This window comes from Rhodococcus sp. S3 (assembly GCF_058211795.1).
Genome location: NZ_CM177074.1, coordinates 4,819,227 through 4,875,337 on the forward strand (window position 1 = coordinate 4,819,227; position 56,111 = coordinate 4,875,337).

55 protein-coding genes and 1 pseudogene (2 of these 56 cut by a window edge) are annotated in these 56,111 nt (G+C 67.7%); 32 read left to right on the top strand and 24 right to left on the bottom strand.

The annotated features are described in order from the left end of the window. Nucleotides 1-1,306, bottom strand: the 5' portion of a protein-coding gene (locus tag AC0LPE_RS22300) for an NAD(P)/FAD-dependent oxidoreductase (protein WP_059382795.1). 68 nt of this gene lie to the left of the window's left edge; only the first 1,306 of its 1,374 coding nucleotides appear in the window; it begins with the start codon at nt 1,304-1,306; its stop codon lies beyond the left edge, outside the window. 153 nt (nt 1,307-1,459) lie between these two features. On the opposite strand from AC0LPE_RS22300, the gene AC0LPE_RS22305 reads away from it, so the two are divergent. Then, a complete protein-coding gene (locus AC0LPE_RS22305; protein ID WP_088898038.1) occupies nt 1,460-2,356 on the top strand; it encodes a LysR family transcriptional regulator in 897 nt (298 codons plus the stop codon). A gap of 94 nt (nt 2,357-2,450) precedes the next feature. On the opposite strand, the gene AC0LPE_RS22310 is transcribed toward AC0LPE_RS22305, so the two are convergent. Then, on the bottom strand, nt 2,451-3,038 hold the full coding sequence (locus AC0LPE_RS22310) for a PadR family transcriptional regulator (RefSeq protein WP_145690638.1): 588 nt from the start codon (nt 3,036-3,038) through the stop codon (nt 2,451-2,453). A 130-nt stretch (nt 3,039-3,168) separates the two neighbouring features. Between AC0LPE_RS22310 and AC0LPE_RS22315 the strand changes: the two genes are divergently transcribed. The 3 genes from AC0LPE_RS22315 to AC0LPE_RS22325 are packed head-to-tail and all read left to right on the top strand — an operon-like array spanning nt 3,169 to nt 6,651. Continuing rightward, entirely contained in the window at nt 3,169-4,284 is a 1,116-nt protein-coding gene (locus tag AC0LPE_RS22315) for a Rieske 2Fe-2S domain-containing protein (RefSeq protein WP_160874679.1), read from the top strand. Between the two features lies 1 nt (nt 4,285). Further along, the gene (locus AC0LPE_RS22320) at nt 4,286-5,266 is read left to right on the top strand and encodes a PDR/VanB family oxidoreductase (protein ID WP_490605258.1); all 981 of its coding nucleotides are present in this window, start codon (nt 4,286-4,288) and stop codon (nt 5,264-5,266) included. A 32-nt stretch (nt 5,267-5,298) separates the two neighbouring features. Continuing rightward, on the top strand, nt 5,299-6,651 hold the full coding sequence (locus AC0LPE_RS22325; protein ID WP_490605259.1) for an MFS transporter: 1,353 nt from the start codon (nt 5,299-5,301) through the stop codon (nt 6,649-6,651). Between the two features lie 121 nt (nt 6,652-6,772). Here the strand turns inward: AC0LPE_RS22325 and AC0LPE_RS22330 are convergent, their stop codons facing one another. Continuing rightward, nucleotides 6,773-8,452, bottom strand: coding sequence for an ABC-F family ATP-binding cassette domain-containing protein (locus tag AC0LPE_RS22330; RefSeq protein ID WP_490605260.1), 1,680 nt, complete (start codon nt 8,450-8,452; stop codon nt 6,773-6,775). A 304-nt stretch (nt 8,453-8,756) separates the two neighbouring features. On the opposite strand from AC0LPE_RS22330, the gene AC0LPE_RS22335 reads away from it, so the two are divergent. Continuing rightward, nucleotides 8,757-9,593 carry an alpha/beta hydrolase gene (locus tag AC0LPE_RS22335; RefSeq protein WP_088898044.1) on the top strand — a complete coding sequence of 279 codons (837 nt, stop codon included), beginning with the start codon at nt 8,757-8,759 and terminating at the stop codon, nt 9,591-9,593. Between the two features lie 37 nt (nt 9,594-9,630). Next, nucleotides 9,631-10,473, top strand: coding sequence for a 4,5-DOPA-extradiol-dioxygenase (ygiD, locus tag AC0LPE_RS22340; RefSeq protein ID WP_088898045.1), 843 nt, complete (start codon nt 9,631-9,633; stop codon nt 10,471-10,473). Nucleotides 10,474-10,477: 4 nt separating this feature from the next. Here the strand turns inward: ygiD and AC0LPE_RS22345 are convergent, their stop codons facing one another. From AC0LPE_RS22345 to catA, 5 genes are all read right to left on the bottom strand, one after another. Next, complete coding sequence (locus AC0LPE_RS22345) at nt 10,478-11,446, bottom strand: alpha/beta hydrolase (protein WP_230824777.1); 969 nt, start codon at nt 11,444-11,446, stop codon at nt 10,478-10,480. Nucleotides 11,447-11,521: 75 nt separating this feature from the next. Continuing rightward, nucleotides 11,522-12,658 carry an alkaline phosphatase family protein gene (locus AC0LPE_RS22350; RefSeq protein ID WP_490605261.1) on the bottom strand — a complete coding sequence of 379 codons (1,137 nt, stop codon included), beginning with the start codon at nt 12,656-12,658 and terminating at the stop codon, nt 11,522-11,524. A 34-nt stretch (nt 12,659-12,692) separates the two neighbouring features. Continuing rightward, the gene (gene catC / locus AC0LPE_RS22355) at nt 12,693-12,974 is read right to left on the bottom strand and encodes a muconolactone Delta-isomerase (protein WP_490605262.1); all 282 of its coding nucleotides are present in this window, start codon (nt 12,972-12,974) and stop codon (nt 12,693-12,695) included. A 37-nt stretch (nt 12,975-13,011) separates the two neighbouring features. After that, nucleotides 13,012-14,139 (bottom strand): muconate/chloromuconate family cycloisomerase, encoded by a 1,128-nt coding sequence (locus AC0LPE_RS22360; RefSeq protein ID WP_160874683.1) that lies wholly within the window; start codon nt 14,137-14,139, stop codon nt 13,012-13,014. A gap of 150 nt (nt 14,140-14,289) precedes the next feature. Continuing rightward, nucleotides 14,290-15,141, bottom strand: coding sequence for a catechol 1,2-dioxygenase (gene catA, locus AC0LPE_RS22365; RefSeq protein ID WP_088898048.1), 852 nt, complete (start codon nt 15,139-15,141; stop codon nt 14,290-14,292). A 192-nt stretch (nt 15,142-15,333) separates the two neighbouring features. Here catA and AC0LPE_RS22370 point away from each other — a divergent pair, with 192 nt between their 5' ends. Further along, nucleotides 15,334-16,131 (top strand): IclR family transcriptional regulator domain-containing protein, encoded by a 798-nt coding sequence (locus AC0LPE_RS22370; RefSeq protein WP_088898049.1) that lies wholly within the window; start codon nt 15,334-15,336, stop codon nt 16,129-16,131. Between the two features lie 10 nt (nt 16,132-16,141). Here the strand turns inward: AC0LPE_RS22370 and AC0LPE_RS22375 are convergent, their stop codons facing one another. Further along, nucleotides 16,142-17,062: an AraC family transcriptional regulator gene (locus AC0LPE_RS22375; protein WP_490606391.1), complete on the bottom strand. Its 921-nt coding sequence runs from the start codon at nt 17,060-17,062 to the stop codon at nt 16,142-16,144. Nucleotides 17,063-17,316: 254 nt separating this feature from the next. Between AC0LPE_RS22375 and AC0LPE_RS22380 the strand changes: the two genes are divergently transcribed. From AC0LPE_RS22380 to AC0LPE_RS22390, 3 genes are all read left to right on the top strand, one after another. Beyond that, a complete protein-coding gene (locus AC0LPE_RS22380) occupies nt 17,317-17,883 on the top strand; it encodes a flavin reductase family protein (RefSeq protein WP_016691163.1) in 567 nt (188 codons plus the stop codon). Nucleotides 17,884-17,969: 86 nt separating this feature from the next. After that, nucleotides 17,970-19,583 (top strand): 4-hydroxyphenylacetate 3-hydroxylase family protein, encoded by a 1,614-nt coding sequence (locus tag AC0LPE_RS22385; protein WP_059382681.1) that lies wholly within the window; start codon nt 17,970-17,972, stop codon nt 19,581-19,583. Between the two features lie 90 nt (nt 19,584-19,673). Next, nucleotides 19,674-20,168 (top strand): hypothetical protein, encoded by a 495-nt coding sequence (locus AC0LPE_RS22390; protein ID WP_490605263.1) that lies wholly within the window; start codon nt 19,674-19,676, stop codon nt 20,166-20,168. A gap of 108 nt (nt 20,169-20,276) precedes the next feature. On the opposite strand, the gene AC0LPE_RS22395 is transcribed toward AC0LPE_RS22390, so the two are convergent. Further along, nucleotides 20,277-21,200, bottom strand: coding sequence for an AraC family transcriptional regulator (locus AC0LPE_RS22395; protein ID WP_490605264.1), 924 nt, complete (start codon nt 21,198-21,200; stop codon nt 20,277-20,279). A 165-nt stretch (nt 21,201-21,365) separates the two neighbouring features. On the opposite strand from AC0LPE_RS22395, the gene AC0LPE_RS22400 reads away from it, so the two are divergent. The 9 genes from AC0LPE_RS22400 to AC0LPE_RS22440 all read left to right on the top strand — a co-directional run bounded on the left by AC0LPE_RS22400 (nt 21,366) and on the right by AC0LPE_RS22440 (nt 33,650). Next, nucleotides 21,366-22,577 (top strand): cytochrome P450, encoded by a 1,212-nt coding sequence (locus AC0LPE_RS22400; RefSeq protein ID WP_490605265.1) that lies wholly within the window; start codon nt 21,366-21,368, stop codon nt 22,575-22,577. A gap of 2 nt (nt 22,578-22,579) precedes the next feature. Next, on the top strand, nt 22,580-23,572 hold the full coding sequence (locus tag AC0LPE_RS22405; protein ID WP_490605266.1) for a 2Fe-2S iron-sulfur cluster-binding protein: 993 nt from the start codon (nt 22,580-22,582) through the stop codon (nt 23,570-23,572). 316 nt (nt 23,573-23,888) lie between these two features. Then, nucleotides 23,889-25,262 carry a benzoate 1,2-dioxygenase large subunit gene (benA, locus tag AC0LPE_RS22410; RefSeq protein ID WP_006553156.1) on the top strand — a complete coding sequence of 458 codons (1,374 nt, stop codon included), beginning with the start codon at nt 23,889-23,891 and terminating at the stop codon, nt 25,260-25,262. Between the two features lie 14 nt (nt 25,263-25,276). Beyond that, a complete protein-coding gene (gene benB / locus AC0LPE_RS22415) occupies nt 25,277-25,780 on the top strand; it encodes a benzoate 1,2-dioxygenase small subunit (RefSeq protein WP_088898054.1) in 504 nt (167 codons plus the stop codon). Nucleotides 25,781-25,812: 32 nt separating this feature from the next. Further along, entirely contained in the window at nt 25,813-27,432 is a 1,620-nt protein-coding gene (benC, locus tag AC0LPE_RS22420) for a benzoate 1,2-dioxygenase electron transfer component BenC (protein ID WP_088898055.1), read from the top strand. Then, complete coding sequence (benD, locus tag AC0LPE_RS22425; protein WP_490605267.1) at nt 27,429-28,226, top strand: benzoate diol dehydrogenase BenD; 798 nt, start codon at nt 27,429-27,431, stop codon at nt 28,224-28,226. Before benC ends, benD begins: the two co-directional genes overlap by 4 nt. A 100-nt stretch (nt 28,227-28,326) precedes the next feature. Beyond that, complete coding sequence (locus AC0LPE_RS22430; protein WP_490605268.1) at nt 28,327-29,670, top strand: MFS transporter; 1,344 nt, start codon at nt 28,327-28,329, stop codon at nt 29,668-29,670. Beyond that, a complete protein-coding gene (locus AC0LPE_RS22435; RefSeq protein WP_490605269.1) occupies nt 29,667-32,396 on the top strand; it encodes a helix-turn-helix transcriptional regulator in 2,730 nt (909 codons plus the stop codon). The genes AC0LPE_RS22430 and AC0LPE_RS22435 overlap by 4 nt, the downstream gene beginning before the upstream one ends. A gap of 12 nt (nt 32,397-32,408) precedes the next feature. Beyond that, complete coding sequence (locus AC0LPE_RS22440; RefSeq protein WP_160877280.1) at nt 32,409-33,650, top strand: benzoate/H(+) symporter BenE family transporter; 1,242 nt, start codon at nt 32,409-32,411, stop codon at nt 33,648-33,650. Here the strand turns inward: AC0LPE_RS22440 and AC0LPE_RS22445 are convergent. The 3 genes from AC0LPE_RS22445 to AC0LPE_RS22455 all read right to left on the bottom strand — a co-directional run bounded on the left by AC0LPE_RS22445 (nt 33,640) and on the right by AC0LPE_RS22455 (nt 36,984). Further along, nucleotides 33,640-36,039, bottom strand: coding sequence for an ATP-binding cassette domain-containing protein (locus AC0LPE_RS22445; protein ID WP_490605270.1), 2,400 nt, complete (start codon nt 36,037-36,039; stop codon nt 33,640-33,642). The genes AC0LPE_RS22440 and AC0LPE_RS22445 overlap by 11 nt on opposite strands. 79 nt (nt 36,040-36,118) lie before the next feature. Then, nucleotides 36,119-36,529 carry a VOC family protein gene (locus tag AC0LPE_RS22450; RefSeq protein ID WP_026061047.1) on the bottom strand — a complete coding sequence of 137 codons (411 nt, stop codon included), beginning with the start codon at nt 36,527-36,529 and terminating at the stop codon, nt 36,119-36,121. Nucleotides 36,530-36,534: 5 nt separating this feature from the next. Continuing rightward, nucleotides 36,535-36,984 carry a helix-turn-helix transcriptional regulator gene (locus tag AC0LPE_RS22455; RefSeq protein WP_026061046.1) on the bottom strand — a complete coding sequence of 150 codons (450 nt, stop codon included), beginning with the start codon at nt 36,982-36,984 and terminating at the stop codon, nt 36,535-36,537. 157 nt (nt 36,985-37,141) lie between these two features. Here AC0LPE_RS22455 and AC0LPE_RS22460 point away from each other — a divergent pair, with 157 nt between their 5' ends. After that, the gene (locus tag AC0LPE_RS22460) at nt 37,142-38,149 is read left to right on the top strand and encodes an NAD(P)H-dependent glycerol-3-phosphate dehydrogenase (RefSeq protein ID WP_060652622.1); all 1,008 of its coding nucleotides are present in this window, start codon (nt 37,142-37,144) and stop codon (nt 38,147-38,149) included. A gap of 110 nt (nt 38,150-38,259) precedes the next feature. Continuing rightward, on the top strand, nt 38,260-38,934 hold the full coding sequence (locus AC0LPE_RS22465) for a nitroreductase (protein WP_016691744.1): 675 nt from the start codon (nt 38,260-38,262) through the stop codon (nt 38,932-38,934). A 22-nt stretch (nt 38,935-38,956) separates the two neighbouring features. On the opposite strand, the gene AC0LPE_RS22470 is transcribed toward AC0LPE_RS22465, so the two are convergent. Beyond that, nucleotides 38,957-40,144, bottom strand: a complete 1,188-nt coding sequence (locus AC0LPE_RS22470; protein WP_060652620.1) for a DUF8462 domain-containing protein — start codon at nt 40,142-40,144, stop codon at nt 38,957-38,959. Nucleotides 40,145-40,360: 216 nt separating this feature from the next. Between AC0LPE_RS22470 and aztD the strand changes: the two genes are divergently transcribed. Together aztD and AC0LPE_RS22480 are read left to right on the top strand one after the other, a co-directional pair. Continuing rightward, nucleotides 40,361-41,602 carry a zinc metallochaperone AztD gene (gene aztD, locus AC0LPE_RS22475; RefSeq protein ID WP_490605271.1) on the top strand — a complete coding sequence of 414 codons (1,242 nt, stop codon included), beginning with the start codon at nt 40,361-40,363 and terminating at the stop codon, nt 41,600-41,602. Nucleotides 41,603-41,834: 232 nt separating this feature from the next. Continuing rightward, the gene (locus tag AC0LPE_RS22480; RefSeq protein WP_490605272.1) at nt 41,835-43,121 is read left to right on the top strand and encodes a glycosyltransferase 87 family protein; all 1,287 of its coding nucleotides are present in this window, start codon (nt 41,835-41,837) and stop codon (nt 43,119-43,121) included. Here the strand turns inward: AC0LPE_RS22480 and AC0LPE_RS22485 are convergent. Further along, nucleotides 43,091-43,420, bottom strand: a complete 330-nt coding sequence (locus tag AC0LPE_RS22485) for a branched-chain amino acid transporter permease (RefSeq protein WP_088898065.1) — start codon at nt 43,418-43,420, stop codon at nt 43,091-43,093. The two genes, AC0LPE_RS22480 and AC0LPE_RS22485, sit on opposite strands and share 31 nt — an antisense overlap. After that, on the bottom strand, nt 43,413-44,111 hold the full coding sequence (locus AC0LPE_RS22490) for an AzlC family ABC transporter permease (RefSeq protein ID WP_490605273.1): 699 nt from the start codon (nt 44,109-44,111) through the stop codon (nt 43,413-43,415). The genes AC0LPE_RS22485 and AC0LPE_RS22490 overlap by 8 nt, the downstream gene beginning before the upstream one ends. Before the next feature lie 53 nt (nt 44,112-44,164). Between AC0LPE_RS22490 and AC0LPE_RS22495 the strand changes: the two genes are divergently transcribed. Next, the gene (locus tag AC0LPE_RS22495; RefSeq protein WP_016691737.1) at nt 44,165-44,896 is read left to right on the top strand and encodes a M50 family metallopeptidase; all 732 of its coding nucleotides are present in this window, start codon (nt 44,165-44,167) and stop codon (nt 44,894-44,896) included. Nucleotides 44,897-44,910: 14 nt separating this feature from the next. On the opposite strand, the pseudogene AC0LPE_RS22500 reads toward AC0LPE_RS22495, so the two are convergent. Next, a pseudogene (locus AC0LPE_RS22500) lies at nt 44,911-45,096 on the bottom strand (acyl-CoA synthetase); the annotation flags it as partial. Between the two features lie 17 nt (nt 45,097-45,113). Between AC0LPE_RS22500 and AC0LPE_RS22505 the strand changes: the two are divergent. Together AC0LPE_RS22505 and AC0LPE_RS22510 are read left to right on the top strand one after the other, a co-directional pair. Next, nucleotides 45,114-45,554, top strand: coding sequence for an acyl-CoA dehydrogenase family protein (locus tag AC0LPE_RS22505; RefSeq protein WP_419957106.1), 441 nt, complete (start codon nt 45,114-45,116; stop codon nt 45,552-45,554). A gap of 27 nt (nt 45,555-45,581) precedes the next feature. Continuing rightward, on the top strand, nt 45,582-45,725 hold the full coding sequence (locus tag AC0LPE_RS22510; protein ID WP_226950019.1) for a hypothetical protein: 144 nt from the start codon (nt 45,582-45,584) through the stop codon (nt 45,723-45,725). A gap of 19 nt (nt 45,726-45,744) precedes the next feature. Here the strand turns inward: AC0LPE_RS22510 and AC0LPE_RS22515 are convergent, their stop codons facing one another. Both AC0LPE_RS22515 and AC0LPE_RS22520 read right to left on the bottom strand, forming a co-directional pair. Next, on the bottom strand, nt 45,745-46,395 hold the full coding sequence (locus AC0LPE_RS22515) for a cyclase family protein (RefSeq protein WP_490605274.1): 651 nt from the start codon (nt 46,393-46,395) through the stop codon (nt 45,745-45,747). 19 nt (nt 46,396-46,414) lie between these two features. Next, on the bottom strand, nt 46,415-47,221 hold the full coding sequence (locus AC0LPE_RS22520) for an acyl-CoA thioesterase domain-containing protein (protein WP_160877256.1): 807 nt from the start codon (nt 47,219-47,221) through the stop codon (nt 46,415-46,417). Nucleotides 47,222-47,280: 59 nt separating this feature from the next. On the opposite strand from AC0LPE_RS22520, the gene AC0LPE_RS22525 reads away from it, so the two are divergent. Next, nucleotides 47,281-48,357 (top strand): nucleoside hydrolase, encoded by a 1,077-nt coding sequence (locus AC0LPE_RS22525; protein ID WP_490605275.1) that lies wholly within the window; start codon nt 47,281-47,283, stop codon nt 48,355-48,357. Between the two features lie 37 nt (nt 48,358-48,394). Beyond that, entirely contained in the window at nt 48,395-48,793 is a 399-nt protein-coding gene (locus AC0LPE_RS22530) for a histone-like nucleoid-structuring protein Lsr2 (protein ID WP_490605276.1), read from the top strand. A 61-nt stretch (nt 48,794-48,854) separates the two neighbouring features. Here the strand turns inward: AC0LPE_RS22530 and AC0LPE_RS22535 are convergent, their stop codons facing one another. Then, on the bottom strand, nt 48,855-50,267 hold the full coding sequence (locus tag AC0LPE_RS22535; RefSeq protein ID WP_490605277.1) for an FUSC family protein: 1,413 nt from the start codon (nt 50,265-50,267) through the stop codon (nt 48,855-48,857). Nucleotides 50,268-50,337: 70 nt separating this feature from the next. Between AC0LPE_RS22535 and AC0LPE_RS22540 the strand changes: the two genes are divergently transcribed. After that, complete coding sequence (locus tag AC0LPE_RS22540) at nt 50,338-50,850, top strand: MarR family winged helix-turn-helix transcriptional regulator (RefSeq protein WP_016692600.1); 513 nt, start codon at nt 50,338-50,340, stop codon at nt 50,848-50,850. Nucleotides 50,851-50,863: 13 nt separating this feature from the next. On the opposite strand, the gene AC0LPE_RS22545 is transcribed toward AC0LPE_RS22540, so the two are convergent. Next, complete coding sequence (locus tag AC0LPE_RS22545; protein WP_016692599.1) at nt 50,864-51,343, bottom strand: hypothetical protein; 480 nt, start codon at nt 51,341-51,343, stop codon at nt 50,864-50,866. A gap of 33 nt (nt 51,344-51,376) precedes the next feature. Then, nucleotides 51,377-52,189, bottom strand: coding sequence for a DUF72 domain-containing protein (locus AC0LPE_RS22550; protein WP_120280769.1), 813 nt, complete (start codon nt 52,187-52,189; stop codon nt 51,377-51,379). Between the two features lie 98 nt (nt 52,190-52,287). Here AC0LPE_RS22550 and AC0LPE_RS22555 point away from each other — a divergent pair, with 98 nt between their 5' ends. Continuing rightward, nucleotides 52,288-52,869, top strand: a complete 582-nt coding sequence (locus tag AC0LPE_RS22555; protein ID WP_490605278.1) for an HdeD family acid-resistance protein — start codon at nt 52,288-52,290, stop codon at nt 52,867-52,869. Between the two features lie 25 nt (nt 52,870-52,894). Here the strand turns inward: AC0LPE_RS22555 and AC0LPE_RS22560 are convergent, their stop codons facing one another. After that, on the bottom strand, nt 52,895-53,302 hold the full coding sequence (locus AC0LPE_RS22560) for a TIGR03618 family F420-dependent PPOX class oxidoreductase (protein ID WP_016692596.1): 408 nt from the start codon (nt 53,300-53,302) through the stop codon (nt 52,895-52,897). Nucleotides 53,303-53,429: 127 nt separating this feature from the next. Between AC0LPE_RS22560 and AC0LPE_RS22565 the strand changes: the two genes are divergently transcribed. Together AC0LPE_RS22565 and AC0LPE_RS22570 are read left to right on the top strand one after the other, a co-directional pair. After that, complete coding sequence (locus tag AC0LPE_RS22565; RefSeq protein WP_120280770.1) at nt 53,430-53,759, top strand: GYD domain-containing protein; 330 nt, start codon at nt 53,430-53,432, stop codon at nt 53,757-53,759. A gap of 75 nt (nt 53,760-53,834) precedes the next feature. After that, entirely contained in the window at nt 53,835-55,133 is a 1,299-nt protein-coding gene (locus AC0LPE_RS22570) for an MFS transporter (RefSeq protein WP_490605279.1), read from the top strand. Between the two features lie 39 nt (nt 55,134-55,172). Here AC0LPE_RS22570 and AC0LPE_RS22575 read toward each other — a convergent pair whose 3' ends face one another. After that, nucleotides 55,173-56,111, bottom strand: partial view of an AMP-binding protein gene (locus tag AC0LPE_RS22575; RefSeq protein WP_490605280.1) — the 3' portion only. It continues 759 nt past the right edge of the window; only the last 939 of its 1,698 coding nucleotides appear in the window; its start codon lies beyond the right edge, outside the window; it ends in the stop codon at nt 55,173-55,175.

Sequence of the window (56,111 nt, forward strand, 5' to 3'; positions counted from 1 at the left end):
CCGCGGCGGGCACCGGGACGGTGTCCTGCGCGTAGTAGAAGTGCGGGCGACGGTGTCCGAGGAAGGAACCGCACCAGGACATGACCGCGATGTAGCGGTTGCGGAAGCCGACCAGGTAGACGAGATGGACGGCGAGCCACAGCACCCACGCGATGAAGCCGGTGAGCTCGATCTTCCCGACCCGCGTGATGGCGCGGAACCGGTTGATGATCGCCATGCTGCCCTTGTCCTTGTACTGGAACGGGGTGCCCATCGCGACCTTGCCGGTGATCATCTTCGCGACGTGGCGGCCACCCTGCATCGCAAACGGCGACTGTGCCGGCAGGTTGTCGAGGGTGACCATGTCGCCGATGGCGAAGATGTTGTCGCTGCGGCCGACGGTGAAGTCGGGGTCGACGAGCAGGCGTCCGCCGCGGACCGTCTCGCAGCCGGTGCGCTCGGCGAGCACGTCGGCGAAGTCGTTGGCCTGGATGCCGGCCGACCAGATGATGGTCTCCGCGGTGAGGCGGCGGGTCTCCTCGGTCGTGGGCGTGGTGAGCGTGGCACCGTGCTCGTCGATGTCGGTGACCATCGTCCCGAGGACGACGTCGACGCCGCTCTTCTCGAGCGACTCCTTGGAGTACTCGCTGAGCTTGCCGCCGAACGGGGGCAGCACCTTGTCGGCGCCCTCGACGAGCGTGACGGTGACGTCGTCGGCGCGGATGTTGCCGATGTTCTCGGCGAAGTAGCGCTGCGCGAGCTCCTTGATCTGTCCCGCGAGCTCGACGCCCGTCGGGCCGGCGCCCACGACGATGAAGCTGAGCAGATTCTTCCGACGCTCGGCATCGGTGGTGACGTGTGCTTCCTCGAAGCACCGCACGATCTGGCGTCGCAGCTTCTCGGCGTCCTCGACCGTCTTGAGCGCGTACGTCAGGTCGGCGAACTCGTCGCGCCCGAAGTACGCCTGGCGGGCGCCGGTCGCGGCGACGAGGTACTTGTAGCCGAGGCGCAGACGCTGACCGCCGGCCTCGTAGACGACCGTGTTCTCCTCGGGAAGCACGTCGACGACGCGGCCCAGGCGGACGTCGGCGTTGGGGTACTCGGCCAGGATCGCGCGCACGGAGGGGGCGATCTCACCGGGCGAGAGGACACCGGTCGCAACCTGGTAGAGCAGAGGCTGGAAAAGATGCTCGGTGGTCTCCGAGATGAGAACGAAGGGCGTGCCGGCCTTGGCGAGCTTCTTGGCGGTGGCCAATGCTCCGAAGCCGGAACCCACGATGACTACATCTGTCCGATCGACCAGGGTCACTGTGTCCGCATCGTCCATGCTGTCGTAAACCTCCACGTACTTGTCATCTCCGTTGATGTATGACTCCCAAGGTAGGTACGAAGGACCCTTGTTATCCACTAACCTGGGATATTCGAAAAACTGTTATCTGCTTTGCTCATAAATGCAGATGGCACGTTCCCGGGAGGAGCCATGGATTTCCGTCAGCTGCGCTACTTCTTCGCCGTCGGCGAGGAGGGCAGCTTCTCCCGTGCTGCCCAGCGCTGCTTCATCTCGCAGTCGGCGATCAGCCATCAGATCGCGAAGCTCGAGCACGAACTGGGCACCACCCTGTTCGACCGCACCACCCGTTCGGTCAAGCTCACCTCGGCCGGCCGACGCCTGATGCCGATCGCCGCCGAGGTACTCAGCCTCGAGGCGAAGGCCCTGGAAGTGGGCCACGAACCGCGGGAGAGCATCCGCATCACGGCGAACATGAGCTTCGCGTCGCAGAGCCTCGACGCGATCTCCAGCGTCCGCGAGCGTCACCCCAAGATCGACGTGGAGTTCGTCATCAAGGACTTCACCGACCGCGTCAACGCCGTCGCGTCCGGCGACGCCGATCTCGCACTGATCCGCGGCGACGTCGACCGCCCGGGGCTGGAGGCGATCCGTCTCGGCATCGAGGAACTCGTCATCGTCACGTCGACGGAGCACCCGTTGTCGGCGTTCTCCACCGTCGACCTCGGCGATCTCGCCCACTACCCACTGCTGCTGCCGCCACGCGGCAACCAGGTGCTGTTGCACCGCGTGGTCGAGGACGCCTTCGTCGAGGTCGGCCGCCGTGTGCGTCTCGGACCTCCGATCGCGAGCGACCACACCGCGACTCTCGAGGTGCTCACCAATCCGAGGGCGTGGACCGTGCTCTACGCCGGCACCGCGGCCGACACGCCCCGCAAGGGGCTGAAGTTCATGCGCGAGATCCACCACCGGCTGCAGGTGCCGGTGTGCGGGGTGGTGCGGAGCAACGCGACGCCCAATCCCGAACTCGAGTTCCTCATGCGGGCGCTCGCGCATTCGATCGTGCCGCCGACGGACAGCACGCCGTGATCGGACCGCCGACATCGGAGCGCGAAACGGTCATCGGTGCGCGCAATTCCGCGCTCTGCTGACCGTTTCGCGCGTCGCTGCAGTCCGGGGCGACTCAGTCGCGCGGCGACAGCTTGTCGAGCAGGTCGAGGCCCTGACGTGCCCACGCGATCTCGGCCTCGCCTCGGCCGATGAGACCGTCGTACGCGAACGCCTTGAACGCGATGATCCGCTCGTGGTCCTCGGCCGGATACTTCTGCACGCGTCGCGCGATGGTCGCGTTGCTGAGGTCGAGGATCGCATCGCGCACCGTGGTCCACTGGGCGATCTGTTCGGTGTAGTGGTCGATGTGCCGTTGCAGGCACTCGCGAGCGCTGTCGGGGTCGGCCCATTCGAAGTAGGCCGCGCGCATGTGGGCGGCGTCGCGCACCGGGGCGTAGTCCAGCGGAGTGGACATCCACTCACGGAAAGCCCGAATGCCGTCTTCGGTGATCGAGTACCGGGTCTTGGTGCTGTTGGGACCCCAGCGCACCTGTTCGCCCTCGACGAGGCCTTCGCGCTCCATCCGGCGTAGTTCGGGATAGATCTGCGAGTCGGGTGCATGCCAGACGTGCCCGACCGACCCGCCGAACCGTTTCGCCGCATCGTAGCCGGTCAGAGGCTCGGCGGTGAGCAATGCGAGCAGCGCGTATCGCAGGCTCATGGACCACCACCTTTCCCCGGGCGAGTATTCCATCCTTGCAAATAACTATATCGATAGATAGTGTGTGCTCCAGCTCACCAACTATCTATGTAGATAGTTATTTCACCCCTCAGTGTTCGGAGGATCCGACATGACCGATCTCGGCCCCACCGGGGCGACCGCGAAGAACATGGCCTACCCGCTCGACGCCTGGTACGTCGTCGCCTGGGATCACGAGGTGGGTCGCCGCGAGATCCTCGCCCGCACCATCGCCGGCAAGCCGATGGCCCTCTACCGCACCGAGGAGGGCCGTCCCGTCGCCCTCGCCGACGCCTGCTGGCACCGCCTCGCGCCGCTGTCGATGGGCAAGCTCATCGGCAGCGAGGGCATCCAGTGCCCCTACCACGGTCTGCAGTACAACTCCGCGGGTCGCTGCACACACATGCCCGCCCAGCAGACGATCAATCCGTCCGCGATGGTGGCGTCCTATCCCGTCGTCGAACGGCACCGCTTCGTGTGGGTCTGGCCGGGCGATCCGACACAGGCCGATCCCGATCTCATCCCGGACATGTTCCAGATGGACTCCCCCGACTGGGCGGGCGACGGACGCACGATCGACGTGCAGGCCAACTACCAGCTCGTCCTCGACAACCTGATGGACCTCACCCACGAGGAGTTCGTACACTCGTCGTCCATCGGCCAGGACGAACTGAGCGAGTCCGACTTCGTCGTCACCCACGACGACCGCACCGTCACGGTCACCCGCTGGATGCACGACATCGATGCACCGCCGTTCTGGCTCAAGAACATGCGCGACAAGTTCCCCGGTTTCGAGGGCAAGGTCGACCGCTGGCAGATCATCGAGTTCCAGGCACCGTCCATGATCCGCATCGACGTCGGTGTGGCGAAAGCCGGTACCGGCGCCCCCGAAGGCGACCGCAGCCAGGGTGTCAACGGTTTCGTCATGAACACCATCTCGCCCGTCGACGAGAGCACCGCCCTGTACTTCTGGGCCTTCATGCGCAACTACCGCCTGGAGAGCCAACTCATCACCACGCAACTGCGCGACGGCGTACACGGCGTGTTCGGTGAGGACGAGGCGATGCTCACCGCGCAGCAGAAGGCCATCGAGGCGAACCCGGATCACGAGTTCTACAACCTCAACATCGACGCCGGCGGCATGTGGGTGCGACGCCTGATCCAGCGCATGGTCGAAGCGGAGCGGAACCTCACCTCGGCCCCCGCCGTTCCCGAGGGAGCCCACTGACATGAGCAACAACCAGATCCGTTGGCAGCGGGCCCGAGTCGTGGGTGTCGAGCGGGCCGCCGATTCGATCGCCGAGATCACCCTCGCCGCCGACACCGCCCACCGCGTCGAACCCGGCGCCCACATCGATGTGCGTCTCCCCTCGGGCGACACGCGTTCGTACTCCCTCGCCGCGGGTGGCCCGGACGGTCGTCTCACACTCGGCGTCCACCGCTCCCCTACCTCGCGCGGCGGCTCCGAGTACATGCACTCGCTGCAGGTCGGCGACGAACTCGAGATCACCGAGCCGCTCCAGAACTTCCCGCTGCGGGTCGGCGCACCGCGCTACGTCCTGCTCGCCGGCGGCATCGGCATCACCGCGGTCCGCGCGATGGGAGCCGTGCTCCGTCGCCTCGGTGCCGAGTACCGCTTCGTGTACGTCGGTCGCAGCCGTTCCGCGATGGCCTTCCTGTCCGAGCTCGAAGCCCTCCACGGCGACCGTCTCGACGTCCACATCGACGACGAGGGAACGGGATTGGACGTGACCGCACTCGTCGACGGCGTCGATCACGGCACCGAGCTGTACATGTGCGGTCCGATCCGCCTCATGGACGCCGTGCGGCGCCGGTGGCACGACCGCGACCTGCCGATGCCGAATCTCCGCTACGAGACCTTCGGCAACAGTGGATGGTTCGACGCCGAGGAGTTCACGGTCACCGTGCCCGAACTCGACGTCACCACCACCGTCGGCTCCGACGAATCGATGCTCGACGCCCTCCGGCGTGCCGGTGTCGACATGATGTTCGACTGCCGCAAGGGCGAATGCGGCCTGTGCGAGGTCTCCGTCGCCTCGCTCGACGGTCGCGTCGACCACCGCGACGTCTTCTTCAGCGAGGAGCAGAAGCGCTCCTCGCGCCGGATGTGCGCCTGCGTGTCACGCGTGGTGCGCGATTCGGCGTCGTCCCGATCGACGACGGGTGTCGTCACGCTCGACCTTCCCTGACCACCGCGCATTTCACACCACGAGGAAACACGATGGATCTTCGCGCACGCATCGACGCCTCGCCGATGCATCCCTACCAATGGATGGTCGTCGCCCTGTGCGTCGTGCTGAACATCCTCGACGGCTTCGACGTCATGGCCCTGGCGTTCACCGCCAAGAGCATCGGCAGCGACTTCGGCCTCGGCGGATCGGAACTCGGCGTGCTGCTCAGCGCGGGTCTGATCGGCATGGCCGTCGGTGCTCTCGCTCTCGCCCCGATGGCCGACCGGATCGGCCGACGGCCCCTGATCCTGATGTCGGTCGCACTCGCCACCGCCGGCATGGGCCTGTCCGCGAGCGCCGGATCGGCGTGGGAACTCGGCATCTGGCGGGTCATCACCGGACTCGGCATCGGCGGTGTCCTCGCCTGCACCACTGTCATTGCAAGCGAGTACTCGTCGGCCCGCTGGCGTGGTCTGGCGATCAGTATCTACACCGCCGGATACGGTGTGGGTGCCACGATCGGCGGTATGGTCGCCGTCGGCCTGCAGAGCGAATACGGTTGGCGTGCAGTGTTCGTCACCGGCGCCGGCCTTACCGGCCTGGCGCTCGCGCTCCTCGTCGTGCTGCTGCCCGAATCCCTGGACTTCCTCACCAGCCGGGGACGCGCAGGCGATCTCGACCGGATCAACAGCATCGCGCGACGCATCGGCCAGAGTCCCGTCTCCGAGCTCACCCGCTCCGCAGACAAGACTGCACCGCGGGCAGGACGGATCTCGGATCTGTTCTCCGGAAGCAACACCCGATCGACGGTGCTGCTCTGGGCGGCCTTCTTTGCCACCATGTTCGGCTTCTACTTCGTCAACTCGTGGACGCCGTCGCTGCTGGAGACCGCCGGTCTCACGAAGGACCAGAGCGCCACGGCGGGCATGATGCTCACCCTCGGCGGCACCGTCGGGTCGGTGCTCTTCGGAGTGCTCGCCAGCCGCTGGACCACCCGGTCGGTCCTGCTCACCTTCACCCTCGCCGCCGCCGCGACCATGACCGTCTTCATCATGTCGATCTCGACCCTGACGCTGGCGTTCGCGCTCGGCATCCTGATCGGTGGACTCATCAACGGGTGCATCGCCGGTCTGTACACCCTCGCGCCGTCCCTCTACGGACCGCAGGTGCGGGCCACCGGCGTCGGTTCCGCCATCGGTATCGGCCGAGCAGGTGCCATCCTCGCACCGACCGCGGCCGGTGTGCTCCTCGATGCGGGGTGGACGCCCGAACAGCTCTACTTCGGAGTCGCCGGCGTGGTCGTGCTCGCCGCGGTGGCACTGTTCGCACTGCGCCCGGCACGCTCGGCGGACACCTCGTCCGAGCCGCTGCCGGCCGTCGTCTCCACGGAGTCGCGGAGCTGACCGACGGCCGGGAATCAAAGCGCGAAGTGGTCATCAGAGCGGGTAATTCCGCGCTCCGATGACCACTTCGCGCGTCGATGCGGCGGTCCCTGCCGCGAACACCTTCACAGCAGCCGGGTATTCATGGCTTCGGTCCCTTCCGGGTGCATTCCTTCGGGGCGAGCCCCAGCGCCAGGTGCGGCCAGTGGGCGATGTCGCGTCGCATCTGCCGGTCGTGGGTGGCCACCGCGACGGCGGCGTCGGTCGCCCCCAGGGCGTCGGTCAACTCGTCCACCAACGTGATCGACAGGTGGTTGGTGGGCTCGTCGAGCAGCAGTACGTGCGGTCGCGCGGCGAGCACCATCGCCAGGTCGAGGCGTCGTTGCTGTCCCATCGACAGGTCACGGACCCGCTTGCCGAGGTCGCGTTCGGTGAACAGTCCGAGTTCGTCGAGATCGACCGCTCCCTGGTCGGGGACGAGTCCGGCGACGATCAGTTCGCCGACGTGCGCGTCGTAGACCTGCTGCACCCGCGCCGCCGACGGTGCCGGCGACTCCTGGGCGAGCCGCCCGATCCGTACGACGGGATCGCTCTCGCGGGTCCCCGACGTCGGTTCGACCTCACCGGCCAGCACTGCGAGCAGCGTCGACTTGCCGGCGCCGTTGGGTCCGGTGATGACGAGCCGCGAACCGGCGAGGACGGCAAGGCTGACCGGACGGTCGAGCCGGCCGCGCACCATGACGTCCTCGACGCGCACCAACGGGGTGTCCGGGTCGATCCCGTCGGCCTCCGCGCCGAGCGCCGGCATGGAGAACTGAAGCGGCGGTACCGGTACCGCCACCGCGTGGTCGTCCAGCGCTTCCTGACGGCGGTGCACCGACTGCACGAGGGCCGGCGCACGGGTGGCACGCTGGTGCTTACCGGTGCCCTTCTCCGGCCGCCAGCCGGTGACGAGCCGATCCTGCGCGGATTCGAGGTCCGATTCCAACCGGGCCCGCTCGGCCTGCTCGCGGGCGTATTCGCTCACCCAACGGGCGTATTCGGCTTCGCGTCCCGTCCGGAAGCCGGCGTAGCCCCCGCCGTACAGGCGTGGACGACCGTCGCGGCTCGGGTTCAGGTCGAGGATCGACGTGGCGACGTCGGTCAGCAGGGCGCGGTCGTGGCTGACGAGGACCACACCACTACGGGTCTGCTGCAGGCGTTCGGTGAGGTAGTCGAGTCCCGACGCGTCGAGGTGGTTGGTCGGCTCGTCGAGCAGCAGGAAATCGTGTTCGGCGCCGAGCAGTGCGGCCAGACGCACGCGGTAGCGCTGCCCGACCGACATCTCTGCCAGCGGCCGCGAACGGTCGGTGACGGCGCCGAGCGCTTCGAGGGCGGTGTCGACGCGACGGTCGGCGTCCCATGCGTCGAGTTGCTCGGCGATCTCGAGGGCGTCGGCGTACGCGTCGGCGGCGCCCGGACGCTCGTCGGCGAGCGCTGCGGTGCTCTCGTCGAGCGCTCGCAGAGCCGCGCGGACGTGCGCCAGCTCGATATCGACGAGATCACCGACGGTGCGCCCCTGCGCAACGGTCATCTCCTGCTCGGCGATGCCGAACGAGCCGAACCGGCGCACGGTCCCCGAGTCCGGTTCGAGGCGACCGGCGAGGACGTGCAGCAGCGTGGATTTACCGCGGCCGTTCTCCCCGACGACGCCGAGCCGGGACCCGGGCATGACCGCGAGGTCGACGCCGCGCAGGACGGGGTGGCCGTCCCGCGCGAGGTGGACGTCGACGGCGCCGAGTTGGGCGCGGGAGCGCCGGGGCAGGGTGATGCTGATGGTCATGTGGTTTCCTCCGGGCGGAGGCGCACTCGTCCCCGGATCACGGGTGGGAGGATGCGCTCGCTGACGAACGGCCGGACACTCGGCCGTATTCGGGTACGGCTCGAACCGCGACCTCGGAGTACGTCCCGAGTCGCGGAGGGGGTGTCGTCAGTGGAAGGAGAGCGCCTGGATCATGATCTCCAGGGTACCGAGCGCCCGACCACCGTCAATCGGATTTCGGTCCTCGATCACGGAGTGCCTCCGCGGAGCGGTACTCGTGCGAGGATGCGAGGAACAGCTGTCGACGAGGCCGCAGGAGGCGCTCATGGAGCACACCGAATCGTCGTTCACCGGCGTCGGCGCGATCCCGATCGTGTACGACGTGTGGTCGCCGGAGGCCCCCACCGGCGTGCTGATCCTCAGCCACGGACTGGGTGAGCACGCACGTCGCTACGACCACGTCGTTGCGCGGCTCACCGATCTCGGCCTCGTCGTGTACTCCCCCGACCATCGCGGTCACGGACGGTCGGGCGGCAAGCGTGTGCGCGCCCAGGAGATGCGCGAGTTCACCGACGACCTCGACAGCCTGATCGACCTGGCGACCCATGCGCATCCCGGCCTGCCGGTCTTCATGCTCGGTCACTCGATGGGCGGTGCGATCGCTCTGGCCTACGCGCTCGACCATCAGGACCGGCTCGACGCGCTCGTGTTGTCGGGGCCGGCGGTGATCGTCACGTCGGGCACGCCGAAACCAGTCGTGGAGATCGGCAAGCTGATCGGGCGTTTCCTGCCGGGTGTGCCGGTGCAGAAGCTCGACAGCAAGGCGGTCTCGCGCGATCCCGCAGTGGTCGCGGCGTACGACGCCGATCCGCTCGTGCACCACGGTCTCGTGCCCGCCGGGCTGGCGCGGGTGCTGGTGCTCAACGAGCAGAGCCTCGAGCGTCGTCTTCCGAACCTGAGGCTGCCGTTGCTCGTCATGCACGGAACCGCCGACGCTCTCGCCGATCCGGCCGGGGCGCAGCTCATCGCCGACCGTGCGGGTTCGAAGGACCTGACGTTGAAGTTGTACGACGGGCTGTACCACGAGGTGTTCAACGAGCCGGAGAAGGACCGCGTGCTCGACGACCTGACGGCCTGGTTGAAGGCACGGCTCGACAACTGAGTTTCGACAACCGGGAGGAGAGGTCGTGTCGTCACGCATGCCGGTCGCGTTCGTCGGCCACGGCAGTCCGCTCAACGCGCTCGAATCGAATCGGTACACGCAGGCCTGGGCGGCGTTCGGGCGATCCGTGCCGACGCCCCGCGCGATCCTGGCGATCTCCGCCCACTGGTTCATCAACGCCACCGCGGTGACCGCGATGCGGTCGCCGCGCACGATCCACGACTTCTTCGGGTTCCCGCAGGAGTTGTTCGACGTCGAGTACCCGGCGCCGGGTGCTCCGGAACTGGCGGAGGAGATCGCCGATCTCGTCCACCCGACGTGGGTGGGTGCGGACGTCGACTCGTGGGGCATCGACCACGGCACCTGGTCGGTGCTCACCCACGCCTTCCCCGAGGCGGATGTCCCGGTGGTGCAGCTCAGCCTCAACGCCTACAAGCCGCTCGACTACCACGTCGATCTCGGCGCCCGTCTCGCCGGACTCCGCGACCGCGGGGTGCTGATCGTCGCGAGCGGCAACGTCGTCCACAACCTCGGCGCGATGGATCCGCGACGCCCGGGCGCGGGGTTCGACTGGGCGCACCGATTCGACGAGGACGCCTTCGCCGTCCTGCGCGACCGTCCCGGCGACGCCGCAGCGCTGGGTGAGCACCCCGATTATCGTCACGCGGTGCCGACCCCCGACCATTTCCTGCCGTTGCTGTACGTCGCGGGTCTGGCCGCCGAGTCCGGGGAACAACCGGCGACCCTCGTCGACGGTGTCGAATACGGATCGCTGTCGATGACGTCGTACGCCGTCGGCGGGAACTGTCCGCCGCGCGACGGGGACGGCCACGGCGCCGGACTACCCGAGAGCCCGGAACCGCCCGACACCAACCTGTGAGCGCTCAGGCAGCGTCGTCCACGGCGACGATCGCTCGTCGCGCGAACCGGGTGCTGAGCCCGATCAGTTCCATGGCCTCGGGGATCGCGCGGGCCAGGACCGGCCACGCGTGGATCTGCCCGCGCCACAGATGTGTCTCCACGGTGCGTCCCGCCGACACGAGTCGTTCGGTCATGATCTCCACGTCCGGCCTGGTCAGCTCGTATTCGGCGGCGCACATGAACATCGGAGGGAACAGCGACGGGTCGGCGTCGACCGGGTTCGTCTCGCCCTCGATCGCCTCTTCGCCGGCGAACCAGCGCGGACTGATCTTCCCGAGTGCCTTGATGGGCAGGTAGGCATCCCTCGCCATGTACTTCGGGTCGTGCTTGTCGAGGTCGAGGTTGAGCAGCGGCGAGTAGCCGATCACCGCGGCCGGTCGCTGGATGCCGCGACGCGCGGCGAGTTCGGCGACCTTCGCCGCGAGATAACCGCCGGCCGAGTCGCCGCCGACGACGATGCGGGTGGGGTCGTCGGCCACCTCGAGCAGAGCGGTGTACGCGTTCATCGCGTCCTGCACCGAACCTGCGATCGGCACGGCGGGCACCTGCCGGTAGTCCATCGAGTACACCGGTGCACCGGAGTCGAGCGCGAGCTGCACGCACAGCTGACGGTGGGTGGACGGGCCGCAGAAGATGAAGCCGCCGCCGTGGAAGTAGAGGATGGTGGCGTCGTCGAGCGGGTCGTCGACCGGCTTCGGGGAGATGATCCGCTCGCCGGGCACTCCGCCGAGTTCGGTCTGCGTGACGTGCACGGCGCGCGGCGTGGGCGTGATCCTGTCGACCACCCACGACAGCCGGCCGAGCACGGCGATGCCGAAGTCGTTGCTCGGCCAGAGACTCAGAATCGGCTTGAAGAGGATCCGGACCACCCACAGGAGGATCAGCGCGACCCTACTGCTGCGGTCGTGCCAGGTCACCGCATCGGTACGCATGTGCACACACTATGTGACCGATACGTTTCGGGCATCGAGAGTTCCGACACCCGGCGGTCCCGGACCTCGAACGCGTCACCCGATCCGCAGCAGCGGCACGAGCAGTTCCTCGTCGGTCAACGCCCCGTGCTGCCCGGGAAGGTTCGACATGACCTGCTCGCCGTCGCTGCGGATCACCGTCGATTCGCCACGGCCGACGGCCACGATGTCGCCGATCCGCTTGGTCAGCGCCGGATCGGGATCGGATCCGAACAGGCACGCCGCGAACGCGTCGTCGCGGGTGCCGACCCACGCGTGGTCGCCGAGCTCGTTGCGCCAGCGTTCGAGGACCCGGTCGACGTGGTCGGTGTAGATGTGGCGGCACCGCGGTTCCCCGGCGATGACGGTGACATCCTCACCGAGACCCGGGGTGTGGTCGAAGTCGATGCGGCGGCCACGCGAGGCATCGACCATGCCGTGATCGGCGGTGACGAGCAGGCGGGTGCCGGCCGGCAGCGCGTCGGCGAGTTGCTCGACGAAACGATCGACCACCGTGAGCTGCGCGAGCCACGCCGCGGACTCCGGCCCGTAGACGTGCCCGAGGGTGTCGACCTCGCCGATGTAGCAGTAGACGAGGCTGCGGTCGCCGGCGCTCACCGCGGCGACGACCTGGGCGAGCAGATCGCCGTAGGCGGAGACGCCGACGAAGTTGCCGCCACGCAGCACGGCCCGGGTCAGGCCGCTGCCCTCGAAGGCCTTCGGCACGACGGTGGTGACGGTCAGACCCGCCTCGCGGCCGCGTTCGAACACCGTCGGGTGGGGCTGCACGGTCTCGGGGACGAGGTCGTCGCGCTGGTCGATCGCGGTTCCGGCGAGGGTCCAGCGGAGCCAGTTGACCGGGGCCTCGATCTCGTCGACGTACGACTGGTAGCCGGTGATGCCGTGGAGTCCGGACGGCAGCCCCGTCCCGAGGGAGGCGAGGCTGACGGCGGTGGTCGTCGGGAAGCCGGCACGCATCGGGCTCCCCGGCGCCTGCGTCAGATACGGTGCTGCTTTCGTGTTGCGCTGCAGCAGTTCCCATCCCATTCCGTCGACGAGCAGGACGACGGTGTGATCGACGGGGGTGAGATCGAGTCGGTTGGTCTCACCGGCGACCCCCGCGGACGAGAGCACCGACGGCATCAGGTCGGCGAGGGTCGGCTCGGCGTAGACGTCGCGCAGCGGCAGGCTCATAACCCGAGTATGAGCCACTCGCCTGCGCCGAGGGTCACTTGATGTCGGAGCCGTGCCTCGTCAGCGGCATGACCTCGATGTTCATGTAGGGGAACAGCGGCAGGTTCCACAGGATCTCGTGCAGTTCGTCGGCCGACTCGACGTCGAAGATCGAGATGTTGCTGTACTGGCCGACGATCCGCCAGATCTCCCGCCACTTGCCCTGGCGCTGGAGATCCTGGCTGTAGGCCTTCTCCTTCGCGATGGTCTCGGCGCGCACGTCGGGGTCGAGATCGCGGGGGATGTCGACGTCCATCCGAACGTGGAACAGTGCCATGATGATTCTCCTTCTTCGGTTCTGACGAGAGCGCGGATCAGGAACGCGCGTACTTCTTCACGACGTCCATGTCGAGTTCGACGCCGAGTCCCGGCCCCTCGGGCAGGTGCACCTGACCCTCGGAGTAGTCGAGCGGCTTCTGCAGCAGTTCGACGGCGAACAACTGCGGACCGAACAGTTCGGTGCCGTAGTCGATCCCCGGTTCGGCGCACGCGAAGTGGATGGACGCGGCGGTCCCGATGGGACCTTCGATGGAGGTCGCGCCGTGGCACCGCAGACCGGCCGCCTTCGCGACAGCGACGACCTGCTTGCTGCGCTGCAGTCCGCCGCACTTGGTGGTCTTGAGCGCGACGACGTCGGCGGCGCCGAGCTTGGCCACCTCGTACGCGTCGTGCGGGGTCTGCACGGACTCGTCGGCCATCACCGGCGCCGAGACGCGCCGGTTGATCTCGGCGAGCACGTCGAGTTGATCTGCGGGAGTAGGTTGTTCGATGAGTTCGACACCGCCGTCGACGAGCTGCGGGACGTGGCGCAGCGCGGTGAAGCGGTCCCAGCGGGCGTTGACGTCGATGCTGAATCCGACCTCGCCGCCGAACGCCTCGACGATCTTGACGACGCGTTCGGTGTCGACCACCGGGTCGAGCGCACCCATCTTGAGCTTGAAGGAGTAGTTCAGGCGCTGCTCACGCTTGTGGGTGACCTCCTCGACGATCTCCTCGAGCGGCGCGGCACCGAGCGCCCACCGCACGTCGACGCCGGTCCGGAAGGCACCGCCGAGCAGCGACGCGACCGGCACACCCAGCGCGCGTCCCCACGCGTCGTGCATCGCGACGTCGACGGCGGCCTTCGCGAATCGCGCGTTGGCGACGATGCGCTCGATATCGACCATGACGCCGCTGATCTCGTCGACTCCGCGCCCGATGATGTAGGGCCCGATGTAGCGGTCGACGATCTGCTGCATCGTCTCGACCGATTCGCCGCCCCACCACGGTCCGCCCGGCACGACGCCCTCACCGTAACCGGTGACGCCGCCCTCGGTGGTCACCGCGACGAGCAGGATCGGCTGCGCTTCCGCCGTGGTGGTGGCGAACTTGTGGGGTCGGATCAGCGGCACGTCGATGATCGTCGTGGTGACGGAGGCGATCTTCAGATCGGGGTCGGACATCGGAATTGCTCACAATCGGATCGGGGTGTGACAGGGGATACGTTGCTGCTGCATTCAGCACGAATGCCGGTGCCCGAGTTGGGCACCGGCATTCGTTACACAGATCCGACCTTCACTCGGGAGCCGGTCGGACGGCGTCCGCGGTGCGGATCACGCTTCGGGGTCGAGCACGAAGTTGTAGGTCACTTCGTCGATGCCGTCGGCGTTGGGCTGCGGATCCAGGATGAGCTCGGGCTTGACGGCCGTGGCGACGTCGTCCTCGACCCACTCGCCGCCCTTGAAGTACAGCTGGGTGGTGATGGCGCGCTTGCCGGGAGCCTTCACCATGAGGTGCAGGTGGGCCGGGCGCCACGGGTGTCCGCCGTAGGAGCTGATGAACCAGCCGGTCGGTCCGTCGGCCGGGATCTTGTAGGGAGCCGGCTTGAGCGTGGTGATCTCGAAGTTGCCGTTCTCGTCGACCTCGACGGTGCCGCGCAGGTTCCACTCGGGGATGCCGGGGGCGAACTGCGAGTAGAAGCCCTCTTCGTCGGCGTGCCACAGCTCGACGGTGCCGCCGGGCAGGCCGTTGCCCTCGAGGTCGGTGACCTGACCCTTGAAGATCAGCGGCGGGGCGACCTTGTCCTTCTCGCGCATCGGCATCGTGCACTTGGCCGGGAGCTTCGGGCTGTTCGGCACGTAGTAGGGGCCTTCGATGGAGCCCTTGGTGCCGGAGAAGCCCTTGCGGTCGTAGTGCACCTTCTCGATCTCGTGCTCGACGAAGACGTCCAGCCACAGCGGCCACTCGCCGTACTCACCCACGTCGATCAGCCACTGCTTGAGCACGCGGTACTCGTCGTAGGTGACCTGGTGCTTCTGGATGATGTCGGCGAAAGCCCCGATCACGTCCTGGTAGATCGCCGACGCGCGCTCGACCGAGGTGTCGGACGTGACCCGCTCGGACTTGAACTTGTCGGTCGCAGCGTTGCCGGACCCGTGGGCGGTGGGGTTCTCCATGGTGGTCATGGCTCTCCTCGTGGGGGACTGAACTATCGGGAAGGGTGGGGCCGGTGCGACACGGGGGCTGCGGTGATCACCGGTCAGTACGCTGTGCGTACTTGTGTATCGCAGTGCGTACATCACATACTGTGCGTGGTGTCACACAGCTTGTCAACACCGGATCGGGCAGTATCAACAAGTACGCAGGTAGGAGGCGGGATGCCGAGCATCGACCTAGGTAATGGTCCTAGTAACGATCGGGACTTCATCCAGAGCATCGAACGTGGTTTCGCGGTATTGCACGCCTTCGACGACAAGGACCCGAACCCCAGCCTGGCCGAACTCGCCGCCAAGACCGATCTGTCGCGACCCGCGGTCCGCCGGATCCTGCTCACCCTGCAGAAACTCGGCTACGTCACGTCGCACGGTACGCGGTGGTCGCTCACTCCGCGCGTGCTCAGCATCGGGCGGCACTACACCGAATCCCACACCCTCGTGGACTCGGCGTTGCCGAAACTCGTCGAGATCGCCGAGCACGCCAACGAATCCGCATCCCTCGGGGTGCTCGACGGCACCGAGGTCGTCTACGCCGCGCGTGTCCCGGTCCGCCGGATCATGAGCATCAACGTCTCCGTCGGCACCCGTGTCCCCGCCTACGCGACGTCGATGGGCCGGGCACTGCTGGCCTGGTCACCGCGCGAACTCGTCGATCGCGTCCTCGACGAGACCGAGTTCGTACGATTCACGAGCGCGACGATCGACAACCCCGACGACCTGCGCGCCGAACTGGCCCACGTGCGCAACCGCGGCTACGCGATCACCTCCGCCGAGCTCGAAGAAGGGCTCATCACGATCGCCGCTCCCGTCTTCGACCCCTCCGGCTATGCCGTGGGAGTGCTCGCGTGCTCGACGTCGACCGGCCGGCACACCCTCGACTCGTTCCGCGATCTCGCGGCGAAGAGGGTCGTGAACTGCGCCGAAAGGCTCAGCAGCGAGCTCGGCTACCGCCACAACTGACGGCTCCCGGTCACTTGCGCAGCGTGACCGAGGGCGCCACCCCGTACTTGCGCTTGTAGGCCGCCGCGAACCGGCCGGTATGGGTGATACCCCACTTCAGGGCCACATCGGTGACCGACAGCTCCGCCGCATCGCCCACCGCGAGCTCCTCGTGGATGCGCTCGAGACGCAGGTCGAGCAGATAGTCACGCGGGCACACCCCGAGATATTCGCGGAAGCCCTCCTGCAGGCGCCGCACACTGACACCGGCCACCTCGGCCATCTCCGCGGTGGTCCACGCCGAGGCGGGATCCTCGTGCAGCCGGCCGAGGACACGCTTGATGATGCGCGGACGCGCACCGCCGGTCGGATCCGCGTCCTCCGGCATGACCGCGAGGATGAACGAAGTGGTCAGAGCGCCCGACAACTGCTCCGCGACAAGGGGATTCCGCCAGAGCGATTCGTCCGCTTTGAGCTGTTCCACGACCGAGCGCAACAGCGTCATCCAGCTCTGACCCGCCTGCGTCGTCAGATCCACCCGATTGGGAAGCTGCAGATCGGGACGGGCGAGGATGCGCGACATCTCGCGCTGCAGATAGTCGCGTTCGAGCTTGATCCCGACGATCTCGCAGTCGTTCGTCCACTTCTGCTCCGGTGCTGCGGTGTCGGGACGGAAGACGGCGGCGTGCCCGACCTCCGACACCAACCCGTTGCCGGCGGCGATCCGCCCCGCGATCGGAATGTTCACCGCGTACGCCCCGGGATGCTCGCTGCGGATCGACACCGCCGCTCCCCAGCCGATGCGCGCGAGACGGATCGGCCCGAGCGGCAGCGTGCGGAGCCGGAGCGAGGGCGCGACGTCGTCGAGCGGCGTCAGTTCGTGCTCGAAATAGGCATTCGAGACAACCTCTTCCACCTCTTCCCAATCGACCGGCCCCGGAGTCGGCTCCATTGCCATCGGCCCCTCACCTTCGTTTCCAGCTCGTCGTCGGTGCTCCGACCTGCGCATCCGTGTGGTTCGAGCGCGTGCGATCCAGTGTGATGCGGAACACATCCCCAGGCGAACAGGGCCCTTCGGCCCGCCCACCGCGCTAGGTGGATAGTGACCGCGCTCACTGGATCGCACAAGTTTCTCGGCGTCCATATGGTCTGTGTCACATCGAATCGAAGTCCACCACAACCCGCACCGGACAGGAGGACGCAGACATGGATCAGCGCACACTCCGCAACATCTTCGGACAGTTCGCCAGCGGCGTCACCGTCATCACCTGCGCGAACAGCGACGGAGAGCCCCACGGCGCGACCGTCACCGCCTTCACCGCCGTCTCCCTCGAGCCCCGCCTGTGCCAGGTCACCCTGACCCGCACCTCCAAGGCCTGCCGGTTCCTGTCCGACGCGCCGTTCGCGGTCAACATTCTCGCCGCCGACCAGGTCGACACCGCACTGCACTTCGCGGGACGCCCCCAGTCGCCCGAACCGGTCTGGGAGCAGGGCCCCACCGCCCCGATCCTCGCCGGCACCGCCGCGACACTGTCGTGCACGCCCTGGCGCGAATACGACGGCGGCGACCACGTCATCTACATCGGCGAGATCGTCGACGCCACCTTCGACGAAACGGTAGACCCGCTCCTGTTCTACCGCAGCACTTTCCACGATCTCGGCGCCCCGAGCACGTCCACCGCGTGGAACGGCTCGCTGGACGACCCGCACAGCGGGTGGTTCGACTCCCAGACCCGCTTCGTGCCGTTCGAACTCGCCCCGGCCCGAGTCTGAGCCCCAGCGCCGCGGGCCGAGACACAGCCCCGCGCCCGAGACACAGCCCGAACCCTCTTCATCCCCACCGGACAAGGAGAAACTCCATGACCACCACCGAGCCCCGGCCCACGGAAACCGTCGACCGCTCCAAGGTCAACGTCGCCGCAGACCACCCGGCCAACCAGCAGAAGAACTTCGCCTCCCGCCCGATGACCGGCGACGAGTACATCGCCTCCATCGACGACGGACGCGAGATCTACCTGCACGGTGAGCGAGTCAAGGACTTCACCAACCATCCGGCCTTCCGCAACTCCATCCGGATGACGGCGCGCCTCTACGACGCCCTCCACACCGGTGAGCACGTCAACACCCTCACCACCCCCACCGACACCGGAAACGGCGGCGTGACCATGCCGTTCTTCCGCACCCCGAAGTCCGCCGACGACCTGCGCGCCGACCGCGACGCCATCGCCGCCTGGGCCCGCATGACCTACGGCTGGATGGGTCGCAGCCCCGACTACAAGGCCTCCTTCCTCGGCACCCTCGGTGCGAACGACGAGTTCTACTCCCCCTTCCAGGACAACGCGAAGCGCTGGTACCGCGAGTCGCAGGAGAAGGTCCTGTACTGGAACCACGCGATCATCAACCCGCCGGTCGACCGCTCGCTGCCGCCGGACCAGGTCGGCGACGTGTTCATGAAGGTCGAGAAGGAGACCGACGCCGGCCTCATCGTCTCCGGCGCCAAGGTCGTCGCCACCGGTTCGGCGATCACCAACTACAACTTCATCGCCCACTACGGTCTGCCGATCAAGAAGAAGGAATTCGCGCTGATCTGCACGGTGCCGATGGACGCACCCGGCATCAAGCTCATCTCGCGCGCCTCCTACTCGCAGAACGCCAACGTCGCCGGCTCCCCGTTCGACTACCCGCTGTCCTCGCGACTGGACGAGAACGACGCGATCTTCATCTTCGACAAGGTCCTGGTGCCCTGGGAGAACGTCTTCATGTACGGGGACGTCGACAAGATCAACAACTTCCTCGGTGGTTCCGGCTTCCTCCAGCGCTTCACGCTGCAGGGCTGCACGCGACTCGCGGTCAAGCTCGACTTCATCGCCGGTCTGCTCATGAAGGCCCTCGACGCCACCGGCGCCGGCGGATTCCGCGGCGTGCAGACCCGCGTCGGTGAGGTCATCGGATGGCGCAACCTGTTCTGGTCGCTCTCCGACGCCATGGTCAACAACCCCGAGCAGTGGATCGACGGCACCGTCATCCCCAAGCTCGAATACGGCCTCACCTACCGCATGTTCGCGATGCAGGGCTACCCGCGCATCAAGGAGATCATCGAACAGGACGTCGCCTCGGGCCTGATCTACCTGCCCTCGTCCGCCGCCGACTTCAAGAACCCCGACGTGCGCCCGTACCTCGACAAGTACGTCCGCGGCTCGGACGGCATCCAGGCCGTCGATCGCGTGAAGGTCATGAAGGCACTGTGGGATTCGATCGGCTCCGAGTTCGGTGGGCGCCACGAACTCTACGAGCGGAACTACGCCGGCAACCACGAGAACGTCAAGGCCGAGCTCCTCTTCGCGGCCGAGGGTCGCGGTGACGTCGCCTCCATGAAGGGCTTCGCGGAGCAGTTCATGAGCGAGTACGACCTCGACGGCTGGACCGTGCCCGACATGATCGGCAACTCCGACGTCAGCGCGTTCTACAAGTAACCGACTCCCGCGCGCGGGCGGATGATCTCCGTTCCCCTGCCCGCCCGCGCGCGGCCCCCAACATCCACCCACCGCGAAGGAGCGTCCGAGATGACCACGACCGCATCGACCTCCGTGTCCCATCCCCCTGCACCGGAATTCGACGCAGTGGTCCTCGGACGCTCCTTCGCCTCCCAGCGGATAGCCGCCCGGTTGCGCGACGAACTGCGGTTGGCGGTCCACGAGATCGGCACCGCGAGCGTCGTCCGCTACGACGACATCGACCATCGGTGGGAGATCCTCATCGGCGGTACCGTCGTCGGCCGGGCGAAGTTCGTCGTCGACGGGCACGGTGGCCTCGCACTGCACGGCCGAGAGGGCACCACGCTCGACCGTGACGCCCTGACGGTGCACGGGTTCCCGAATCTGTTCCGCCCCATCGTCGGTACGCGCACGGACCCCGTCGGGTACACGGTGTCCTGCATCGAGTACATGCGCAGCAACGGTCTGGACTACGTCGAGCGGCGGCTGCGGACGCCGGTCGCGGACGACGACTTCCCCGAGCTCTCGTTCGATCGGCCCACACCGATCCTCTGGTTCGGCTGATCAATTCGGCCGATCCCTCGGGCTCGGCTGGGCCGTCCGGGGAGGACGCACGAGCGGGTGACGACCACGAGTCGTCACCCGCTCGCGTGCGTCCGTGTCCGCATGCGTTCAGCCCTTCAGGACTTCCGTGGGCGTGACGCCGTACCGTTTCCGGAAGGCGGCGGCGAAACGTCCCGGATTGCCGAAACCCCACCGAAAGGCTACGTCTGCCACGGTGATTCCTCCGGCAGCAAGATCCGCGTGGGCGCGATCGAGCCGGATGTCGCGCAGGCACGCCGACGGACTGCTGCCCACGTACTCGGAGAATGCCTCCTGCAACCTGCGCACACTGGTCCCGGCGATCTCCGCCATGTCGGCTGCCGTCCAGACACGACCCGGATCCTCCTGCAGAGCGTTCAACACCCGCCGGACCATGCCCGGGCGGGGTGCCGGTGACACGTCGTCGGCCGGCGCGACCGCCAGGACGAAGGCCGTGGTGACCGCACCGCCGAGCTGGGCCGACACGAGAGGATTCGTGAGCACCCGGGTCGGGCCGGCGAGCTGCTCGCTCAGCGATGCCACGAGACGGTGCCATTCCTGCGCCGACCCCCGCAGATCGAGCCGGTCGGGAAGGTCGAGTCGCGACCGCAACGGACCACCGAGGATGCGGTCCGCTTCGCGTTCGAGATGATCTCGATCGAACTTGATTCCGAGGACCGAACATTCGGCGTCCCACCGGGTGATGAGCGACGGGGTGTCCGCGCGGAAGACCGTCGCCGAGCCGGGTTCGGAGACGACGGTGCCCGAGCGTCCCTGCGATTCGAGCCGTCCGCTCAGCGGGATGTTCACCTCGTAGGCACCGGGATAATCGCATTCGATCGCGACGTCCGCTCCCCAGCTCATCCGGCCGATCGTGACGCCTCCGAGATCGGCCGAGACCAGTTCGAGCTCAGGGCGATCCACCCTTCCGAGGTCCGTCAGCCGGTGCGGGAAGTACACGTCCGCCACGACGCGCGAGGCCTCGTCCCAGTCTTCGATCTCGGGCACACTCACGTCTTCGAGACTAACCGCTGCCGAGACCTGGATCACATAGTCGCGTGATTCGTCCAGGGACCGCGCAATGTGCATCGACCGGCCGGTCGACGGCCTCATATGGTCCTGGCCACGTCAACAACGGTCCGGCCGTCGCCGGACGACTCCCGACCCGGAGGTACACCGATGACCAGCACCCTTTCGTGGCTCGACGAGATCACCATGGAAGAACTCGAGCGCAATCCGTACCCGGTCTACGAGCGTTTGCGCGCCGAAGCCCCGATCGCCTTCGTGCCCGTCCTCGGCGCCTACGTGGCATCCACGACCGAGGCGTGCCGTGCGGTCGCGGCCGGTGACGACTTCGACGGCATCATCACCCCCGCCGGTGGCCGCACCTTCGGTCATCCCGCGATCATCGGCGTCAACGGCGACATCCACCGCGACCTGCGGTCGATGGTCGAACCCGCCCTCCAGCCCGGCGAGGTGGACCGCTGGATCGAGGATCTCGTCCGCCCGATCGCACGACGCTACGTCGAGGCGTTCGAAGCCGACGGCAGGGCCGATCTCGTCGCCCAGTTCTGCGAGCCGGTGAGTGTGCGGTCACTCGGAGATCTGCTCGGACTGAAGGACGTCGGTTCGGACAAACTGCGCGAATGGTTCCACAAACTGTCGGATTCGTTCACCAACGCAGCGATGGACGAGGACGGAAACTTCCTGAGCCAGGAACGTTTCGACGAGGGCGACCGCGCCAAGGAGGAGGTCCGTTCCGTCGTCGATCCGCTGATCGACCACTGGATCGAGCATCCCGACGACAGCGCCATCTCGCACTGGCTGCACGACGGGATGCCCGAAGGGCAGACGCGGGACCGCGACTACATCTACCCGACGCTGTACGTCTTCCTCCTCGGTGCCATGCAGGAACCGGGACACGCGATGAGTTCCACCCTGGCCGGCCTGTTCACCCGCCCCGAGCAGTTCGAGGCCGTGGTGGACGAACCGGGGCTCATCCCCCGCGCGATCGCCGAGGGGATGCGCTGGACCTCCCCGATCTGGTCCGGCACCGCACGTATCGCCAAGCGCGACACCGTCGTGTCGGGAATCGAGTTCAGCGAGGGTTCGGTGGTGATGCTGTCCTACGGGTCGGCGAACCACGACATCGACGTGTTCGACGCCCCCAGCCGCTACGACCTGACCCGCCCGCCGCTCCCCCACCTCGCCTTCGGTGCCGGCAAGCATGCCTGCGCGGGAATCTACTTCGCGAACAACGTGAGCCGCATCGGTCTCGAAGAACTGCTCGAGACCATCCCCAATCTCGAGCGGGACACCTCCGAGGACGTCGAGTTCTGGGGCTGGGGTTTTCGCGGCCCGAAGACCCTGCACGCCCGGTGGGAGATCTGACCATGTCGTACACACTGACCGCGGACACCGGCGTCGTTCCCTGCGAACCCGGCCGGACGGTGCTGGAAGCGTTCCTGCGCAACGGCAACTGGATGCCCAACTCCTGCAACCAGGGCACCTGCGGTACCTGCAAGATCAAGGTCCTCGACGGCGAACTCGATCATCGGAACTCGCCGGAGGAGACACTCACCCCCGACGAACTCGCGGACGGATTCGTCCTCGCGTGCCAGGCCACACCGCGCGGCGACGTCGTCTTCGAGACCCCCGCAACGGAGGAATCCGCCGGCACGCATGTGCTGCGCGACGTCGTCGCCACCGTCACCGAGGTGCGCGACATCGCCGCCGACACGCGCAAGGTGTTGCTCACCGCCGACGAACCACTCGAGTTCTCGGCAGGGCAGTACGTGGAGGTGACGGTTCCCGGGACCGAGATCCGCCGGCAGTACTCGCTCGCGAATCCGCCCTCCGAGGCCAAGCAGCTCGAACTGCACATCCGCCGGCAACCCGGTGGAATCGCGAGCGAATGGGTCTTCGAGCGCATCGACGTGGGTGAACGAGTCGCCGTCACCGGCCCGTACGGCGACTTCACCTTCGATCCGGAGGGCACCGGCCCGATCGTCCTCCTCGGCGGTGGGACGGGCCTCGCCCCGCTCGAGGCCATCGTCCGGCAGGCGCTCTCCCTCGCCCCCGACCGGCAGATCCTCCTCTACCACGGGGTCCGTACCTGCGCGGACCTGTACGACGCCGACTTCCTCCGCGAACTGGAGACCCGCCATCCCGGCTTCCGCTACGTCACCTGCGTGAGCAGGGAGAGCGGCGGAGATCGCGAAGGCTACGTCACCGACGCATTCCTCGAGGACGTGGCGTCCGCGAAGGAGTTCACCGGCTACATCTGTGGATCGGACGCATTCGTGGAGGCATCGGTGAAGGCGTTCAAGCGTCGCCGCATGTCGCCGCGACGCATCCGACGCGAACGGTTCACCCCGGCCGGCTGAGTGCCGTCTCCCCGTACCGCTCGTCGCCCGCGCTGCTCCGGCACCGCGATGCGCTCGAGCGGTACGGCCGTGTCGAAGGGTCTTTCCGCCTCCCGCCCCCGAGGGCCTTTCGACCCTCCACCCAGGGGTCCTAGGTATCCCTAGGCATTTGCCTGGTGTGACCGTAGCCACAGGCTGTCATCGTGGAGATATCGCCGGACACATCGCGTCGAGCCGGACCGGAAACCCGGTCACCACGAATCTTCAGTACAGGCTCGGCCGCGTCGGACACAGCCCCGTCCGTCCCGGGAACGAAGCCCGATACCTGGAGGATCCCATGACCGACATCGTGGAGCACGTGCGCACTCGCCTCGACGGCGCACTCGTCGAAGACCCGAGCACCGGGCGGTACCAGATCCGCCGCGACGTCTTCACCGACGAGGAGATCTTCGAACTCGAGATGAAGCACATCTTCGAGGGCAACTGGGTGTACCTCGCCCACGAGAGCCAGGTCCCGAACGTCGGTGACTACTTCACCACGTACATCGGCCGCCAGCCCGTCGTCATCAGCCGCGACAAGGAAGGCGAGCTGCACTGCCTGATCAATGCGTGCAGCCACCGCGGTGCGATGCTGTGCCGTCGCAAGACCGACAACCGCACCACCTTCACGTGCCCCTTCCACGGCTGGACGTTCCGCAACAACGGAAAGCTGCTGAAGGTCAAGGATCCCCGCGACGCCGGCTACCCCGAGCAGTTCAACACCGACGGCAGCCACGATCTGCGGAAGGTCGCTCGTTTCGAGAGCTACCGCGGTTTCCTGTTCGGCAGCCTGAACCCCGACGTCAAGTCGCTCGAGGATCACCTCGGCGACACCACGAAGATGATCGACATGCTGGTCGACCAGTCACCCGAGGGCCTCGAGGTGCTGCGCGGTTCGTCCACCTACACCTACGACGGCAACTGGAAGCTGCAGGCGGAGAACGGCGCCGACGGCTACCACGTCTCGGCCACCCACTGGAACTACGCGGCGACCACCGCGCGTCGCACCGCCGGTGAGTCCAGCAACGAGACCAAGGCGATGGACGCCGGCACCTGGGGCAAGCAGGGCGGCGGCTACTACTCGTTCGACCACGGCCATCTGCTGCTGTGGATGTGGTGGGGCAACCCCGAGGACCGCCCGCTGTACCCGCGCAAGGACGAGCTGGCGAAGGAGTTCGGCGAGAAGAAGGCCGAGTTCATGGTCGGTGCGTCGCGCAACCTGTGCCTGTACCCGAACGTGTACATCATGGACCAGTTCTCCTCGCAGATCCGGCACTTCCGCCCGATCTCCGTGGACAAGACCGAGGTGACGATCTACTGCATCGCGCCGAAGGGTGAGAGCGCCGAGTCCCGCGCCAACCGGATCCGCCAGTACGAGGACTTCTTCAACGCGACCGGCATGGCCACCCCGGACGATCTCGAGGAGTTCCGCTCCTGCCAGAAGACCTACCTCGCATCGGCCGCGCCCTGGAACGACATGAGCCGCGGCGCAACCCACATTCTCAACGGACCCGACGAGGTCGCTCAGGATCTGGGCATGACGAAGGTGCTGTCGAGCGGTGTGAAGACCGAGGACGAAGGCCTGTACCCGATCCAGCACGGCTACTGGCTCGAAGCGATGCGCGAGGCCATCGCCGCCGAGAGCTCCGCCGCCGACCCGTCCGCGCTCTGAGAGGAACCGGAATCATGACTGCCGTACACGAATTCACGCAGACCGACATCGAACAGTTCCTCTACCGCGAGGCCCGACTGCTCGACGACCGCGAGTTCGAGCAGTGGCTCGAGTGCTACCACCCCGACGCCGAGTACTGGATGCCGGCCTGGGACGACGACGGCACTCTCACCGAGAACCCGCAGACCGAGATCTCGCTGATCTACTACCCGAACCGCGGTGGCCTCGAGGACCGGGTGTTCCGCATCCGCACCGACCGTTCGTCGGCGACCTCGCTGCCCGAACCCCGCACGGGACACAACATCACCAACGTCGAGATCCTCGAGCGTCGCGGCACCGAGATCGATCTGCGGCACAACTGGTTCTCGTTGTACTTCCGCTACAACACCACCGACACCTACTTCGGAACCACCTTCCTCACCCTCGACGTCTCGGGCGCACAGCCGGTGATCAAGAAGAAGAAGATCGTCCTGAAGAACGACTACATCCACCACATCGTCGACGTCTACGTCGTCTAGTTCCACCCCGATCACGAAAGGAGGCACGTGCCATGGCTTACCAGGTGGCATTGAGCTTCGAGGACGGGGTCACCCGCTTCATCAAGGTCAACCCGAACGAGACCGTCGCCGACGCCTCGTACAAGGCACGCATCAACATTCCGCTCGACTGCCGTGACGGCGCGTGCGGAACCTGCAAGGCCTTCTGCGAATCGGGCAGCTACGACGGCGGCGACTACATCGAGGACGCCCTCACCGACGAAGAGGCCGAGCAGGGTTACTGCCTGCCGTGCCAGATGATGCCGGAATCCGATCTGGTGGTGCAGATCGCGAGCACCTCCGATGTCGCGAAGACCGCGGCCGCCTCGTACAGCGCGACCATCACGGATCTGCGCCGCTACTCCGAGAGCGTGGTCGGGTTCACCGTCGAGATCGACAACCGTGACGATCTGGTGTTCCTGCCCGGTCAGTACGTCAACATCGGTGTGCCCGGCAGCGACGACGGCACCGGTAAGGCCGCGACCCGCTCGTACTCGTTCAGCACCGGCCCGCACGAGAATTCGCTCGCGTTCCTCGTGAAGATCACCGAGGGCGGTCTGATGTCCGAGTACCTGCGCGACCGCGCGCAGGTCGGCGACACCCTGGAGTTCACCGGCCCGTTCGGCAGCTTCTTCCTGCGCGAGCGCAAGCGCCCGTCGCTGCTGCTCGCCGGCGGTACCGGCCTGGCGCCGCTGCTGTCGATCCTGTCGAAGATCGAGGCCGACGGCTCGGACCAGCCGGTGCACCTGATCTACGGTGTCACCTTCGACCACGATCTCGTCGAGCTCGACGCGCTCGAGGAGTACACGAAGCGGTTGCCGAACTTCACGTTCGACTACTGCGTCGCCGACGAGGCGTCGTCCGCTCCGAACAAGGGCTACGTGACGGGTCTGTTCGAGCCGTCGCATCTCAACGACGGCGATGTGGACATCTACCTGTGTGGCCCGCCGCCCATGGTGGAGGCAGTGCGTAACCACCTGTCCGAGAACGGCATCGAGCCGACGAACTTCTACTTCGAGAAGTTCAACACCTCGGCCACCCCGGGTGGGGCAACCGCACCTGCTGCCACCGACGCCGAGAAGGCCGCGGCGGAGAAGGCTGCCGCCGAGACCGGTCGTCCGGTGGTGCTCGAGAACCCCGAGCCCGGCAACTACGAGATCGGCGAGGAGCATCCGCCCGTCGCCGAATCGGACGAGCAGTTCGATGCCCGCATGGCCCTCGAACTCGGCGTCGTCGAACTCACGATCGGCCGGCTTACGCCGGAGCAGCTCGTCGAGTTCCGTATCCTCGCCGAGGCGTCGGGCGCGTCGGTCGAAGGCGACCACTTCACCGACGCCGCGGCGTTCACCGACACCAACGCGGCCTTCCACGAGTTCCTCTTCCGTTGCTGCACCAACCCGGTGTTGCTCGAGGCGTACAACAAGCTCGAGGTCACCCGGTTGATGAAGCAGGTCCTGCGCGACGCGCAGTGGATCGAGGAGCACATCGTCGACGAGCACCTGCAGCTGGTCGAGGCGTTCGAGAAGGGCGACAAGGCCGCCGCGCGCGACCTGATCGTCGTCCACTCCCAGCACGCCAAGGAGACGATGCGCCGTGCCATCGCCACCAACGCCCCGGCAGGTGCCTCTTCATGACCGAGACGAAGATCTTCCCGGGCCGGTTCGACGGCCGGTGCCTGACGATCACCGGCGCCGCGCAGGGCATCGGCCTCACGGTGGCGACGCGCATCGCCGCCGAGGGCGGTGAGGTCGTGCTCGTCGACCGCGCGGATCTCGTCCACGAGGTGGCCGAGCAGCTGCGCGAGGCCGGCGGCAAGGCGCATTCGGTGACGGCGGATCTCGAGACCTTCGAGGGCGCGGAGGAGGCGATCTCCCACGCCGTGCGCACCACCGGTCGCATCGATGTGCTGATCAACGTCGTCGGCGGCACGATCTGGGCCAAGCCGTACGAGCACTACGCACCGGAGGAGATCGAGAAGGAGATCCGGCGGTCGCTGTTCCCCACGTTGTGGACGTGCCGCGCCGCCGCTCCCCATCTCATCGAGCGCCGCGCCGGCACGATCGTGAACGTCTCGTCGGTCGCGACCCGCGGCGTCAACCGCGTGCCGTATTCGGCGGCGAAGGGTGGGGTCAACGCGATCACCGTGTCGCTGGCCCTCGAACTCGCCCCCTACGGGATCCGCGTGGTGGCGACCGCACCGGGCGGCACCGTCGCTCCGGAGCGGCGAATCGCGCGCGGTCCGTCGCCGCAGTCCGAGCAGGAGAAGGCCTGGTACCAGCAGATCGTGGACCAGACCGTCGACTCCTCGCTGCTCAAGCGGTACGGCACGCTCGACGAGCAGGCCGCCGCGATCTGTTTCCTGGCCTCCGAGGAGGCCTCCTACATCACCGGCTCGGTTCTTCCCGTCGCCGGCGGCGATCTGGGCTGACCGCCCCTCGCTCGGCCTCACCGGAGGCGCCCGTCCCTCCGGTGAGGCCACTTTTCTCCCCGAATTCGCTTGTGACTCCACTCACAGACCGGAGCAACGCATGACCCACGCCACGCAGACCTGGGCCAGTCCACAACATCGGCGCAGCGTCGTCTGGATCGTCGCGCTCGCCACCCTCGCGATCATCTTCGACGGCTACGACCTCGTCGTGTACGGCACCGTCCTCCCGACCCTGATGGCCGACCCGACCCAGCTCGGGGAGATCTCCGCCCAGCAGGGTGGCGCCCTCGGCTCCTACGCCCTCATCGGCGTCATGGTCGGCGCACTGCTGACCGGAGCGTTCGGCGACCGCGTCGGCCGCCGGAAGATGATGTTGATCAACATCGTCTGGTTCTCCGTCGGCATGGGTGCGGCGGCCTTCTCCACGAGCATCACGATGTTCGGTGCGCTCCGCTTCTTCACCGGCATCGGCGTCGGCGGTCTCGTCGCCACCGCCGGAGCCGTCGTCGCCGAGTTCGCTCCGCCCGGCAAGCGCAACCTGTTCAACGCCATCGTCTACAGCGGTGTCCCCGCCGGTGGTGTGATGGCCTCGCTGCTCGCGATCCTGCTGCGCGACGCCATCGGCTGGCGCGGGCTGTTCCTCGTCGGCGCGTTGCCGCTGATCGTCCTGCTCCCGCTGGCACTGATGAAGCTTCCCGAGTCGCCGGCCTGGCTGCAGTCGCGGGGACGCTCCGAGGAGGCGCAGCAGGTGTGCGCGAAGTTCGGTTTCCCGCTGCCGTCCGCGGCACCTGTCGCCTCCACCGAGAAGATCGGTTTCGCGGCGCTCGCGACGCGGAAGTACGCCCTCGGTACGGGACTGCTCGGCATGATGAGCTTCGCCGGTCTGCTGCTCACCTACGGCCTCAACACGTGGCTGCCGAAGATCATGGCCGACGCCGGCTACAACGCCAACGGCTCGCTCGCCTTCCTGCTCGTCCTCAACGGCGGCGCCATCATCGGCGGCCTGCTCGCCTCGAAGGTCGCCGACGGCCGCGGACCGCAGTCCGTCATCGTCACCACCTTCTTCCTCGCGGCCGTGGCCCTGGTGCTGCTGACACTCGGCTTCCCGCTGCCGGTACTGCTCACCGCCGTCGCGATCGCCGGTGTCGGAACGATCGGCACCCAGGTGCTCATCTACGGGTTCGTGTCCAACTACTACGACACTCCCGCACGCGCCGCAGGCGTGGCGTGGTGCGCCGGCTTCGGTCGCCTGGGCGGCATCGTCGGCCCGGTCATCGGCGGTCTGCTCATCGGGGCGGGCTTCGCGAACAACGTGAACTTCTACATCTTCGCGGGTATCGCGCTCGCCGGTGGTCTGGTCACGTGGTTCGTGCCCCGCCCGGTCCAGTCCGTCCCGCCGGTCCGCGGTGCCGATCGCCCCGTGCCGACTACCGTGGATGTGTGACGGACAACGCTGTGCTGATCGGCCGGAACTCCGAGTTGATGCAACTCGAACGCCTCCTCGACGAAGCCCGCGCGGGTGTCCCCTCGCTGGTCCTCGTCGAGGGGGCGTCCGGCGTCGGAAAATCCTCCCTCGTCTCGTATTTCGTCGCTCGCCACGACAACCTCGCCGTGCACGACGCCACCGGAGCCCGCTGGGAGGCCGACCATCCCTGGTCCGTGCTCGAACAGCTGCTCGGTGACACCGTCACGGCGGGCGACCCGGTGGAGGCGGCACGCACGCTCCTCGACCGGATCGACGACGCGACGGTGATCGTCGTCGACGACGCGCACTACGCGGATGTCGAGTCGTTGCAGTCGCTGTCGTCGTCGCTGAGGCGAGCGCACGGACGTCCCCTGCTCATGATCTGGATCGTGCCCGACGTGCTTCCCGACGACGTCGCCCCGGCGACCGCAGACCTCCTCTCGAACAGCCACCGCGTGGACACCCTCCACGTCGGCGCGCTGGCGCCGCCCGACGTCGCGCAGCTCGCGTTGCATCGCATCGGCGTCGACCTGTCCGCGTGGACGGCGCGTCGCCTGCAGGAACACACACTCGGGAACACCCGCTCGATCCTGCAGCTCCTCGACGAGATCCCCCGCGACGAATGGCACCGCTGGCAGGCACGCTTCCCGGCACCGAGACAACATGCGGGGAAGGTGGGCCGCATCCTCGACCGGTGCTCACCGGACACGCGCGCCCTCGTCGAATCGGTCGCCGTCCTGGACACCGCCGCGACACGGGGAGCCACCGAATCCCTCGCGCTCGTCGCCGAACTCGCCGAGGTCGGCGACACGACCGGGCCGCTCGACGAGGCCCACCGGCTCGGTCTGCTCACGATGCGTGAGCAACGGGGTGTGGTGTCGTTGTCGTTCCCCGATCCCATGACCCGCGCCGCCGTGGCCGACGAGATCGGTCCCGCGCGCTGGCACAGCCTGCACGCGCGGGCCGCCTCGCTCGTCGACGACGAGGGTGCCCGGCTGTTCCACCTGGTGTCCGCAACACCGACCGGAAACGAGGAACTCGCCGCCGACCTCGACGCCTACGCCCGGCGGTGCGCCGCCGACGGCGCGTGGTCCCAGGCCGCCGAAGCACTCATCACCGCGAGCCGCATCACCCTGGACCGGGAACTGCGGACCCGCAGGATGATCCGCGGTGTCGACGCGTTGACCGGCGCGGCGGACCTCCCCCAGGCCCAGACGTTCGTGCCCGAGATCGAGAGCGTGCCGAGCGGACCGATGCGCAACGCGGTGCTCGGCTATCTCGCGATCCAGCGGGGGCGGGCCGCAGAAGCGCACCACCTGCTCACCGAGGCGTGGGCGATGCTCGACGATCCGGAGTCCGAACCCGAACTCGCCGCGACGATCTCGCAGCGCATGGTGCTGCACTCGCTGGCACGGCTGCGCGGCGACGATCTCGTCCTGTGGGCCGATCGCGCGGCGGACACCCTTCCCGAGACGGCTCCGCCCGTCGTCGAGTCCCGGGCCATCCGCGGACTCGGACTGGCGATGACCGGTCGCGTCGACGAGGCGGTCGAGTCGTATTCGGCTCTGTCCGATGTCATCCGGCTCGGGGCGCAGAGCCAGCGCATCCGCATGGCGGAGGGATGGCTGGCGCTGGTGCTCGACCGCCCCGATCTCGCACAGACCGAACTCGAGACAGCCGAGCCCACCACCTTCCGCGGCGGATCGCTGCGTATCTCGCTGTGGGCGCAGGCGTGGCTCGCGCGAACACAATTCGCGCTCGGTGCGTGGTCCGACGCGCTGCGCACCGCCGATCGCGCGGCGGCGCAGCTCGACGCGACGCAACTCGACCTGCTCCGACCGCTCGTCCACTGGACCGGCGCCCAGGTCCAGGCATTGCGCGGAAACTGGACCGCGGCACGGGAACACGCCCACCGTGCCCGCGCCGGGAACAACGACTACCCGCTCATGCTCGTACCGGCCTGCCTGTGCCTGGCGCAGTGCGCCGAGGTGGTCTCCGACTACACGAGCGTGTTGCGCTATCTGCAACCGATCGTCACCATGCGCGATCGGGGCGCGGTCGACGAACCCGGCCACTGGCCGTGGCCGGATCTCTACGGCAACGCCCTCGTGATCACCGGACGCGTCGACGAGGCGGACGAATTCCTGCGGCCGCACGAGGAACTCGCCGCCGAACGCGGTCACCGTTCCGCCAAGGCCCGTCTCGGTTATGTGCGCGGGCGGATCCTCGGTGCCCGCGGCGACATCGATGCCGCCCGCGACGCTTTCGAACGCGCACTCGACGAGATCGACACGTTGCCATTGTCCTACGACCGCGCGCGCATCAACTTCGCGTACGGCCAGACGATGCGCCGGGCGGGGCGTCGCCGCGACGCCGACGCGGTGATCCGCACCGCCCGCGAGCTGTACTCGTCGCTCGGTGCCGTCTCGTACGTCGAGCGCTGCGACCGGGAACTCAAGGCCGGTGGTCTTCGTACCGGCGACAGCGAGACCGACGCGCCGCGTTCGGATTTCACGACACTCACCCCGCAGGAACGTGCCGTTGCCACTCTCGTGGCGTCGGGCCGCACGAACAAGGAGGTCGCCGGTGAGCTGTTCCTGTCCGTCAAGACCGTGCAGTACCACCTGACCCGCGTGTACTCGAAGTTCGGCATCCGCTCGCGCAGCGAGCTTGCCGCGAAGTTCCGACAACAGGATCGAGGTTGACCATTGACCGCCGTGGACGATCGCCCCACCGCCGAGACCGATCTGTTCGAACGCCCCGTGCGTCCCGTCGTCGGGCTGCGCGGGATACTCCGGGATCTCGGCCCGCGATACGCCGCGAACGGTCTGATCGGGCTCATCTTCTCGTGCACCGGACCGGTCGCGGTGATCCTCGCCGCCGGCGCCGCGGGCGGGCTGAGCGCACCGCAGTTGGCGTCGTGGATCTTCGGGGTGTTCGTCCTCAACGGGCTGCTCACCATCGTGATGAGCGTCGCCTACCGGCAACCGCTCGGGTTCTTCTGGACCATCCCCGGCACCGTGCTGGTCGGCGGGTCGCTCACCCATCTGAGCTGGGCGGAAGTGGTGGGCGCGTTCTTCGTGACCGCGGCGCTGGTGACGGTACTGGGTGCCTCGGGGCTGGTGCGCCGGGTGATGGAGGCGCTGCCCATGCCCATCGTCATGGCGATGGTCGCGGGGGTGTTCCTGAAGTTCGGCATCGATCTGGTTTCGGCGCTCGGTTCCGACGTCGCGATCGCCGCCCCGATGGTGATCGTCTTCCTCCTGCTCAGTTCCGTTGCGGTCCTCGGTAAGTGGATGCCGCCCATCCTGGGTGCCCTGCTCGCCGGGGTGGGCGCGGTCGCGCTGTCGGGCCGGTTCTCACCGTCCGGCACCGACAGCGCGGTCTTCGCCGCACCGGTGTTCACCGCACCGCAGTTCACGTGGGCGGCGATCCTCGAACTCGTCGTGCCGCTCGCGATCACCGTGCTGGTCGTGCAGAACGGGCAGGGCATCGCGGTGCTGCGCTCGGCGGGTCACAACCCGCCCGTCAACATCTCGGCGATCGCGTGTGGGCTGTGGTCCTTCCCCGCCGCGTGCGTCGGCGCCGTGTCGACCTGCCTGACCGGGCCGACCAACGCACTGCTCGTGTCGTCGGGGGAACGTGCCCGTCAGTACACCGCGGCGATCACGTGCGGGACGCTGGCGATCGTCTTCGGACTGTTCGCGCCGCTGTTCGTCCGGTGGATGATCGCCGCGCCCGCCTCGTTCGTCGCGACGCTCGGCGGCCTGGCGATGCTCAAGGCGTTGCAGGGCGCCTTCGTGGCCGGGTTCGCGAGCAAACACACGATGGGTGCGCTCGTCGCGTTCGTGGTCACCGCCTCGAACATCACCGTCTGGAACATCGGCGCGGCGTTCTGGGGGCTCGTCGCGGGTGTGGCCGTGTCGTGGCTGATGGAGCGTCCGGACTTCAGCCGCTGACCCCGACCCCGACGTACTCGGCGAGGTGTTCGCCGGTGAGCGTCGACCGCTGCTCCACCAGCTCGGTGGGGGTGCCCTCGAAGACGATGCGTCCGCCGTCGTGGCCGGCGCCGGGGCCGAGGTCGATGATCCAGTCGGCGTGCGCCATCACGGCCTGGTGGTGTTCGATGACGATCACCGACTTACCGGACTCGACGAGCCGGTCGAGCAGACCGAGCAGCTGTTCGACGTCGGCGAGGTGCAGGCCCGTGGTGGGTTCGTCGAGGATGTAGGTCTCCCCCTTCTCGGCCATCGCGGTGGCGAGCTTGAGACGCTGCCGCTCACCACCCGAGAGCGTGGTCAGGGGCTGGCCGAGCCGCAGATACCCGAGGCCGACGTCGGACAGTCGCTGCAGGATCTTCGACGCCGCCGGGGTGCGCGCCTCACCGTCGGCGAAGTACTCCTGAGCCTGGGCGACGGACATGCCGAGCACCTCGGCGATGTTCTTCCCCGCCAGGGTGTACTCGAGCACCGCGGCCTGGAAGCGCTTGCCCTCGCAGTCCTCGCAGACCGATTCGACGGTGGCCATCACCCCGAGGTCGGTGTAGACGACACCGGCACCGTTGCAGGTCGGGCAGGCGCCCTCGGAGTTGGAACTGAACAGGGCCGGCTTGACACCGTTGGCCTTCGCGAACGCCTTGCGGATGGGTTCGAGCAGACCCGTGTAGGTCGCCGGGTTGCTGCGACGCGAACCCTTGATGGGGCTCTGGTCGATCGTGACCGCGCCGTCGCGGTCGGCCACCGAACCGTGGATCAGCGAACTCTTGCCCGACCCGGCCACGCCGGTCACCACGACGAGCACGCCGAGCGGGATGTCGACGTCGACGTTCTGCAGGTTGTGCGTGTCGGCGCCGCGGACCTCCAGGGCGCCGTTCGGGGTGCGCACCGTCGGTTTCAACGACGCCCGGTCGTCGAGGTGGCGACCGGTGAGGGTGTCGGCACGACGCAGTTCGTCGACGGTGCCCTCGAAGACCACCTGCCCGCCCTCGGTGCCGGCGCGCGGGCCGAGATCGACGATGTGGTCGGCGATCGCGATGGCCTCGGGCTTGTGTTCGACGACGAGCACGGTGTTGCCCTTGTCGCGCAGCTGCAGCAGCAGGTTGTTCATCCGCGCGATGTCGTGCGGGTGCATGCCGATCGTCGGTTCGTCGAAGACGTAGGTGATATCGGTCAGCGACGATCCGAGATGGCGGATCATCTTGATGCGCTGCGATTCTCCGCCGGACAGGGTGCCGGTGGGGCGATCCAGCGACAGATATCCCAGCCCGATGTCCGCGAAGGAGTCGAGCAGATGACGAAGGTTCTTCAGCAGCGGAGCGACCTGCGGAAGATCCAGTCCGCGAACCCATTCGGCGAGATCGCTGATCTGCATCGCGCACACGTCCGCGATGCTCCTGCCGTCGATCTTCGACGACCGCGCTTCGGGGGCGAGACGCGTCCCCTCACAGTCCGGGCACGTGGAGAAGACGACGGCCTTCTCGACGAACGCGCGGATGTGCGGTTGCATCGCGTCGAGATCCTTGGACAGGAACGACTTCTGGATCTTCGGGATCAGACCCTCGAAGGTGACGTTGACGCCCTCGACCTTGACCTTGGTGGGTTCCTTGTAGAGCAGGTCGTGGAGTTGCCGCTTGGTGAACTTCGCGATCGGCTTGTCGGGATCGAAGAAGCCACACCCCCGGTAGATCCGGCCGTACCAGCCGTCCATGCTGTAGCCGGGGATCTTCAGGGCGCCTTCGTTCAGGGAGAGACTGTCGTCGTAGAGCACGGTCAGGTCGAAATCGGAGACGTTGCCCTTGCCCTCGCATCGCGGGCACATGCCACCGAGCCGGTTGAAGGTCACCTTCTCGGCCTGGGTCTTCCCCGCGCCCCTCTCCACCGTCACCGCACCGCTGGCCCGCACCGACGGCACGTTGAACGAGTAGGCGTTGGGCGGACCGATGTGCGGCTCCGCAATCCGGCTGAACAGGATGCGGAGCATCGCGTTGGCATCGGTGGCCGTGCCCACCGTCGAGCGCGGGTTCGATCCCATCCGTTCCTGGCCGACGATGATCGCCGCGGTGATGCCGTCGAGCACGTCGACGTCCGGGCGGGCCAGGGTCGGCATGAATCCCTGCACGAACGCGCTGTACGTCTCGTTGATCAGACGCTGCGACTCGGCGGCGATCGTGCTGAACACCAGAGAACTCTTGCCCGAGCCGGACACACCGGTGAACACCGTCAACCGCCGCTTCGGGATCTCCACGCTGATGTCGCGGAGATTGTTCACGCGCGCTCCGTGGACCCGGATCGCGTCGTGGGTGTCGGCGACGTGCGCTGCGTGTGCCGGTGTGTCCTTCGTCGAGGTCATGTTCGAAGACTCCAGTGGTCGTATGGATGCGGACGGAACGGGTGCGACGATCGGAGAGTAAGGCCGATCGTGGGATCGGTCAGCGCAATTGCTGGATGCGGACCATGTTTCCCGCGGGGTCGCGGAGAGCGCAGTCGCGGACGCCGTACGGCTGGTCGGTGGGTTCCTGGACGATCTCGGTGTCGCCGGCCTGCAGTTGCTCGAACGCCCCGTCGAGGTCCTTCGTCGCCAGGATGATCGACGCGAAGGTGCCCTTGGCCATCATCTCGGCGATGGTGGCGTTCTCCTCCTCCGTGATGCCGGGGTCGGCGTCCGGCGGGTACAGCACCAGGGACGTACCGGGAGTGTCGCTGCGGCCGAGGGTGATCCAGCGCTTTCCGGCGTAGCCGACGTCGTTGAGGACCTCGAAGCCGAGGGTGTCGCGGTAGAACGCGAGGGACGCCTCGGGATCGGTGTGCGGAAGGAATGTCTGGTGAATGGTGATGTCCATGCCGATCACGGTATGACCGGCGGACCCGTCCGCGCTTCTCGATTCCTGATCGGTCTGGTGACATTCTTCGCCACGCACGACGGGATGCCGTTCGTCTCCTCGGCCGCCTGCTTGCGGTACACGCTCGGGGGCACGCCGACGAGTTCCGTGAAACGGGTACTGAAGGTGCCGAGCGACGAACAGCCCACCTCGAAGCACACCTCGGTGACGGTGAGGTCGCCGCGTCGCAGCAGCGTCATCGCCCGCTCGATGCGCCGGGTCATGAGATACGAATAGGGCGACTCGCCGTACGCGAGCCGGAACTGGCGGCTGAGGTGGCCGGCCGACATGTTCACGCCGCGGGCGAGGGCCTCGACGTCGAGGGGCTGGGCGTACTCGCGGTCGATGCGGTCGCGGACGCGTCGCAGCAACGCGAGGTCGCGCAGGCGCTGATCGGTGACGGGTTTACCGGGCACGGGTCCGATCGTGCCACGATGCGCCGCCTCGATCCTGTCGTCGTGCGCCTCCACAGCACATCCGCCCCGCGAGGATCCCGGGACCACAAACCGGACCCGCCGGGACCGGAAAACTGACACTCTGTCGATACCTGCCCGTACGGACGAAAGGTCACCGATGGCTCGTGCGGTTCGCGTCGTCGTTCTCGGATCGGGATCGTGGGGAACCACGATCGCGTCGTTGGCCGCACGCAACACCCCGACGACGTTGTGGGCCCGCAACGACGACATCGCGCGTGAGATCGACACCGAGCACCGCAACCGTCGATATCTCGGTGAACGGCCACTGCCGCAGGGCCTGCGCGCGACCTCCGATCTCGAAGAGGCCGCGCGCGAGGCCGACGTCCTGGTGGTCGGTGTGCCGTCGCACGCGGTGCGCAAGACACTCGAGCAGGTCGTCGACGAGATCCGCGCGTGGGTCCCGGTCGTCTCGCTCGTGAAGGGCCTCGAGCCGGGCACCCGCCTCCGGCCCACCGAGGTGATCGCCGAATGCCTTCCGGGGCACCCCGTCGGGCTGCTCGCGGGTCCGAACATCGCCGGGGAGATCGCCGACGGCATGGCCGCCGCGTCGGTGGTCGCGATGCAGGACGAAGCCGTGAGCGCGGCGCTGCAACCGCTGTTCGCCACGTCGTTGTTCCGCGTCTATCGCAACACCGACGTTCTGGGCTGCGAGCTGGGCGGGATCCTCAAGAACATTGTGGCGATCGCGGCCGGCATGGCCGAGGGGCTCAGCGTCGGCGACAACACCCGCGCGATGGTCCTCTCCCGCGGGCTGGCGGAGATGACGCGCCTCGGCGAGGCCATGGGCGCGGATCCGCGGACGTTCGCGGGCCTCACGGGGATGGGCGATCTCATCGCGACGTGCACGAGCCCGTCGTCGCGGAATCGCCGAGTCGGTGAGGCGCTGGCGCGCGGGCTCAGCATCGATGAGGCCGTCGAGGCGCTGGGGCAGGTTGCCGAAGGGGTGAAGACCGCGCCGACGGTCATGGAACTCGCCCGCGAGTACGGGGTGGAGATGCCGATCGCCGCCGAGGTCGCGGCCGTGGTGACCGGGAAGAGCACCCCCACCGACGCCTATCGGGGATTGCGGCGCGTCACTCCCGGCGACGAGAAGGACATCGTCTGACCTTCTCTACAGCTTTCTCGGGAGAATCGTAGAGAGCTGAATACCCACCTGTCGTGTGCTCGCGACCGACTGAACGAACGCTCGGTGAAGTGATGTGCCATCGTGGTGGCATGACTTCTGCCGCCGACACGCTGTCGTCCCTGCTCGACACCCGTTTCAGCTGCCGCGCCTTCCTGACGAAGCAGGTCCCGCGCGAGGACATCGAACGCATGCTGCGGATGGGTCAGCGCACCGCGTCCTGGTGCAACTCCCAGCCCTGGCAGGTGCACATCGTCAGCGGCGACGCCACCGACCGCCTGCGCGACGCCGTCTACGCGCAGGCCACCTCGGGGAACATGGATCCCGACATCCCGGGACCGGCCGAATACCGCGGCGCCTACGCCGAACGTCGCCGCGGCGCCGGCTACGCCCTGTACAACGCGCTGGGCATCGCGCGCGACGACTACCAGCGCCGCACCGAGCAGATGCTCGAGAACTACCGCTTCTTCGGCGCACCCCACGTCGCGATCATCACCTCCGACAAGGCCCTCGGCGTGTACGGCGCCGTCGACTGCGGCGGTTACGTCTCGACCTTGCTGCTCGCCGCCGAATCGCTCGGCATCGCTGCCGTCCCGCAGGCCGCCGTCGCGATGACGGCCACCGCGCTGCGACGCGAACTGAACATCGGCGACGACCGCGACATCGTCTGCGCCATCTCCTTCGGCTACGCCGACGAGGCGCACCCGGCCAATGCGTGTCGCACGGATCGCGCGTCGCTCGACGAGACCGTCGAGTGGGTCGACTGAACTCTCGGTGGCCCCGGCTGGGTCAGTCGTTCTGGGCGCGCAGATAGCGCCCGAAGTGCGGAACGGTGAACCCGATGAACCCGCGCTCGGCGGAGTAGATCAGGCCCTTCTTGATCAATCCGTCGCGCGCGGGTGACAGGGAGGCAGGCTTCCGTCCGAGTTCGACGGCGATCTTCGAGGTCGCGACCGGCCCGTCGTCGCCCGACAGATCCGCCATGGCCCGCATGTATTCGCGTTCGGCGGGGGTCGCCCGTTCGTAGCGGGAGCCGAAGAAGCCGACGGCGAGTTCCTCTTCCGCCGTGGGTGCCGCGACCCGCACGTCGTCGGCGGTGATCGGCGAATCCGCTGCGACGTCCCAGGTCGCCTTGCCGTAGGCCTGCACGAAATACGGGTAGCCGTCGGCGGTTTCGTACAGCAGGTCGAGGGCGTCCTGCGTGAACTCGACGTCCTCTCGTGCCGCGGGCGCGATGAGCGCGAGATCCGCTGCCGCACGGTCGAGCCGGTCGATGCGGTGGTAGGTGAACAACCGCTCGGAGTAGGACTTCGACGCCGACAGCACGGCGGGCAGGTGCGGCAGGCCGGCCCCGACGACGATGAGCGGCGCGGCGTCCTGGCTCAGCTCGTGGCAGGCACCGCAGATCGCCGAGACATCGTCGGGGCCCAGATCCTGCATCTCGTCGATGAACAACGCGATGCCCACACCCACGTCCCGCGCGAGTCCGGCTGCGTCGACGAGCAGTTCGACGAGGTCGATCTCGATGTCGCCCGAGTCCGCCCGTCCTTTCACGGCCGGGGCGTCGATGCCGGGTTGCCAGCGTTCGCGCATGCCCTTGTCGGCGGTGGCCCGCAGCGCGAACGACTTGAGCACGCCGAGGAAGTACTCCACCGATTCCGGATCCGGGTGCGCGGCGGCGATCTCGCGGACCGCCATGTGCAGCGCCGACGACAGCGGACGTCGCAGTCCCTGATCGGGGCGGGCCTCGATCTTGCCGGTGCCCCAGCTCTTCGCGATGGCGGCGGAGCGCAGATGGTTGAGAAGGACGGTCTTGCCGACCCCGCGGAGACCGGTGAGGACGACGCTGCGTTCGGGTCGTTCCCGGGCGATGCGCTCGAGGACCACCTCGAACGCGGTGAGTTGCTTCTCGCGGCCGGCGAGTTCGGGCGGGCGCTGTCCCGCGCCCGGGGCGTACGGGTTGCGGACAGGATCCATCCGTCGATGCTAACGGCGAACTCATCGGATTCTGAGCTCATCTAGTGCGTGTCGTAGACGGCCGTATTCGCGTATGTCCGAGCTCGAAACCGCAGTTGTTGTCGACATTTCGGCGATTTCTCGACAACAACTGCAACCTCGGCCGCCCGGAGCGACATGCACGCATGCGCATTTCAGACTTTGACATTCATTTTCGATAGTGGCTATTTCTTTCCCATGACAACGCTCTCCCGATACTGCGGCGCCGCCCTCACCGTCGTCGCCGCAACCTTCGCCGCCGCCTGCGGCGGTACGACCGAGGCCGACACCACTGCGGCCGGCACCCCCGAGACGACGACCTCCACTGCCGCTTCCGAGGTGGCGACGGCGCAGCCGCGCCTCGCCCTGACCTACGACGGCGGCGTCCTCGTCGTCGACGAAGAAGAACTCACCGTCGTCGACGACTTCGCACTCGACGGTTTCAACCGCCTCTCCCCCGCCGGCGACGGACGCCACGTGCTGGTCTCCACCGAGGGCGGATTCCGCGCTCTCGACACCGGCAGCTGGACGGAGGCCCACGGCGACCACGGTCACCACTACGCCGGCGCACCCGCGCTCACCGACCTGACGTTCGCCGCCGAGAAGCCCGGGCACGTCGTGCCGCACGCCGGGGTCACCGCCCTGTTCGACGACGGCACCGGACGCATCGATGTGTTCGACCCTGCCGATCTCGCTTCGGCGACCGACCTGCCGGATCTCGCCAGCCGCGCGCTCCCCGAGGCCCACCACGGCGTGGCCGTCCCGATGTCCGACGGCGGCATGCTCGTCACCCTCGGCGATTCCGAGGAGCGGATCGGTGTGGCGCTGCTCGACGAGAAGGGCACCGAGATCACGCGCACCGAACAGTGCCCGGGTGTGCACGGTGAGACGGTCGCGGCCGACGGGGTCGTCGCCTTCGGATGTGAGGACGGCATGGTGATCTTCCGCGACGGAACGTTCACGAAGGCGCCGGTGCCCGACCCCTACGGCCGGATCGGGAACCAGGCCGGCAGCGAGGACTCGCCCGTCGTCCTCGGCGACTACAAAACCGATCCCGACGCCGAGCTCGAGCGTCCCGAGCGCGTCGCGCTCGTGGACACCCGCACGGCGTCGGTGCGTCTCGTCGACCTCGGTACGAGTTACACCTTCCGTTCCCTCGGGCGTGGACCGGCAGGGGACGCGCTCGTTCTCGGCACCGATGGCAACCTCCACGTGATCGATCCCGACTCCGGCGAGATCGTCCGGCGGATCGAGGTGCTCGAGCCGTGGACCGAGCCCGACGAGTGGCAGACACCTCGGCCCGCACTCGAGGTACGGGGCGATACGGCGTTCGTCACCGATCCCGCCACCGACTCCCTGTACGCGGTGGACGTGACCTCGGGTGAGATCCGCTCCGCCGAACTGCCGCACACCCCGAACGAGATCAGCGGCGTCGCCTGACTCCGCTACCGGAGTATTCGGCTTTCTAGCACCACGGCTAGAAAGCCGAATACTTTCCTCACGTCCGGCCGGCCGAGACATGTGCACAACGTGATCCGCCTCACTCAACAAGTGCGCGAAACGGAAATCTCCGTCAAAACGGTTGGGAAGACGATATTCTCGTCGCCTGATCCCGAAGACAACGATTGTGTAACGTGGCGACGCACCTGTTTCCTACCGGGAGGTACCGCCCGTGCTGTTGACCGAAGTCCGTACCCGACCTGTTCGATCCTTGTTGATCGCCATCGGTCTGACGGTCTCGGCGCTGGCAGTCGCGGGATACCTGCGCGACGCGCTGAACGAGTACCTCATGGATCTCGACGTCTTCCGCGATGCCGGCTGGGCCTTCCTGCACCACACCCCGCTGTACACCGAGGGGTTCTTCAGCCATTCCGGCTTCCGGTTCATCTATCCACCCTTCGCGGCGTTCCTCTTCGCCCCGATGGCGCTGGTAGGCAGTACCGCCCTGCAGGTGTTGTGGACGATCGGGCTCATCGCTCTCGTGTGGTGGGTACTGAAGGTCGTCTACCAGCGGCTCGACATGTCGCAGCCGAGCCTGATCGCTGCTGCGTCGCTCGGACCGGTGCTGTGGCTCGAGCCGTTCCGCTCCAACTTCACGTTCGGCCAGATCAACATCGTGCTCATGGCCCTGGTGGTCGCCGACCTGCTCGGCGTGATCCCGAAGCGATTCCGCGGTGTCGGCATCGCACTGGCCGCCGCCATCAAGGTGACCCCGGCCGCCTTCGGGCTGATCTTCCTGCTCCGCCGCGACTGGCCGTCGGCATTCCGTGCGCTGGGCGCCTTCGCCGCGACCGTCGCGTTCGGCTACTGGCTGCGCCCCGATTCGACCGTCTACTTCTGGACCACGGAGTTCTTCGCGACCGACCGCGCCGGCGACCCGTCGTTCTTCCGCAACCAGGCGCTCACCGGTCTCATCGCCCGCTTCGACTTCTCCGACGGCACCGCCAAGGCACTGTGGCTGGCCGGTGCGCTGATCGTCGTCGCCGGTACCGCGTGGGCCGCCTACCGCTTCCTGCGTGCCGACGAACCCGTGGTCGCGGTGGCCCTGGTGGGCCTGGCGTCGCTGCTCGCCGCTCCGATCGCCGTCACCCACCACTGGGTGTACGCGCTGTTCCTCGTGCCGCTGCTGGTCGCGCCGGCCTACCGCCGCTGGTGGCCCGTGCTGGTGCCCGCCACCGTCGTCTTCCTCATCGGACCCAACCACCTGCTGCGTGAAGCGTCCTCCGGCGGCTGGGTCGAGAAGCTGCTCCTCGAAGTGCTCGGAACCTCGCAGTGCCTGGCCGCGATCGCGGTCTTCGTCGCCGCGATGATTGCCGCGCGGGGCCGCCGACCCGGCGCCGAGGCCCCGGTGGAAGCCCGCCCGGTGGAGGCCCACTCGGTGGAGGCACAGGAAGCCCCCGCGGAATCCGGCGAGAGCGCCGAGACCGCTCAGGTCCAGAACGCCGACGCGACGAGGTAGAGGCCCGTCCCGACGACCGTGCTCAGCGCGGCGTTGCGTCGCCACAGGTGCACGGCGATCGTGCCCGCGAGACCGACGGTCGCCGGGAGCCAGGTCGACTGCCCCACGTCGCGCAGCGTGTACATCACGAGGATCACCATGACTCCCGCGGGCATCGTGCGGCCGAGGAAGTCGACGAAGGCTGAGTTCTTCAGCGCCGACAACGCGAGGAACGGCGCCGCGCGCAGGGCGACCGTCACGACGAACATCACCGCCAGGGCACCGAGGACGTATGCGGCGCCGGGCACCGACTCAGGCACGGGCCACCTTGTTCCGGTAGACGAACCGCGCGAACAGGCACACCACGAACAGCCCGAGGCCGATGACGAGCATCTGATCCTTCGCGACCAGCAACGCGACGAGACCGCAGACCAGCGCGATCACCGGCGCCGGCACGTCGCGGTTGGCGCGGAAGGCATCGATGGCGAGCACCGCGAACAGCGCTGTGAGCGCGAACTCGAGCCCAGAGAGTCCCTCCGGGAGCACCGCCCCGATCAGCGCACCGACCGTGCCCGACACGACCCACATCAGCTGGCACAGCACCTGGACCGTGAGGATGCGGGTGCCCGTCAGCTGTTCACGTGCCTTGGGCGCAACGATCGCGTACGACTCGTCGGTGAGCGCGTACACGCCGTAGAGGCGCCCGAGCCGGCTGCGGATGCGGTGCAGCGGGAACGACAGGCCGTAGAAGACGTGCCGGAAGTTCACGAGCAACGTCGCCGCCGCGACCGACGCGAGTGGGGTGACCGCCGCGATGAGACCGATCGCGAGGAACTCCATCGACCCCGCGTAGATGACGGTGGAGAAGATCGGTGCCCACCACCAGTCGAAGCCGCCCTGGGTGAGCACCACCCCGAACGCGAGCCCCAGCGGAATCAGTCCGAGACCGACTGCCCAGGAGTCCGCGACACCCGCGCGGATCTCGAGGGAGCGACGGTCGGGCATGCTCATCAGGCTATCGCCGGGCGCGAGATGCCCGTGTCCGGCCCGAAGGAAGGTGATCTGTGTCCACCTCGTTCACGGAGGTCGTGTCCTCCGCGTGGCAGGCCGTGTCGACCGTCGACGAGCCCGCACCGACGATGGTCGTCGTCGGCACGGCGATCGTCGCGCTCGTGCTCGTGACTGTCCGTCCACTGTGGTTGAAGACCCGCCATGTCATCACGCAGGCGCACGAGGGGTCGCACGCGCTGGTCGCGGCGCTCGTGGGCCGCAAACTGTCGGGCATCCGCCTGCACAGCGACACCTCGGGGGTGATGGTGTCGTCCGGTAATCCTCGCGGTCCCGGCATGGTCGCGACGACCTTCGCGGGATACACCGGCCCGGCCGTGCTCGGTTTCGCCGCCGCGACGCTGCTGACGCTCGATCGGCCCGCCGCGGTGCTGTGGTCGATCCTCGCCGCGCTCGCCGTCCTGTTGCTGCTCATCCGCAATCTGTACGGCTTCGTCTCCGTGGTGATCGCGGGAGCGCTCGTCGGTGCAGCCGCCTATCTCGGTGATCCGGTGGTTCGGTACACCGCGGCGTACCTGATCACGTGGGTGCTGCTCCTCGGCGCGACCCGACCGGTCCTCGAACTCGCCCGCACCCATTCGCGTGGTCGCGGCCGGGGTTCGGATGCCGACCAGTTGCGCTGGCTCACCCGGCTCCCGGCCGCGGTGTGGATCGCGCTGTTCGCGATCGTCACGGCGGGTACCGCCTTCTACGGCGTCACCCGGATCGTGGTGACCCAGCTGTCCTGAGCGGTCAGGGCGCCGGCGACGTCGAGGACGGCGGGGTGCATCGTCAGCACGTCCTCGACCTCGACCGGGTAGATGTTGACGCCGCCGGACAGGATCAGGTCGGTGCGCCGCGCCGAGAGATACAGGTAGCCGTCCTCGTCGACGTGCCCGAGATCGCCGAGGGTCGTCCAGCCCTTGTCGTTGTAGGCGGCGGTTTTCGCGTCACCGGCCAGAAGGTGTGGACGTCGAATGCGCAGAACTCGACGCGCGGTCTCGCGACCATCCGCACCAACCGCGACGTGCCGAAGCACACGGGCATCACCACGATGGTCATCGACCTCACCGCGCCCGGCGTGACCGTCCGCCCGCTGCGCGAGATCAGCGGCGACTCCGCTTCGCGGTCCTCAACCTACGGCAGGTCGTGCGGGCCGTCGCCGGTGGTGATTTCGGTCCGGAGGGCAGCGTCACCAAGATGCTCATTGCCGAACACACCCAGCACGTGGGCGAACTCGCGATGCACATCGCCGGTCCTGCGGCGTTCCTCGGGGACGAGCCGGTGTGGACCCACTACTACTTGCTGGGCCGTGCGATGACCATTGCCGGCGGCACGTCGGAGATCAACCGCAACGTCATCGCCGAGCGGTTGCTGGGTCCACTCCGCGGGCACATCTCGAACTAGGCTCTGCCACAAGGGCTTCGGGTCACCATGCCGCAGCGCAAGCTCATCCGGCTGTTGCGCGCCCGCGACGGCGAGGGTGCTTTCATCCACTGGCAGAAGCGCATGGCGGCCGCGCGCGAACTCGTCGTCGGTGGACGCGAGGACGTCGAGGTGCGCGACATCCTCGATTGACCGGATCTGTTGCCGGCGATCACTTCTCGATCTCCATGGCGACAGCACGCACCGGTGCGCCGTCGATCCCTGCGAACGGGATCGGCAACAACGAGACGAGCGGATCCGGAAAGTCGATCGTGTCGAGGTTGCGCAGGTTCTCGCAGATGATCGCGCCCGCGTCGGCGAGCACGTGGTGCGCCGCGAGCGTCTCGTCGCCCGTGGGATCCACGCTCGGCGCGTCGATCCCGATCGTGCGGACGCCGCGGTCGAGCAACCAGCGGCAAGCTTCGACGCTCAGAGCCGGATGCTCGAAATAACGGTCGGTGCCGAAATACCGCGACCAGCCGGTGAGGACGAGCGCGATGTCGCCGGGACCGATCGCCGGCTCACCCCACATGTCGGGGGTGACGAGCGAACCGATGTCGACGCGGGCGCGCACGTCGAGCACCACCCCGCGCCCGACGAAGTTATCCGGTGGCACCGCATCGATCGCGGCGCCACCGCTGCGCACGTGCCGCGGAGCGTCGACGTGGGTGCCGGTTTGCGAACCCATGTCGATGCGCATCAGGTCGAAACCGTCGGTCTCGACGGTGGCGTGCGGAGTGAAGGTCGGTGCCGGATCCCCGGGATAGACCTGGATGTCCGGGGAGACGACGTGGGTCAGGTCGACGATCCGCCGTACACGCATGCCATCACTCCTGCTCGGGTCAGCCGAAATCGACCTGCCGCTGCGCATTCGCGAGCGCGGTGACCACACCGGTTCCGAATGCACCGAGACGGTCGAACAGCACCGCCGTCCCGACCGCGATGCCTTCACTGCTGATGTGGTTGTCGGCCTCGATACCGACCTCCGGCCCTTCCGGCAGGCGGGACAGCGCCAGGGTGACATCGGAATTGATGTAGCCGACGCCCTTGTCCGACCAGTTCGTCACGAACGACGTGCCCTCACCGACGGTCGCGGTGTTGACGAACGGTGACAGTTCCTCGCCGACGATGATCGGCAGCTGCCGCGACCACAGCCGCTTGCGATCGGAGTTCTGGTGTTCCGACCGCACCCGCGTCCATCCCGGGCCGTCGCTGCCGTACCAGGACGAATACTCGAGCGGTCCGGGCTGCGTCTCCAGGGAACCGGGAGGAGGCGTCGGGGACTCGCCGCGCAACCACACCGACCCGGGCGGCGGGGCCGACTTGCGGAGGAAGGTGAGCGTCGCGCGCGCCGACACCTCTCCACCCTGCATCAGGTTCGCGTCGGCGACGCGGATGCGGTTGCCGTCGCGCACCCGGGTGGTGGTGAAGGTGATCGGCTCGTTGCGGACCGGCCTGAAGAGATCGAGCGTGAACCGGGACGGGACGAAACCCTCGACGGCATGGTGGATCTCGAGCTCGCGTGCGACCAGACCGCTCACACACGGTCCGTTGAGCATCTTGTCCGACCACGGGCTGGACGCATACTTCGTGGGCAGATAGACACCGTCGTCCTCGGTGAAATAACCGCGGTTCTTGCGCTCGTGCATTCGGGAATTCTCCCAGCACCGGCCACAGTGCGCTCATCCGGATACCCCAAGATGGGTTCGTGCACGTACACGAACCCGATGTTCCGGCCGCCCGTACCCGTCTGATCGTCGACGTCGACACCGGCATCGACGACGCTCTCGCCCTGCTCTATCTCGTCGCGAGCCCGGAAGCCGAGATCGTCGCCGCCCTGTGCACTGCGGGGAACGTGCCGGTGGACCAGGTCACCGCCAACACGTTGTCGTGGCTCGAGGTGTGCGGCCGGCTCGATATCGAAGTGGCTGCCGGATCGCAGGTTCCGCTGGTCGCGCCGCTGATGACCACCGAGGACACCCACGGTCCGCAGGGGATCGGGTATGCGGAACTTCCCGCTGCGTCGCGGTCGCGGTCGTCGCGGTCGGCCGCGCAGGCGTGGGTCGACCTCACACGCGAGCATCCGGGAGAGCTCACCGGGCTCGTCACCGGCCCGCTCACCAACCTCGCCCTCGCCCTGCGCATCGATCCGGAACTGCCGTCGCGGTTGCGTCGCCTCGTGATCATGGGTGGGTGTTTCCACCATCCGGGTAATACGACGCCGACCTCGGAATGGAACGTCGCGGTGGATCCGGAGGCCGCCAAGGTCGTGTTCGACGCGTTCTCGATCGTCCCTCCGGACCGGCGGCCGATCGTGTGCCCGCTCGACGTCACGGAGTCGATCGAGATGCATCCCGAGCATGTCGCGCGGATCGGGGACGTCGTCGGTGTACCCCGATCCGGGGAACTCTCCCCGGACGCTCCGCGCGGTACGCGGTCGACGGCCGATGTCCCTCTCGTCCGCCACATCTCCGACGCACTGCGGTTCTACATGGAGTTCCACCGTGACCAGGGCCTGGGCTTCCTCGCGCACGTGCACGACCCGTTCGCCGCGGCGGTCGCGCTGGGCACGGTTCCCTATACCTCCCGGCCCGCGACGGTCGACGTCGAACTCGACGGCCGGCTCACCCGGGGCACGACGGTCGCCGATCTGTCCGGTATGTGGCAGAGGACGCCGAACGCGGATATCGTGGCGGGCACCCGTCCGGCAGAGTTCTTCGATCATTTCGTCGAGCGGGTGGGATCGTACATTCGCGACTTGAACCTACCCCCGAGTAAGAACTAGCGTCGACAGCGCACAGTTCGGGGACAAGGAGATAAACGTGGCACAGAAAGTGCGCGTCCAATATTTCGACGATATCGACGGCCAACCGATCATGGACGGCCTGGCGCAGTCGTTCCGCATCACGGTCGACGACGACGAGTACGAAATCGACCTGCGGCCGGCGAACGCAGACAAGTTCCTGGCGGTCCTCCGCCCGTGGCTGCACGAGAAGGCACCGGCGAAGCCCGCTTCGAGCACCCGCACCATCACACCGAAGCAGACGGCAACAAAGGCTCGCACGCGGACGGCGGGGACCCACAAGGCGATTCCGCCCACCCGGTCGCCGGAGCAATTGGCCGCGATCCGACACTGGGCCCGCAACAAGGGTTACGACGTCAGTTCGCGCGGCCGGATCCCGCGTCACATCCTCGAGCTTTTCGAAGCCGCTCATTCCTGAGCATCACCCCGCCGCCTCCCGCGGCAGGCCATGAACACCACCGACGACCGGTGCCGCCTCGTCACGCGACGAGATGGTGCCGGTCGTCGCGTCGGATGGTCACCGCAGCGACGATCACGCCCACGACCACGCCGATGACGGTGTCGGCGACCCGGTTGACGGCGAGGCCCGGACCCGCGTGCTGCCCGAGACCGGTGAGCAGCAACGCCATCGTCGTCACCCCGACCGAGGCGAGCCCGTAGTTCCGGGTCACCGTGAGTTCGGTGAGGGTCTGGAACAGCACGGCGGCCGCGACCACCGGCCAGTAGCCCAGGTCGAGCGCGAGCAGCACGGCAGCGATCATCGCGCCGCCGACATTTCCGATCAGACGCTGGATGCCGCGCTGAACGGTGTTGCGGTAGTTCAATCCCTGCAACGCCGCCATGGCACCCATCGCAGCCCACAACGGATGGTCGAGCCCGATCAGTGCGGCCAGCGACGCGGCGAGCAACGACGCGACGAAGATCCGGGCCGCTCCGATCAGCACGAGACGGTCGAGCAGACGACCGCATCCTTCGCGGACGAAGCCGGGCGGCGTGGGCAGCACCGGCCGCCCCTCGGCATCCACGCGCGGAATCTCGATGTCGCGCCGCGCTTTCCGAAGCTCCTTCTCGAATCGGGCGAAATCGTCGCGGCGGGCGCGGGAGGTGTCGTGCGACCCGCTGTCGAGCACCACCTCGGCCGCATCGAGGAGGACGGCCAGTTCGTGGACATGGGCGTCCGGACGTCGCGGGGTATTCAGTGCGACGGTCTCACGCGCCTTACGGATGCTCTGTCGCGCAGCGGGAACGGCGTCCGCACCGCGGATCTCGACGGCGGAGACCGCCGCGAGGGCACGCGCGACCGCCAGACGAGCGGGCGTGTGGGGATGGGAGAGCGCGGGCAGCATCGCGATGACATATCCGAGCAGCGCACCGATGGTCGCCGCAGCGGTGACCAGACCCGCGTCACCCCATCCGTCGGAGAAACCGGCGGCGCCCGCGGCGGCGAAGATGAGGATCACCGGGCCGGGGCCCATGAGCGAGAAGGCCGTGAACACCCAGTACGCGACGGCCGAGCCCAGCGAGAGCGCGACGATCTGCGCCCACAGCGGGGCGCCCATCGCGCCGAGTACAGCCCCGAAGGCGGTGTAACCGACGATGCCGAGGCCGACCCACGGAAGGCGCACGGCGAGACGCGGATACGGCTCGTATCGCAGGAAGGCACTGGTGAGTGCGCCGAGGGCGGCGAAGCCGGCGACCTGTCCGTAACCGAGCAGACCGCCGCCGACGAGGGCGAGCATCGTCGCGAACCCCACGCGCAGCGCCACGGCCACGGTCGGATCGCCGCGCCGCACTTCGAGGGCGTCCCTCCACGCGCTCGCCGACAGCGGATGCGCGAGCGCTCCCCGGGTGTGACGGAGCCGAGGGCGGTCGTCGAGTCGGCGGTCCAGCATCCGTCCACCATATTACTTCACTGGTAAAATATCTATGAAATTGTTCGTCCGCTGCCGTTAGACTTGCCACATGCCCTCCGAGACACCCCAGCCCGATTACGTCGATCGCGTACGTCTCGGATGGACTGCCCACTACCCCGACCTCGACCTGCGCCCCATCGACGTGATCGGCCGCATCACCCGCATCGGCTCGCTCGCGCTCACCTACTTCGATCGGGAACTCGAAGCGAGCGGCATCAGCCGCAGCGAATTCGAGGTCCTCAGCGCGCTCGCCCGCAGCGACCATCCGTTACGCGCCAGCGAGGTCACCTCGATCACGGGTATCTCCGGCGCGTCGACCACGAAGCACACCGAGCGACTCGCCAAACTCGGTCTCGTCGAACGCAAACGACTCGAACGTGACGGCCGCGTCGTGCTGCTCACCCTCACCGACGACGGGCGCGCACTCGTCGAGAAGGAATTCCCGCGACGCCTGGCACGCGAGCGGCAGATGCTCGACGGCCTCGACGACGACGAGGTGCAGGTCCTGTCCGACCTGTTGCGCAAGGTCGTCCGCAACGTCGAGAACCACTATCCGGCCTGACCCCCGGAACAGCTCAGGGCATCTCCTGCGTCTCGGCCCGTTCGATCTCGCTCACGGCGCGACGCAGATACGCTTCGGGAGCCACGCGGCGCGCAGCGACGAGATCGGCGACGACGAGCAGGCCCGCGGCCAGATACTGCTCGGGGCGGATCCTCGGGCGTTCGGCGTCGGGATCGGACACGCCGAGCGCACCCGTGAGCACGGCGACGACGGCCTCGGGTTCCAGCGACGGCAACCATCGCAGCCCGGAGCGGACGGAGCGTTCGAGCACGGCCTGCACGTCCTCACCGGCGAGGCCGTCGGGATGCAGTTCCTCGAGCAACTCCCGGACCATGCCCGCGTGCACGGCCGTGACCTGCTCGTAGGGCAGGTCGACGAGCACCGCAACCGCCTCGTCGAAGGGCTCGGCCGACTCGCTGCGGGCAGCGGCGAGCGCATCGGCGGTGGCCGTCGCGATCTCCCGCGGCGTTCTCGGCCAGTGGTCGGGCCACACAGCGATCTCCTGTCCTTCCTCCGGACGCCCGGGTCACAGGCGTTCCTGCAACGCGAGCGCGTCGTGCGGTGCACAGCCTTTCATGTCGTTGTCGAAGTACACGTAGACGTCCCTGCCGTCGCCGAGCCACCGGCGGATCCGCTCGGCCCACACGTCGAGGACCTCGGGGGTGTACCCGCTTGCGTACAACTCCTTGTCGCCGTGCATCCGCACGTAGACGAAATCGCTCGTGACGTCGGTGAGGAACGGGAACCTGCCGGCCGTGTCGGCGACGACGAGCCCGATATCGTGCGCGCGCAGCAACTCCACGGCCTCCGGGCTCGCGAGGTCGGGATGCCGCACCTCGACGGCGTGCCGCAGCGGACGCTCGGCGTCCACCTCCACCCACACCCGGTCGTCGGCGAGCTTGTCGGTGTGCCGGCGGGCGAGTTCGCCGGCGGCCGTCGTCGTGCGGGGCAACCGGTCGAAGAAGTCCGCGAACCTGTCCTCCTCGAAACCGAGGGTCGGCGGGAGCTGCCACAGCACCGGACCGAGTTTCGGGCCGAGCGCGAGTACGCCGGAGGCGAAGAAATTGGCGAGGGCGTCGTCGACACCCGCGAGCCGCTTCATGTGGGTGACGAACCGCCCGCCCTTGACGGCGTAGACGAAGTCGTCGGGTGCGGCGTCCCGCCACGCGAGATAACTGCTCGGGCGCTGCAGCGAGTAGAACGAGCCGTTGATCTCGATCGACCCGAACCGCTGGGCGGCGTATTCGAGTTCCCGGCGCTGGACGAGTCCTTCCGGATAGAAGTCTCCGCGCCAGCCCGGATAGCGCCATCCCGATATCCCGATCCTCGCCCCGGCCACGTTTCCGAGCGTAACCTCGGCTTCGATTCGGCACACGAAGCAGCACAACCGCGCTTATCCTCGGGGCTACAAGATCACATCACACGCCAGGAGCCGTCATGTCCACGAGCTCGGTTTCTTCCAACGATCCGTTCCGATCACTGCTGAAGCAGATCTGGTGGGTGATGCTGCTGCGTGGCATCCTCGCGGTCCTCTTCGGTGTCGTCGCGCTCGTCTGGCCCGGCATCACCGTGTCGGCGCTGGTGGTCGTCTTCGCGGCCTACGCGATCATCGACGGCATCGTGCTGGTCGTTCGATCGATCCGCGACAAGCCCGAGGGCTGGGGCTGGTGGCTCGCCATGGGCGTCGTCTCCGTCCTCGCCGGTCTCGTCGCGCTGTTCTGGCCCGGCATCACCGCACTCGCACTGCTGTACGTGATCGCGTTCTACGCCATCCTGTTCGGCATCACCGGCATCGTCGGTGGTGTCCGCTTCCGGAAGGTGCCCGAGTCCGGATGGGTGTGGTCGGTGCTCGCGGGCGTCGTCGCCGTCCTGTTCGGCATCGTGCTGCTGATCTTCCCCGGCGAGGGCATCCTGAGCCTGATCGTGCTGCTCGGCATCTACGCGATCCTGTTCGGCGTGCTGCTCGTCATCCTGGCGTTCCAGGCACGCAGCGCGGCGAAGAAGGCCGGCGTCATCTGACAGCCGGCCTTCTTCCCGATCGATCTCAGGCGTTGCGCAGACGACCCCACGCGTGCCAGCGGTCGATCTCGATCCACGCGTTGACGCGCTTGCCGTCGCGCGCGTGGTACGGCTTGCCCGTGTAGTGGCGAGCGATCCGATCGATGTCCTCCAGGGACGGATCGTCGGCGAGTTCGACGACCCGCCCCTGGAGGCTCACGTGCGTGACCCAGTCCTGCGGATCCATCGCCGACAGGCTCACCCGCGGATCGTTCCGCAGGTATTCGAGGCGCTTGCGGGTCGAATCCATGTTGACGAGGATGCGGCCGTCCTCGAAGACGTACCAGGTCGGAACGGACACCGGATGACCGTCCGGGCGCAGTGAGCTGATCGTGGCGTAATTGGGCTGGGCGAGGAATTCGGCGACGGCCTCGGGTACGGGTCGTTTCGGCACGGCACTCCCTTTCGATGCGGCGGACAGGGTCTCGATATCGAGCCTAGGCCGCGATTCCCGGCGAAACCGTCCCCGGCGACGCGGGGTGGACCGACCATGGAGGTCGGGATCTCGAAAGGAGACGGTCATGCCGCGATATCTCTGGCAGGTCAACTACACCGCGGACGGCGCACGCGGGCTGCTCACGGACGGTGGTACGTCCCGACGCGACGCCATCGTCCGGATGGTCGAAAGTGTGGGCGGGACGGTCGATTCGGTGCACTTCGCGCTCGGTGGTCACGATCTGTACGTGCTCGGCGAGGTGCCCGACGAGATCGCGGCCGCGACACTCGAGCTCCGCACGATCGCCTCCGGTGCCGCGCGCTCCACGCCGATCGCCCTGCTCACCCCCGAACAGGTCGACGAGGCCGCGCGCCGCGACGCGAGTTACCGGACGCCGGGGAGCTCGGGCAACTGACCGCTCGCCTCCCGCGACGAGCTGCTGGGTATCGTCTGCTCATCCTGTTGCTTTCTCGAAGAAAGTGAATTCGTGATGAGTGTGCGCCCGGCCCAGCGCAGCGACCGCCGCCCGGCCCGGATCCACCCGGCATGGTGGGTCGCCGCGGTGGCCTTCCTCGCGTTGTTCGGCGCCGCAGGCTTCCGGGCGGCCCCCGGCGCGCTCATGGTGCCGCTGCACGACGAGTTCGGCTGGTCGACGAGCGTCATGTCGCTCGCGGTGAGCATCAACCTCGTCCTGTTCGGACTCGTCGCACCGTTCGCCGCCGCCCTGATGGACCGGTTCGGCATGCGCCGGGTCATCTCGTCGGCGCTGTTCCTCGTGGCGCTCGGCGCCGCCGGCAGTATCGCCATGACCGCCTCGTGGCAGTTGCTCGTGTTCTGGGGACTGCTCATCGGTACCGGCACGGGGTCGATGGCCCTGGTCCTGGCGGCGACCATCGCCGACCGATGGTTCGTCGAGCGTCGCGGGCTGGTGATGGGCATCCTCACGGCCGGTTCCGCGACCGGCCAACTGGTGATCCTGCCTCCCGTCGCCGCGCTCGCAGAGAACGTCGGGTGGCGGCAGGCATCGCTCGTGATCGCCGCGGCGGCGCTCGTCGTCGTCCCGCTGGTGTGGGCGGTGATCCGCGATCATCCCGACGAGCGCGGTGTCCTGCCCTACGGTGCCGACCCCGAGACCTACCTGGCGCCGACGCGAGCGACCGGCGGTGCCGTCACCCGCGCTCTCGAAGGGCTGGCCTTCGCGGTGCGTCACCGGGCGTTCTGGGCGCTGGCGATCGCCTTCGCCATCTGCGGGGCCACCACCAACGGACTCGTCGGCATCCACTTCATCCCGTCGGCCCACGACCACGGCATGCCCACGACCACCGCAGCGAGCCTCATGGCCGCCGTGGGGATCTTCGACATCGTCGGCACCATCGCCTCCGGATGGCTGACCGACAAGTTCGACCCCCGCAAGCTGCTGGCCTTCTACTACACCTTCCGCGGCGTGGGTCTGCTCCTGCTGCCCTGGCTGCTGCAGGAGTCCGTGCACCCCAGCATGATCCTGTTCGTCGTGGTCTACGGTCTGGACTGGGTCGCCACCGTGCCGCCGACCGCGATGCTGTGCCGCCGGATCTTCGGCGACCGCGGAACCATCGTGTTCGGCTGGGTGTTCGCGTCCCACCAGATCGGTGCCGCGGCGGCCGCTTTCGGAGCCGGGGTCATCCGCGACAGCCTCGGAACCTACACCTACGCGTGGTGGGCCGGAGCGACCCTGTGCGCGGTCGCCGCGTCGCTGTCGATCCTCACCAGGGGCCGCGTCGCCACGACCGCACCGATGGTCCGCAACTGAGCGACGCGACCGCGTGCGGATCGTGACGACGCAGAGGCACTATCCGGTTCGGAAGTCGCGTTCGGAACCCGCCCACTCGCGGGCCCACTCGCGCAGTTCCACGGCGCGGATCTTCGATCCGTTGCCCCCGACCGTGGTGGGCATCCGTTCGATGATGTGGATCGCCGTGGGCACCTTGAAGGCCGCGAGGGTCTCGCGGCACCAGGCCCGAAGGGTCTCCGAGGTCGTGTCCGCGGGTGCGTCGTCGGTGGGGACGACGAAACCGATCGCCTCGGTGTAGCCGCCGTCGCCGGTGATTCCGACGACCTTGGCCGTCGCCACGCCGGGATGCTCCGCCAGACGCGTCTCGATCTCGGCCGGATCGACGAGGAAGCCGCGCAGGCGCAGAACGTCGCCCATCCGGCAGATATAGCGGAAGCCTCCGTCGCCGAGGTCGACGGCGAGGTCGCCGCTGCGGAACCAACCGTCGGCTGTGAACGCGCGCGCCGCCGCGTCGGGGTTCCCGAGATAGGCGTCGACGACGTTCGGGCCGCGGAACTGCAGTTCGCCCTGCTCACCGGCCGAGAGGACCCGATCGTCGTAGGGATCGGCGACTCGCAGTTCGATCGCGGACTCGACCGCGCGTCCGCCACCGTTCCAACGCACCGATTCCGGATCGTCGGCGTTCCACAGCATCGCGAGGGCGAACACCTCCGACGAACCGAACACACCGGAGGTGTGGGTACCGAATTCGTCGCGCAGCCATCGGGCGATCTCGTGGGAGCGGCCGAGGAAGTCGGCGATGCCGACCCAGCGCAGTGACGACAGATCGACGCGTTCGCCGTCGTGCCAGGCGTCGTAGAGACGGCCGAACAGGTCGTCGGCGCCCACCGCGTGCGTGACCCCGACCTCGCGCATCCGGCGCAGGACCGCATCGGGATCGAAGACCGTCTCCATGAGCAGCGCTCCCCCACCGGCGAGCGCGGCCATCGCGGTACT

Coding starts and splice junctions, on each gene's coding strand:
- benD (WP_490605267.1), top strand. CDS start 27,429: ATGACCGAGACGAAGATCTTCCCGGGCCGGTTCGACGGCCGGTGCCTG.
- AC0LPE_RS22345 (WP_230824777.1), bottom strand. CDS start 11,446: ATGCGTACCGATGCGGTGACCTGGCACGACCGCAGCAGTAGGGTCGCG.
- AC0LPE_RS22540 (WP_016692600.1), top strand. CDS start 50,338: ATGCCCTCCGAGACACCCCAGCCCGATTACGTCGATCGCGTACGTCTC.
- AC0LPE_RS22470 (WP_060652620.1), bottom strand. CDS start 40,144: ATGGATCCTGTCCGCAACCCGTACGCCCCGGGCGCGGGACAGCGCCCG.
- AC0LPE_RS22460 (WP_060652622.1), top strand. CDS start 37,142: ATGGCTCGTGCGGTTCGCGTCGTCGTTCTCGGATCGGGATCGTGGGGA.
- AC0LPE_RS22400 (WP_490605265.1), top strand. CDS start 21,366: ATGACCAGCACCCTTTCGTGGCTCGACGAGATCACCATGGAAGAACTC.
- catA (WP_088898048.1), bottom strand. CDS start 15,141: ATGACCACCATGGAGAACCCCACCGCCCACGGGTCCGGCAACGCTGCG.
- catC (WP_490605262.1), bottom strand. CDS start 12,974: ATGGCACTGTTCCACGTTCGGATGGACGTCGACATCCCCCGCGATCTC.
- AC0LPE_RS22380 (WP_016691163.1), top strand. CDS start 17,317: ATGGATCAGCGCACACTCCGCAACATCTTCGGACAGTTCGCCAGCGGC.
- AC0LPE_RS22385 (WP_059382681.1), top strand. CDS start 17,970: ATGACCACCACCGAGCCCCGGCCCACGGAAACCGTCGACCGCTCCAAG.
- AC0LPE_RS22555 (WP_490605278.1), top strand. CDS start 52,288: ATGTCCACGAGCTCGGTTTCTTCCAACGATCCGTTCCGATCACTGCTG.
- AC0LPE_RS22320 (WP_490605258.1), top strand. CDS start 4,286: ATGAGCAACAACCAGATCCGTTGGCAGCGGGCCCGAGTCGTGGGTGTC.
- benA (WP_006553156.1), top strand. CDS start 23,889: ATGACCGACATCGTGGAGCACGTGCGCACTCGCCTCGACGGCGCACTC.
- benB (WP_088898054.1), top strand. CDS start 25,277: ATGACTGCCGTACACGAATTCACGCAGACCGACATCGAACAGTTCCTC.
- AC0LPE_RS22430 (WP_490605268.1), top strand. CDS start 28,327: ATGACCCACGCCACGCAGACCTGGGCCAGTCCACAACATCGGCGCAGC.
- AC0LPE_RS22535 (WP_490605277.1), bottom strand. CDS start 50,267: ATGCTGGACCGCCGACTCGACGACCGCCCTCGGCTCCGTCACACCCGG.
- AC0LPE_RS22490 (WP_490605273.1), bottom strand. CDS start 44,111: ATGAGCATGCCCGACCGTCGCTCCCTCGAGATCCGCGCGGGTGTCGCG.
- AC0LPE_RS22570 (WP_490605279.1), top strand. CDS start 53,835: ATGAGTGTGCGCCCGGCCCAGCGCAGCGACCGCCGCCCGGCCCGGATC.
- aztD (WP_490605271.1), top strand. CDS start 40,361: ATGACAACGCTCTCCCGATACTGCGGCGCCGCCCTCACCGTCGTCGCC.
- ygiD (WP_088898045.1), top strand. CDS start 9,631: ATGCCGGTCGCGTTCGTCGGCCACGGCAGTCCGCTCAACGCGCTCGAA.
- AC0LPE_RS22390 (WP_490605263.1), top strand. CDS start 19,674: ATGACCACGACCGCATCGACCTCCGTGTCCCATCCCCCTGCACCGGAA.
- AC0LPE_RS22315 (WP_160874679.1), top strand. CDS start 3,169: ATGACCGATCTCGGCCCCACCGGGGCGACCGCGAAGAACATGGCCTAC.
- AC0LPE_RS22375 (WP_490606391.1), bottom strand. CDS start 17,062: ATGGAGCCGACTCCGGGGCCGGTCGATTGGGAAGAGGTGGAAGAGGTT.
- AC0LPE_RS22450 (WP_026061047.1), bottom strand. CDS start 36,529: ATGGACATCACCATTCACCAGACATTCCTTCCGCACACCGATCCCGAG.
- AC0LPE_RS22515 (WP_490605274.1), bottom strand. CDS start 46,395: ATGCGTGTACGGCGGATCGTCGACCTGACCCACGTCGTCTCCCCGGAC.
- AC0LPE_RS22565 (WP_120280770.1), top strand. CDS start 53,430: ATGCCGCGATATCTCTGGCAGGTCAACTACACCGCGGACGGCGCACGC.
- AC0LPE_RS22325 (WP_490605259.1), top strand. CDS start 5,299: ATGGATCTTCGCGCACGCATCGACGCCTCGCCGATGCATCCCTACCAA.
- AC0LPE_RS22445 (WP_490605270.1), bottom strand. CDS start 36,039: ATGACCTCGACGAAGGACACACCGGCACACGCAGCGCACGTCGCCGAC.
- AC0LPE_RS22335 (WP_088898044.1), top strand. CDS start 8,757: ATGGAGCACACCGAATCGTCGTTCACCGGCGTCGGCGCGATCCCGATC.
- AC0LPE_RS22510 (WP_226950019.1), top strand. CDS start 45,582: ATGCCGCAGCGCAAGCTCATCCGGCTGTTGCGCGCCCGCGACGGCGAG.
- AC0LPE_RS22520 (WP_160877256.1), bottom strand. CDS start 47,221: ATGCACGAGCGCAAGAACCGCGGTTATTTCACCGAGGACGACGGTGTC.
- AC0LPE_RS22330 (WP_490605260.1), bottom strand. CDS start 8,452: ATGACCATCAGCATCACCCTGCCCCGGCGCTCCCGCGCCCAACTCGGC.
- AC0LPE_RS22405 (WP_490605266.1), top strand. CDS start 22,580: ATGTCGTACACACTGACCGCGGACACCGGCGTCGTTCCCTGCGAACCC.
- AC0LPE_RS22465 (WP_016691744.1), top strand. CDS start 38,260: ATGACTTCTGCCGCCGACACGCTGTCGTCCCTGCTCGACACCCGTTTC.
- AC0LPE_RS22360 (WP_160874683.1), bottom strand. CDS start 14,139: ATGTCCGACCCCGATCTGAAGATCGCCTCCGTCACCACGACGATCATC.
- AC0LPE_RS22370 (WP_088898049.1), top strand. CDS start 15,334: ATGCCGAGCATCGACCTAGGTAATGGTCCTAGTAACGATCGGGACTTC.
- AC0LPE_RS22305 (WP_088898038.1), top strand. CDS start 1,460: ATGGATTTCCGTCAGCTGCGCTACTTCTTCGCCGTCGGCGAGGAGGGC.
- AC0LPE_RS22310 (WP_145690638.1), bottom strand. CDS start 3,038: ATGAGCCTGCGATACGCGCTGCTCGCATTGCTCACCGCCGAGCCTCTG.
- AC0LPE_RS22350 (WP_490605261.1), bottom strand. CDS start 12,658: ATGAGCCTGCCGCTGCGCGACGTCTACGCCGAGCCGACCCTCGCCGAC.
- benC (WP_088898055.1), top strand. CDS start 25,813: ATGGCTTACCAGGTGGCATTGAGCTTCGAGGACGGGGTCACCCGCTTC.